The sequence below is a fragment of the Paraburkholderia caledonica genome, from assembly GCF_000383275.1.
In the GTDB taxonomy this organism is placed as follows: domain Bacteria; phylum Pseudomonadota; class Gammaproteobacteria; order Burkholderiales; family Burkholderiaceae; genus Paraburkholderia; species Paraburkholderia caledonica.
On the sequence record NZ_KB911045.1, the window covers coordinates 56,592 to 113,786 of the forward strand.

Consider the following 57,195-nt stretch of genomic DNA (forward strand, 5'->3'; position numbering starts at 1 on the left):
TTATGCTGCGCCGCGACGTGCGTCAAAAAACCGCGTTGTTTTGTGAGGCGGTGCGGTTCTTGTGCTGCAAGCCATTGACATATATCAGCTTTTTCTTATTGTCAGTTTTGCGATGATTAAGCGGGGTGACGCGATACTGCGGCAATCGACCGCGTCGCAGCAAAGCTATCCGCACGTGGTGCTCCTGCGGACCAGGCGCTTCGGATGCCTCGACCTCGTTCAGTATGTCGTTGTACCAGAAGCCAATGCGAGATCCATGAGAAGTTATACGACATCGCATGAACATTAAACGGTTTACAGCTGAATTCATCTGAGAGAAAGCTTTGAAAGGCGCGTTTTTATCAGGGTAAATGCCTAATTGAATTCCGCTTCCGCATCAGAGATAGTACGTCGTCGTACAACTAGATCGAGCAGTAACCGATCTCACCCAAGCCGAGGTGTGGAGTTATTCCCGCCGCTCGCGAGCCGGTGCAGTAAAGGAACCCCTATGAAGAAGATTGCCCTGAGTGGCGCCGGAGGCCAGCTTGGCTCGGTCGTGCGCGCCGCATTCATTGCGCGCGGCAAGCCGTTGCGTTCGGCGGCGGGCTCGAAGCCGCTGACGCCTCTCGTCGAAGGCGAGGACGTGATGCACGGCGACCTGCGCGATCCGGCTGTCGTCGATCGGCTGCTCGACGGCGTCGACGTGTTGATCCACTTTGCCGGGACGAGCGTGGAGCGTCCGCTGCCCGAGATCATCGAAAACAATCTGCGCGGTCTCGTTGAAGTCTACGAGGGCGCGCGCCGGCACGGCGTCAAGCGGATCGTGTTCGCGAGTTCGAATCACGCGATCGGCATGTACCCGGTGACGGAGCGCCTGAGCCTCGATTGCGAACTGCGCCCGGACGGCTTCTATGGGCTGAGCAAGGTGTGGGGCGAAGCGCTCGCACGCATGTACTGGGACAAGCACGGCATCGAAAGCGTGTGCGTGCGGATCGGCAGTTGTCTCGAGCGTCCGACGGAGCCGCGCCATCTGAGCACCTGGTTCGGTCACGCGGACCTGATGCATTTCCTCGACCGCTGCATCGAAGCAGAAGACCTGGGCTTCATCACGGTGTGGGGCGTGTCGGCCAATACGCGCAGCTGGTGGGACAACAGCGGCGCCGAGCGTCTCGGCTACATGCCGAAGCAGAACGCCGAAGACTACGCCGACGAGGTTCTCGCGCGACCCAATCCGCTCGACGCATTCGGTCAGCGCTTCCAGGGCGGCGGGTTTGTCGGCATCGACTATTCGCGCGACGACGCGGACAGCGGCGCAGGCGATGCAGCCGCTTCGGCCGCGCGGCCGTCCTGAACGATCAGGTATTAGGAGACGCAGCAATGAAGATAAAGGGCATCCGTTGGTGGATGGTCAGTCTGGTCGCGGCCGGGCTCATCATCAACTATCTCGCGCGCAATACGCTGTCGGTGGCCGCGCCGACGTTGATGAAAGATCTGCACATCACGACCGAGCAATACGCTCACGTGGTCGTCGCGTGGCAGCTTTGCTATGCATTCATGCAGCCGGTCGCGGGTTTCCTGCTCGATACGGTCGGCACCAAAATCGGTTTCGCCGCGTTCGCGCTGGCGTGGTCCCTCGCCTGCGCGGCGGCGGCGTGGTCGACCGGATGGCGCAGCCTTGCATTTTTCCGCGGCCTGCTCGGCATTGCCGAAGCGGCTGGCATTCCGGCCGGCGTGAAGGCCACCAGCGAGTGGTTCCCGGCAAAGGAGCGCTCGGTTGCGATCGGCTGGTTCAACATCGGTTCGTCGATCGGTGCGTTGCTGGCGCCGCCGCTCGTGGTGTGGGCGCTGCTGCACGGCCAGTGGCAACTGGCGTTCGTGATCGTCGGTGTAGCGGGCATTATCTGGAGCGTCGTGTGGATGGTGCTGTACAAGCATCCGCGCAATCAGAAACTGCTCGGCGACGGGGAGCGCGACTATATCCTCAGCGGCCAGGAGGCGAAGCACAGCGACGCGGGCGCTCCCAAGCGCAGCTGGTCGGCCATGCTGCGCAGCCGCGACTTCTGGGCGATCGGCATTCCGCGCATTCTGTCGGAACCGGCATGGCAGACATTCAACGCGTGGATTCCGCTGTACATGATGACCGAGCGTCACATGAATCTGAAGGAAATCGCGCTGTATGCATGGATGCCGTTTCTCGCAGCGGATATCGGCTGTGTGCTCGGCGGCTATCTGAGCCCGCTGTTTCATAAGTACGCGAAAGTCTCGCTGTTCACGTCGCGCAAGATGGTGTTCGTGGTCGGCGCGCTGTGCATGATCGGACCGGCGTGCGTGGGCCTTGTCGCGAGCCCGTACGTGGCGGTTGCGCTGCTGTGCGTCGGTGGCTTCGCGCACCAAACGTTGTCCGGCGCGCTGTATGCGATCACGTCCGACATGTTCGGCAAGAACGAAGTGGCTACCGCAACGGGCATGGGCGGCATGGCCGGTTATCTGGGCGCTGCGGCGTTCACCGCGTTGTTCGGCGTCCTGGTCACGCAGGTCGGCTACAGTCCGCTCTTCGTCGTGCTGGCCGTATTCGACATTATTGCGGCCGCCGTGGTGTGTCTGCTCGCGAAAAGCGCGGACAGAACGGCGGAGCCGCGTTGGTCCCAGCCTGGCAGTGCGGTCACCGCGAAGTAAGTGGCGACAAGTAAGCGGGGACAAGTCCGCGGCGTTAAATAAGCGGCGACAAGTCGGCCACGAGCGGGCGCGACGTTCCAGCCTCAGTAGCAACGCAAAGCGGGGCCTTCGTGCGCCGCTTTTCTTTATGAACCGCCTTTCCCGCATCACGGCGATTTTCAATGCGATGACCGCAAGACCGCGCGCGGGAGCCGCACGCAGCCGGGGCCTGTGGGATAATCGTGAGCTTTGCCCGGGGCGCGGCTCAAAAGGTTGTTCGCACGGGCGCTCGAGGGGCCTCCACTCCCTTGGCCCGCTTCTTTCAAGCGATATTCATTCAACCACCACGATGCCCGCATACCGTTCCAAAACCTCCACCGCCGGTCGCAACATGGCTGGAGCGCGCTCCTTGTGGCGCGCTACCGGCATGAAAGACGAAGACTTCTCGAAGCCGATTATTGCGGTGGTCAATTCGTTCACCCAGTTCGTGCCCGGACACGTGCACCTGAAAGACCTCGGCCAGCTCGTCGCACGCGAGATCGAAGCCGCGGGCGGCGTAGCCAAGGAATTCAACACCATCGCCGTCGATGACGGCATTGCGATGGGCCACGACGGCATGCTGTATTCGCTGCCGAGCCGCGACATCATCGCGGATTCGGTCGAATACATGGTCAATGCGCACTGCGCCGACGCGATGGTGTGCATCTCGAACTGCGACAAGATCACGCCCGGCATGCTGATGGCCGCCATGCGCCTGAACATTCCCGTGATCTTCGTGTCCGGCGGCCCGATGGAAGCCGGCAAGACGCGCCTCGCCAATCCGAAGACCGGCACGATCGAGTTCAAGAAGCTCGACCTCGTGGACGCGATGGTGATTGCCGCCGACAAAGCGTATTCCGACGCCGATGTGGCCGAAGTCGAACGCTCCGCCTGCCCGACCTGCGGCTCGTGCTCGGGTATGTTCACGGCTAACTCGATGAACTGCCTGACCGAGGCGCTCGGCTTGTCGTTGCCCGGCAACGGCACCGTGGTCGCGACACACGCGGACCGCGAGCAGCTCTTCAAGCGCGCCGGCCGCCGCATCGTGGAACTGGCCCGCCAGTACTACGAGCAGGAAGAGGCGAGCGTGCTGCCCCGTGCGGTCGGCTTCAAGGCGTTCGAAAACGCCATGACGCTCGATATCGCGATGGGCGGTTCCACCAACACGATCTTGCACCTGCTGGCAATCGCGCGCGAAGCCGAGATCGACTTCACGATGACGGACATCGACCGTCTTTCGCGCATCGTGCCGCAGTTGTGCAAGGTGGCGCCCAATACGAACAAGTACCACATCGAGGACGTGCACCGCGCAGGCGGCATCATGGCGATTCTCGGCGAGCTCGACCGCGCCGGCAAGCTGCAAACGGACGTGCCCACGGTGCACGCGCCCACGCTGAAAGACGCGCTGGATCAGTGGGATATCGTGCGCACCGGGGACGAGGCCGTCAGGACCTTCTACATGGCGGGCCCGGCCGGCGTTCCGACGCAGGTGGCATTCAGCCAGAACACGCGCTGGCCCAGTCTCGATCTCGACCGCGCCGAAGGTTGTATCCGCTCTTACGAGCACGCGTTCTCGAAGGAAGGCGGCCTTGCGGTGCTGACGGGCAACATCGCGCTCGACGGCTGCGTGGTGAAGACCGCCGGCGTCGACGAAAGCATTCTGGTGTTCGAGGGCACGGCTCACGTCACCGAATCGCAGGACGAAGCGGTGGAAAATATTCTCGCGGGCAAGGTCAAGGCGGGCGACGTCGTGATCGTGCGCTACGAAGGTCCGAAGGGCGGCCCGGGCATGCAGGAAATGCTTTATCCGACGAGCTATATCAAGTCTCAGGGTTTGGGCAAAGCGTGCGCGCTGCTGACAGACGGCCGCTTCTCGGGCGGCACTTCCGGCCTGTCGATCGGCCATTGCTCGCCGGAAGCGGCAGCAGGCGGCGCGATCGGCCTCGTGCGCGATGGCGACAAGATCCGCATCGATATTCCGAACCGTACGATCAACGTGCTGTTGTCGGACGCCGAACTGGCAAGCCGCCGCGACGAGCAGAACGCGAAGGGCTGGAAGCCTGCCAAGCCGCGTCCGCGCAAGGTGTCGGCGGCGCTGAAGGCCTACGCGAAGCTGGTCATGTCGGCCGACAAAGGCGCGGTGCGCGACCTGTCGTTGCTGGAAGACTGATTGCGATAGCGGCTGCGGCCGATTCTCGTTTCGAAAAAAAACCGCTCATCCGAGCGGTTTTTTTTCGGGCCCGCCGCGCTCGCCTTCTAACGCAGGTCAGTCACATTCGTGTTGTACGTCGTCGAGCCGATGACGACGTTCTTCAACGTGATGCCGTTGACGTTGTACGCATAGATCGGCCCGGGCGTGGTCGACGTGGCCGGTCCCGCGCAAACCGCCGTGCCCAGGTTGCAGTTCGAGATGGTGACGCCTGTGATCGGCGGGATCGTCGGCGCGGGCGTGGGTCCGTTGTAGTCGAACGCAACCGGACCTTGTGCGACGATCGCCTGGAAGCACGAACCGGTGACGCCGCCGGAGGTCACGTTGCTCGCCTGCACATTCGATATGTTCACGTTCTGCACGACGGCAGGCCGCGTTCGTATCGCGTCGTTGGCGGGCTGATAATCGCAGTCGAATGTAATCAGACCGCCTTGGGCCGCTGACGGATTCGCCGCGCTCGCGGTGACCACGCCGAGCGGCACCGTGCCGTTGATCGGGCTACCCGCGAGCAGCGCGCTGCCGTAGCCGCCGCCTTTCAATGCGACGCCGTTGGGCAGCGTCACCTTGTCGACATAGAAGTTTTTCACGAAGCCGCCGCGATTCATGTTCGTCTTGATGCGGATCGCGATGTTCAGCGGATTGGTCGCCCAGTTCTGGTTCAACATTTGCAGATTGCGTGCGTAAATGTTCTGCACGCCGCCGCCCATTTCGCTGCCGAGCGTAATGCCGCCGTGACCGCTATTCATCGTGCAGTTCTGGATGACGTGGTTCTGCGCGGGACCGTATTGCGTGTCGAGATCCTTGCCCGATTTGATCGCGATGCAGTCGTCGCCCGTATTGAACGTGACGTTGTCGCAGAGCACGTTATTGCACGCGTCCGGATCGAAGCCGTCGTTATTCGGGCCGATACTGTTGGTCGTGACGCCGCGAATCACCACGTTCTTGCAAGCGGTCGGATGATGCTGCCAGAACGGCGTGTTATTGGTGCAATAGTTCTCCATCAACACGTTCGTGCAGCCGATAAACTCGACCATGCACGGGCGCAGATAGTGGCCGATGCCGAAGATACGCTTCGCAATCGGAACGCCGGCTTCCGAGAGAGCGGGCAAGTAGTTCTGATCCTGTTGCCATGGCGTCGTCGGGCTCGTCAGCTGTGCGTATAGCGTGTCGGAAATGCCTGGTGCGGCAGTCCGGAGGTCCACATTGTTCGGATTCCGATATACCTGAGAAGGTGTCGACGAGCTCACGCAACCATAGGCGCCATTCGAACCCTTGAATGTCCACCAGCATGTGGCAGTGTTGCCTGAACCGGAGAAGGGCGTCATGGCCTGGCCGTTCAGAACCGAGGTTGCATCTTCGCCGGTCAACGCGATGTTGGTCTGATTGCGGGCGTACACCGGTGAGCCGTAGTTCAGGCAATCATTGGCCTGCCAGCGGCTGTAAAAGAGTTTGCCGTTCGCACCGCAGTCTACCGGGCCGTCCTTCGCATAGTCCGCCGGATTTGGGCTGAAATAGATCGTGCAATTCGCGCTCAGGTGAAAGTTGACGTTGCTGAGCAGCACGATCGGCCCGGCGCAATACCAGGTACCGGAGGGCACCACGACGCGTCCGCCGCCAGCCGCGTTGCAGGCCTGAATCGCAGCGAGAAACGCGGGCCGCGAGTCGAATGACGACGGCGCGTGAGTCTGGTTAAAGCCGGGGCTCGCGGGTGAAGAAGAACCCGTGTACGGATTGGTCGCGGCGACAACGGCGCAAGGCTGTGCGCCGTATTGCGTGACGACGAAGTCACGCGACGGGAACATGGACTGCGTGACGCCGGCGAGCGACGCGATGATTTGCGTCGCCGCGCCGGCACTGCCCCAGATCGGATCTTCCGGTGTCAGGCCCGAACTGCCCGAGCCGCCGCATGCGGACAGGCCGCCGACGAGCGTCGCGCCCGCCGAGGTCCCGGCGAACACCATGAAAGCCCGGCGCCCCGGCGAAGCAGGGTCGGCGCGACCCGAGTTTGCCGATGTCGCCCCTTTGCTGCCGCTTTTATATTGAGTTGCCACGAATGTCTCCATGCCCTTGAGGGCGTTGTAAATAGTCGTCGATGCTCGAAAGCGCGCGGCTCATCTCGACCGCTTGAATTCCATCAGTCATCCTTAACAAATGAAAGAAACGAAGGGATTTTGTCTGCTTGCGATGAGTTGAAACGCAATACGCGCCGCTTTGCCCGTTCGTCGGATTAAACGGAGAAAGCGGCGCGACCGGATGCGCGTGGCGGGTCAGGTTGTTTGCTGGCCGATCTCGTGATTGGCGAGCACTTCGAGCGCGCGCACCATCGCGGAGTGGTCCCACGCCTTGCCGCCGTGCGCGACGCATGCGTTGAAAAGTGCCTGACATGTAGCCGTATTCGGCAACGAGACACCGAGTGTCTGCGCGGTCTGAAGCGCGAGATTCAAATCTTTCTGATGCAGTTCGATGCGGAAGCCGGGGTCGAACGTGCGTTTGGTCATACGCTCGCCGTGTACTTCGAGAATGCGCGACGACGCGAAGCCGCCCATCAGGGCTTCTCGCACGCGAGCCGGGTCCACGCCGGCTTTCGACGCAAGCAGCAGCGCCTCGCCGACTGCCTCGATAGTGGCCGCCACGATCACCTGATTGGCGACTTTGCATACCTGTCCGGCGCCGACCGCGCCGATTAGCGTGACGTTTTTGCCCATCATGTCGAACAACGGCTTCACGCTGTCGAAGGTGGCCTGCTCGCCGCCCACCATGATGGTGAGCGAACCCGCCTTCGCGCCGACTTCGCCACCCGACACCGGAGCGTCGAGATAGTCCGCGCCGGTTTCACGTACGCGAGCGGCGAAGTCGCGGGTGGCCATCGGCGAAATCGAACTCATGTCGACCACTGTCTGTCCGGCGCGCAAGCCGCTCGCCAGCCCGTTTTCGCCGAACAGCACGCGCTCGACGTCCGGCGTGTCCGGCACCATGATGAAGATCACGTCCGCCTGTGCGGCGACGGCGGCGGGGCTGTCGCAAGCCTGCGCGCCGGCTTGGGTGAGATCGTCGGGCACGGCGCTGCGCGTGAAGGCAGCGAGCGTGACGCCGTTCTTGAGAAGATTGGCAGCCATGGGCTTGCCCATGATGCCGAGTCCGATAAAGCCTGCTTTTTGCATGGAATGCTCCGGAGATTTCAAGGCGGCCACGCCTGTGCGGGGTAGTGTGCGCTTAGCGCCCGGTTCAGCTTTGGCCTGCTGGTTTCTGCATGAAGTGTTGGTGGACCGTCTGCGCGGCGTTCCTCAAGAGCCCGAGGTCGGCGCAGACAGCGATGATGCGGCAGCCCATGTCACGATAACGCTCCGCGTCGGCTTGCACCGGTGCAAGAATGCCGCTCGGCTTGCCGGCGGCCTGCGCGCGCTCGAACACATGCGCGATCGCCTGCTGCACGTCGGGATGTCCGGCATTGCCCAGGTGCCCGTATCCCGCGGCGAGGTCCGACGGCCCGACGAAAACGCCGTCGACTCCGTCCACGGCAAGAATTTCGTCGATGGCGTCTACCGCTTGGCGGCTCTCGATTTGCACGATCACGCAGACGTTGTCGTTGGCAATGTCAAAATAGTCGGGTACCGTCGCATAGCGGTTGCCGCGGTGACCCACCGAAACGCCGCGAATGCCCTGTGGCGGATAGCGGGTGGCAGCGACCGCGCGCGCCGCGTCGTCGGCGCTATCGACGAACGGCACGAGGAAGTTGGAAAAACCGCTGTCGAGCAGCCGCTTGATAACGACGCTGTCGTTGCCTGGCGGGCGCACCACCGGCGCGCTGCGGCTGTCCTTGAGCGCCATCAGTTGCGGAATCAGCGTGAGGACGTCGTTGGGTGCATGCTCGGCGTCGAGCAGCATCCAGTCGAATCCGATCACGCCGAGCAACTCCGTGACGATCGGGCTGGCGAGCGAGGCCCAGCAGCCAATCAGGGTTTCGCCTCCGCGAACCGCCTGGCGGAAGCTATTGGGAAGGGACTGATAAGGCTGGCAGGGCGCGGCTGGCATGAACGTTTTCCTCGAACGGCAATGGATCGGGCTAGTTCCGACGATAGCTGACCGCATGTTATAGGTCGTCGTATATCTATTTCAGGTTAGCACCCGAGGAAGGCGTTGTAACGGGCACGTTAACCCGAATCCATGCCGAAGCAGGGCGGTTCCGGTTGCACAGGAACGCTGCTATGTTGTAGGATGACTTATATCTTTAGCATTCAATCCAAAGGAAGAGACATGTCCAGTTCCAGCGAAGTCATCGGTCGGATCACCGGCGAAATGCTGATCGGCCGTCAATCGGTGCGCGGCGCCGAAGAGGCGCTGCACGCATTCAATCCCGCCACCGGTGCGGACATCGCCGAGCCGGTTTTCGGCAGCGGCACGGCTCGCGACGTCGGCCTTGCGTGCGAACTGGCGCAGAAAGCGTTCGATCCGTACCGCCAACTGCCGCTCTCCGTACGCGCGGAATTCCTGGAGCGTATCGCCGACGGCATCACTGCGCTGGGCGATGCGCTCGTCGAGCGCGCGCAGCAGGAGTCGGGCTTGCCGAAAGCGCGCCTCGAAGGCGAGCGCGGCCGCACGACCGGTCAGTTGAAGCTGTTTGCGCAATTCGTTCGCTCGGGCCAGTGGCTCGACGCGACGCTCGACTCGCCGCTGCCTGAGCGCAAGCCGCTGCCGCGTTCCGACCTGCGCATGCAGAAAATTGCGATCGGCCCGGTCGCCGTGTTCGGCGCAAGCAACTTCCCGCTCGCGTTTTCCGTGGCGGGAGGCGATACGGCTGCGGCGCTCGCGGCCGGCTGCCCGGTGGTGGTGAAGGCACACCGTGCCCACCTCGGCACGTCGGAAATGGTCGGCCGCGTGATTCAACGCGTCGCACAGGAAATGGATTTGCCCGAAGGCGTGTTCTCGCTGATCGTCGGTGCAGGCAATTCGGTCGGTGAGGCCCTAGTCGCGCATCCGGCGATCAAGGCGGTCGGCTTTACTGGTTCGCGCGCGGGCGGCCTGGCGCTGATGCGCGTCGCGGCGGCGCGTCCCGAGCCGATTCCGGTCTTTGCGGAAATGAGCAGCATCAACCCGGTTTTCCTGCTGCCGAACGCGCTCACGCAGCGCACCGAGAACATCGCTCGCGGTTTCGTGGATTCGCTGGTGCTCGGCGCCGGCCAGTTCTGTACCAACCCGGGCCTTGCAATCGCTGTCGACAGCGACGCGCTGAAGAACTTCGTCGCCGTGGCGTCCGAGGCGCTGGGCGGCAAGCCCGCGCAGACCATGCTCACATCGGGCATCCATTCGGCGTACACGCAAGGCGAAAGCAAACTGGCCGGAATTCCGGGCGTGGAGACGGTGGCGCGCGGCGTCGACGTGACGGGGCCGAACCAGGCGCGCGCGGCATTGTTCGTGACGGACGCCAAAACGTTCCTCGCCACGCCGGCGCTGGAAGACGAGGTGTTTGGACCGGCATCGACGATCGTGCGTTGCAAGGACGAAAACGAACTGCTGCAGGTTGCCGAGCACTTTGCAGGCCAGTTGACCGCGACGATCCAGATGGACAGCGCCGACGTACCCGCAGCCAGAAGGCTCGTGCCGATTCTCGAGCGCAAGGCTGGCCGGCTTCTGGTCAACGGCTATCCGACCGGTGTCGAAGTGTGTCACGCGATGGTTCACGGCGGCCCGTTCCCGGCTACGTCCGATAGCCGCGCGACTTCGGTCGGCACGACCGCGATCGAGCGTTTCCTGCGTCCGGTCTGCTATCAGGATTTCCCGGCCGATCTGCTGCCGCAGGCGCTGGCTGACGACAATCCGCTCGACTTGTGGCGCCGCCGCGATGGCGAGATCACGCGCAGCTGATCGTTGCGATCGAACTGCGGCTGAAACGAAAAATGGCCGGGGAGGCGACTCCCCGGCCATTTTTTTGCGTACTCGCCGCATATTCGCCGTGTATTCGCCGAGAGAAACGGCGAGGTGCTCAGCGACCCGTCAACTATGGCTTTCTGAAATTTCGTTCGCGCGGCGCAGCCGTTCGCGGCTGTTGGACAGATGCATGCGCATGGCCGCGCGCGCGCCTTCGGCGTCGTGTCGGCTGATCGCCTCGAGAATGCTCTCGTGCTCCAAGTTGACGAGCGACAGGTACGCGTCCGGCTCCGCGCGCGCAATGCCCGCCGAGTCGAGCCGGTTGCGCGGAATCAGCGCGCTGCCCATTTGCGTGAGGATGTCCACGAAATAGCGGTTGCCCGTGGCGCGCGCCACCGAGATATGGAACTGCAAATCGGCGTCGACGCTGTCGCGTCCGTTGTGGCGCGTCGCCTCGATCGCGTCGAGCGCGGCGCGCATGCGTGCGACGTCTTCCGGCTTCGCGCGTTGAGCGGCGAGGCCCGCACATTCCGTTTCGAGGCTGATGCGCAGTTCGAGAATCGACAGCACGTCGCGCAGCGTGGTGGCCGGCACCATGTCGATGCCGAGCTTTTCGCGCTGCGGTTCGAGCACGAAGCTGCCGATGCCGTGACGCGTCTCAATGATCTTGCCCGCCTGCAGGCGCGAAATCGCTTCGCGGATAACCGTGCGGCTTACGCTCAGCGTGACCATGAGTTGCGATTCTGTCGGCAGCTTGTCGCCGGGCTTGAGGGCGTTTGACGCGATCTGCTCGGTGACGTAATTGACGACGAGCTCGGCGAGATTACGAGCGCGTCGTGGCGGTGCCGCGGATGCCAGTGGTGTAGCCATCGAAAACGCCCCTTGAATCAGGTAGTTGCAGAGACTTCGTGCGATCCATTATACCGTCGTCTGACGACTGATTATAGAAAGGCCGGATCATTTAGCGCCGTGCCGCGGCGGGTAAGCGGCGGCGCGCGGTACGGCGCTGCCGGACGGCGACCCGGCGCGGCGCTTAGCGCGGGCGCAATTCCACGCGCTTAATGTCCTTCACGATCACGAGGTAGCTGAACACCGTGAGCAGCGCATTTGCGCCGACGAAAACCAGCGCGCCATTGAACGAGCCGCTCTTCGCCACGAGATAGCCAATCACGATCGGCGTGACGATGCCGGCCACGTTACCGAACATGTTGAAGATCGCGCCGGACAAACCGAGCGCTTCCTTCGGCGATGTATCGGCGACCACCGCCCAGCCGAGCGCGCCGATGCCCTTGCCGAAGAACGCGAGCGACATCAGCGCGACGACGACCCAGTCGGTGGACACGTAGTTGCAGCCGATGATCGACACCGACAGCAGCATGCCGCCGACAATCGGCACCTTGCGCGCGACGGTCAGCGAATGGCCGCGCCGGATCAGCGAATCGGACAGGATGCCGCCGAGCACGCCGCCCGAGAATCCGCAGATCGCGGGCAGCGACGCCACGAGGCCCGCTTGCAGGATCGTCATGCCGCGCGCCTGCACGAGGTAGATCGGAAACCACGTCAGGAAGAAGTACGTCAGCACGTTGATGCAGTACTGCGCAAGATAGACGCCGACGAGCATCCGGTTGCTCAGCAATTGACGCACGAGGGACCAGCCGCCTGCTTTCTCGACGTTTTCACGACGCGCGTTATGTTGGCCGCTCACCACGCCGCCGCCCTGTTCGATGTACTCGAGTTCCGCAGCGGAGACGCCAGGGTGGTCGGCGGGATGCTTCATCACCTTGAGCCAGGTGAGGGCGAGCAGTAAGCCGGCGAAGCCCATCACCACGTAGACCATGTGCCAGCCGAACGCGTGCGTGAGCCAGGCCATCAACGGTGTGAATACGACTGCCGCGAAGTATTGAGCCGAGTTGAATATCGCCGATGCCGTGCCGCGTTCCTTGGTGGGAAACCAGCTTGCTACCACCTTGGCGTTAGCGGGAAAGGCGGGCGATTCCGCCGCGCCCATCGCGAAACGCAACAGGAAGAGACCGGTGACCGCGGCAGCCGCGCTGCCGAGCAGGCCGATCGAGCTTTGCAGCAGCGTGAAGAGCGACCAGAAGAAAATGCTCGCGGCATACACGCGCCGCGCGCCGAAGCGGTCGAGCAGCCAGCCGGCCGGCAATTGTGAAAGCACGTACGCCCAACTGAACGCGGAGAAGATGTAGCCCATCCGGATCGCGTCGAAACCGAACTCGGCGCGCATTGCCGAGCCAGTGACCGACAGCGTCGCGCGGTCCGCGTAGTTGAACGTGGTGATTACAAAGATAAGCAGCAGGATTGCGTAGCGGACTTTCGTGCGCTTCGCAACGTTCGCGGAACTTGCCGTGCGGCTCAGGTCCATGGTCATCTCCTTAGTTCTTATGCAAGGGAGCGGGCATCCGGCCTTGGTGGCGCGGCGTCTCCCGAACGCATGTGCAAAAAACGCCCGGCGACGGTGTTGTCCCCGGGCGCTGTTGCGCTGCCGCCTGTGCGGCACTTGTTTCCTGACCGGCGCGAAATCCACGCGCCGGTCAGGCGCGCAGCATTACTGCGGGCCGAGCGTCTTGATGAGCGCGTCGAGTTGCGCCATTTCTTCTTCGGTCAGATCGGTCAGCGGTGCGCGCACCGGGCCGGCGCTATGGCCAACCAGCTTTGCACCGGCCTTGACGATGCTGACCGCGTAGCCGGCGCGGCGGTTGCGGATCTTCAGGTACGGCAGGAAGAACTCGTCGATCAGCTTGCCGACGGTTGCGTGGTCGTCCGCGGCGATAGCGCGGTAGAAGTCCATCGCCGTCTTCGGAATGAAGTTGAATACTGCCGACGAGTACACCGGAACGCCCAGCGCCTTGTATGCCGCGGCGTAGACTTCCGCGGTCGGCAGGCCGCCGAGGTACGAGAAACGGTCGCCCAGACGGCGGCGGATCGTTACCATGTTTTCGATTTCACCCACGCCGTCCTTGAAACCGATCAGGTTCGGGCAGCGCTCCGCGAGGCCTTCGAGCATGTCGGCGTTGAGCTTGGAATTCGCGCGGTTGTAGATGATCACGCCCATGTTCGGCACGGACTTGCAGACCTCTTCGGCGTGCGCGGCGATACCTTCCTGACAGGCTTCAGTCAAATAATGCGGCATCAGAAGAATGCCGTTCGCGCCATGGCGCTCGGCTTCCTTCGCGTACGCAATCGCGACGCGCGTCGGGCCGCCAGCGCCGGCCAGAATGGGCACCTTGCCCTTGCACACTTCAGTCGCCGTACGCACCACGTTCGAGTAGTCGTCATGCGTAAGCGAGAAGAACTCGCCCGTGCCGCCCGCCACGAACAATGCCGACGCGCCATACGGAGCCAGCCATTCCAGGCGCTCGGCGTAAGTGTCGGCGCGGAAATCGCCCTTTTCGTCAAAGTCGGTGACAGGGAAGGAGAGGAGGCCTTGCGAGACGATCTGCTTGAGTTCCTGCGGTGTAGTCATGATGTATGTATCCGGGCGTCGCTAAAGGTTGAGATCGGTTGAACCGTCGATCGATAGAAATGAAGATTTCTTATACGTCATCGTACAACAACAATTCGGCTAACTCAACGGAGTTTTCGCGGCATAATGCTGGTCATAGGGTAAATACGGAACATGCGGGCAAACATGTATGTTGTAGGATGACGTATGAATTGCTGCCGCAGAAGGCGTAAATCGCCATAAGGATCGATGCAATGGAACTCTCACCCCTCTACATTCGCGTTCACCCCAATGACAATGTCGCGATCGTCGTCAACGACGGCGGCCTGGGCGAGGGCGCGGTTTTTCCCGACGGCCTCGTGCTGCGCGAGCGCGTCCCGCAAGGTCACAAGGTCGCGCTTGCGGATCTGGCCGAAGGCGACGAAGTCATCCGCTATAACGTGGTGATCGGCTATGCGCTCAAAGCGCTGCCCAAGGGAAGCTGGATCAACGAACACGTGATCCGCATGCCGAGCCCGCCGGGGCTCGAAGACCTGCCGATCGCCACCATCAAGGCGCCGGAAATGCCGCCGCTCGAGGGCTACACGTTCGAGGGCTACCGGAACGCAGATGGCTCGGTGGGCTCGCGCAACATCCTGGCGATCACCACGACCGTGCAGTGCGTCGCCGACGTCGTCGAGCACGCGGTTGTGCGCATCAAGTCCGAACTGCTGCCGAAATATCCGAATGTCGACGACGTGGTGGGTCTCGGCCACACCTATGGCTGCGGCGTGGCGATCGACGCGCCGGACGCAATGGTGCCGATCCGCACGGTCCGCAATATCGCGCTGAATCCGAACTTCGGCGGCGAGGTGATGATGGTGAGCCTCGGTTGCGAGAAGTTGCAGCCGGAGCGTTTGATGCCGCCGGGCACGATCCCCATCGCCGCGGCGCAGAACCCGAGCGAAATCGCGGATATCGGCGATCTCGGCGCCGACGAGAACGGAGACGTTGTCGTGCTGCAGGACGAAGCGCACGTCGGCTTTCAGTCGATGGTCGAGTCGATCATGAGAACGGCCGAAGGTCACCTGAAGCGCCTGAACAACCGGCGTCGCGAAACCTGCCCGGCGGCCGATCTGGTCGTGGGCGTGCAGTGCGGCGGCAGCGACGCGTTCTCCGGTCTCACTGCGAATCCGGCCGTCGGCTTTGCGACTGACCTGCTGGTGCGCGCCGGCGCCACGGTCATGTTCTCCGAAGTCACCGAAGTACGCGACGGCGTCGATCAGCTAACGGCGCGCGCGGAGAACGCGGACGTCGCTCAGGCGATCATCCGCGAAATGCAGTGGTACGACGATTATCTGAAGCGCGGCGGCGCCGACCGCAGCGCGAACACCACGCCGGGCAACAAGAAAGGCGGCCTCTCCAACATCGTCGAAAAGGCGATGGGCTCGATCATCAAATCGGGTAACTCGCCGATTTCCGGCGTGTTGTCGCCGGGCGAGAAAGTGCGGCAGAAAGGCCTGATCTACGCGGCCACGCCGGCGAGCGACTTTATCTGCGGCACGCTTCAGCTTGCGGCGGGCATCAACCTGCACGTCTTCACGACTGGCCGCGGCACGCCGTATAGTCTCGCGGAAGTCCCCGTCATCAAGGTCGCCACGCGCTCGGATCTGGCGCGCCGCTGGCATGACCTGATGGACATCAACGCGGGCACGATTGCGACAGGCTCGGCAACGATCGAAGAGGTGGGCTGGGAGCTGTTCCGCTTCATGCTCGACGTTGCGAGCGGCCGCAAGAAGACCTGTGCGGAGAAGCTCAAGCTGCACAATGCGCTGGCGCTCTTCAATCCGGCGCCGGTGACCTGATCGCCGGATTCAGCGGGCCGCGATTTCGCGGCTCGTTTTACATTGGGCTTGACGGCTCGTCGCATGACTGGCTCTATTCGCCTTTCTTGCTTCACTGACAGTGGCTACTCATAAATACAAAAGACATGACTGACTCGAATTCTGACCGCGCGGCTGCACAAAAACCTTTTCGGCGCCTTCTGCTCACCGGTGCCGCCGGCAATCTCGGCACGCAATTGCGCGACGCACTCGCGGCGTGGGCCGACGTCGTGCGCGTAACCGACATCGCGCCGCTCGGCGAAGTGGCTGACCACGAAGAAGCGGCGATCGTCGACCTCGCGGACGAAGCCGCGGTTCACGCGCTGCTCGAAGGCGTGGATGCGGTGATCCATCTCGGCGGCATTTCCGTCGAGGCGCCTTTCGAAGATCTGCTCGAAGCGAATATTCGCGGACTGTACAACCTGTATTCGGCTGCGCAGAAACAGGGTGTGAAGCGCGTCGTGTATGCGAGCTCGAATCACACTGTGGGCTTCCATCCAGTGACCGAAGTGGTGGATATCGACGCGCCGTTGCGTCCCGACAGTCTGTACGGCGTGACCAAATGCTTCGGCGAATCGCTGTCGCGCTATTACTTCGACCGCTTCGGCCTGGAGACGGTGTGCCTGCGGATCGGCTCGTCGTTCGAGCAACCGAAGAACCCGCGCATGCTCGTCACGTATCTGAGCTATCGCGACTTCATCGAGCTGGTGCGCTGTTCGCTGTTCACCAATCGCGTCGGCCATGCGATCGTGTACGGCGTCTCGGACAATCGCACGAAGTGGGTCGATAACACGAAGGCGGCGTTCCTCGGCTTTCGCCCGCAAGACAGTTCGGTTCAATTTGAACATCTCTTCCCCGTCGCGGCTTCGACCGCGGATCTCGACGATCCTACGCAACGCTTCCAGGGCGGCGCATTCGTACTGGCCGGACCGATGGAGCCAAAGCGATGAGCGGGGCGACCAATCCGCGCGTCGAGCGAGTCGAGGCGGCGGGGCAGGCGCCGGCTCTCGTCGGCGAAAGTCCGGTTTGGCGTGTTGCCGAACAGGCGCTTTACTGGGTGGACATTCCAGCGCAAAAAATCGTGCGCCTCGTGGTGGAGACGGGCAAGCGCTCTGAATGGCTGTTGCCGGAGAAGGTCGCGTGCATCGCGTTCGACCGTCGCGGCACGGTACTCGCAGGCTGCGAGACTGCCTTGTTTGCGGTGACCTTGAGCGGAAGTTCGACCGATGCCACGGCGCAAGCCGTGCGCGCTAGCGAGCCCGTCGAAGTAACAGGACGCAAGCTCGCGGCGCCCGTCTTCCCCTTTGACGACATGCGTTTCAACGACGGCCGCTGCGACCGGCAAGGCCGCTTCTGGGCCGGCACGATGGTGCAGGACATGTCTTTGGCCAATCCAGCCGGTGCGCTCTACCGGTTCGACGCGCAGGGCGTGCTCTCGGCGCCGGTTGTCGACGGACTCATTACGCAAAACGGTCTCGGCTGGTCGCCGGATGGCAAGACCATGTATCTGTCCGACTCGCATCCGCTGCGCAGGCAGATATGGGCTTTCGACTACGAAGTCGAAACGGGTGAGCCGAACAACCGCCGCGTCTTCGCGGATCTGAACCACTATGTTGGCCGGCCCGATGGCGCCGCTGTGGATGCCGACGGCTGCTACTGGATCTGCGCGAACGACGCCGGCGCGCTATTGCGCTTTACGCCGCAAGGCAAACTCGACCGGCAGATTGCCGTGCCTGCAATCAAGCCGGCCATGTGCGCGTTCGGCGGCCGCGATCTCGACACGCTTTTCGTCACGTCGATTCGTCCGGGCGCGGGCGCGAGCGAACATGATGGCCATCTCTTCGCGGTACGTCCCGGCGTGAGCGGCTTGCCTGAGCCCGAATTCGCCGGCGATCTCTAAGTCGCTGCGCACTGTTCTCGCGTAGGGCGCTGGCCTGGTAGCCCGGTCGGCGCCCACGCTTCGCAACGATTAAATTCATCACTCGTCATACAACATTGTCGTGCGGACGCGACGTTTTTCGGTTATTCCGAATAATGTCCGCCGTTCTGCTTGCGTTCTCCACTTATTCGCGCAATCGGGCGCGCCGCCTCGCCGGGGCTCGCCCGTGGCCGATTCAGGTCATCCCTGTCGAACTGTTGTTTCCTCGGGTAAATACCGTCTGTACAACTCAAACTGCGTTTTATAGACTTCGTATGTCGTCGTACAACGTATAAGCGCAAACAGACAGCTTTCTACGCTTTTCGAGATTGCAACGCGATGAATGGCGGCTTTGGCGCGCGCAATCGCTCGCGTGAAAGTGCGCCGACGCAGCAGAAGTACAAGAAGTCGAGTTGTCCGACAGGAGTGCTGATCATTGTGCCGGGGACGTTGCACGAACAGCACGGCAAAGCATTTGCCACCTTAGGAGACCGCGAGCGCCGCACCGGGAGACCCAGCCAAACCATGTCACATCCGGGACCGTCCGTTTGCAGCCGGCCGTTCGCGTTTGGCCAGCCGTCAGCAGCCCTTCGCATCGATTGGGTGTCTATTTTTCAAGGAATGTCATGATGAACAAGAAGTTCGCCTCTTCCCGTGTTTCGTTGATTGTCGCTGCATCGGTGCTGGCCTTTGGCGCCATGTCGGCGCAAGCGCGCGTGTTCCGCGTGTCGGACGTGCACGGCGACACTTACCCGACCAATATGGCCGTGAAGTACATGGGTGAGCAGATCAAGACGGCAACCGGCGGCAAGGATTCCGTGAAGGTGTTCGGCAATAGCGCACTTGGTTCGGAGAACGACACAATCGATCAGGTGCGCATCGGCGCACTCGACATGGCGCGTGCAAACGGTGCGGCATTCAACGAAATCGTGCCTGAATCGATGATTCCGTCGCTGCCGTTCCTGTTCCGCGACATCGACCATTTCCGCAAGGTGATGTACGGCCCGGAAGGCCAGAAGATTTTGGACGCCTTCAAGGCGAAGGGCATGATCGCGCTGACTTTCTATGAAAGCGGTGCCCGTTCCATCTACACGAAAAAGCCTATCCGCACGCCGGCCGACATGAAGGGTCTGAAAGTGCGCGTGCAGCCGTCCGATCTGATGGTCGACGAAATCAGGGCAATGGGTGGTACGCCGACGCCGATGCCGTTTGCCGAAGTCTATACGGGCCTGAAGACCGGCCTCGTCGACGCAGCGGAAAACAACCTGCCTTCTTACGAAGAGACCAAGCATTTCGAAGTCGCGCCGGTCTATTCGGAAACCCAGCATTCCATGACGCCGGAAGTTCTCGTCTTCTCGAAGAAGGTGTGGGACACGTTGTCGCCGCAGGAGCAGGAAATCATCAAGAAGGCCGCGGCCGACTCGGTGCCTTACTACCAGAAGCTGTGGACCGCGCGTGAAAACGACGCAAGCAAGACGGTGACGAAGGGCGGCGCGCAGATCGTTGCGTCGTCGCAGATCGACCGCGCGGCTTTCGTGAAGGTGATGCAGCCGGTTTGGGCGAAGTACGAGAAGACGCCGCAAATGAAGCAGCTCGTGGACGAGATCCAGGCAATCAAGTAACGCTCGCATCGCGCTTTCGCGACAGTGGAAAAGCCTTGCAGAAGTACTGCGAGGCTTTCCGCTGTCTGCGCGATTGCGCAACGGGCGACGGAAAGTAGCACGACTAACGAGTAAAAACGGTCCGTCGTAGGCAAGAATGGGGTCAAGAGATTCATGAAACGCCCAAACGATTTTATCTTTCGCGCACTCGCCGTTATCGCCTCGCTCAGCCTCGCAGGGCTGAGTCTGCTGGTGATCTACAGCGTCGTCATGCGCTACGTGTTTAGCGACGCTCCCGATTTCGTCGAGCCAATCGCACTGTTGCTGGTGATCGTGATCGCGATGTTCGGCGCAGCGCTGAAGGTCCGCGAAGGCGGCCATATCGGGCTCGATTCGTTGGTGAAGAGTCTGCCGGAGAAAGGTCAGCTCGCCGCGCACACGTTCCAGCATCTGTGTCTCATCGCGCTCGCCGTGGCGATTTTCTTCGGCTCGCTGCAAATGGCCGAGACCACGCTGCACGACAAGATTCCAATTCTCGGTTTGCCAGAAGCGCTCCGCTACGTGATCCCGGTCATTGCGAGCGTCTGCATCGCGTTGTTCTCATTCGAGAACCTTCTGACGCTTTTCGCAAAGAAACACAAATAGAACAATCATGGAACTTGCACTCCTCTCTATTAGCTTTATCGTCTTTCTGGTGCTCGGCGTTCCTGTTTCGTTCGCGCTGGGGCTGTCGTGTGTGCTCACGTATCTGTATGAAGGGCTGCCGGCCGCCACCGCGATGCAGTCGATGATCTCGGGGATGAACGCGTTTTCGTTCCTCGCAGTGCCGTTCTTCATCTTCTCGGGCGAACTGATGTTGCACGGGGGCATTGCCGATCGGATCCTGCGTTTCGCGCAGGCAACGGTCGGCCATTTCCGCGGCGGCCTCGGCATGGCGAACGTCGTCGCATGTACGCTGTTCGGCGGCGTCTCGGGTTCGCCCACGGCGGACACATCGGCAATGGGCGGCGTCGTGATTCCGCTGATGAAGCGCGAGGGTTACAGCGCCGCTTACGCGGTCAACGTCACGACGCATTCGTCGCTCGCGGGCGCGCTGATGCCGACGTCGACGAACATGATTATCTACGCGTTCGCGGCACAGGGCATTACCGGCACGCTGAACGGTGTGCCGATGAGCGGCGTGTCGATCGGCGATCTGCTGTTCTCGGGGCTGCTGCCCGTGTTGTGGGTGATGGGCTTCGTGCTGATCGCCGCGTACTGGCAAGCCGTACGCTACGGCTACCCGCGCCGTCCCGATGGCTCGACCGCACTGCAGCGTTTCCCGGGCTGGATGGCGGTCGCGCGGACCTTCCTCGGCGCATTGCCCGGCCTGATGGTGATCGCGATCATTCTGGTCTGCGTGGCGAAGGGCATTGCAACAGCGACGGAAGCCGCTGCTATTGCGGTGGCTTATTCGCTGGTGCTGACGGTCGTGGTGTATCGCTCGATGACGCTGAAAAAGCTCTCCTTCGCATTGTCGAAGGCCGCAAAGACCACAGGCGTCGTTCTGCTGCTGATCGGCGTATCGAACATGCTGCGCTACCAGATGGCGTATCTGGAGATCCCCGATGCGATCGAGCACATGCTGGACGGCGCGACGAGCATTCCCTGGTTGATGCTGCTCTATATCAACATCATTCAGGTATTCCTCGGCACATTCGTGGACATGGCGGCGCACATTCTGATCACTACGCCGCTGTTCCTGCCGATGGCGATGCATAGCGGTGTCGGTCCCGTGCAGTTCGGCATCATGATTCTGTTGAACTGCGCATTGGGCCTCGTTCACCCGCCGATCGGCTCGGTGCAGTTCATTGGTTGCGCGATCGGCAATGTGTCGATTGGGGAAACTACCAAGGTGGCTTGGCCGTATTACCTCGCTATCTTCAGCGCCATCAATATTGTGACCTACGTGCCGATGTTCTCCACGTGGTTGCCGAGCGTGATAAACGGACACCCGGTTTTCTGACCTGAAATCCCCGATTCACCGGTTGCGCGGTTCAGACAATGACCGGTAGTCAAGAACAATTTTTTAAAGAGGAGCATAAATGAAAAAGGCACTAGCAACCTCCGCCCTTGGCCTGTTCGCCCTTGGCGCACACGCTCAGAGCAGCGTGACGTTGTACGGTATCGTCGACACGGGGATCGGCTACCAAAGCAGCTCGACGACGCTCGGCTCGACTTCGGGCGGCCGCTCGGTTGTGAAGATGAACAACGGCATCTGGGCGGGTAGCCGCTTCGGCCTGAAGGGTAGCGAGGATCTTGGCGGCGGCACGAAGGCCATTTTCCAGTTGGAGCAGGGCTTTAACAGCGCAACCGGCGCGCAGAGCGTGAACGGCCTCGGCTTCAGCCGCCAGGCATGGATCGGTGTGACGAATCCCACGTACGGTACGCTGACGGCCGGCCGTCAGTACACGTCGTACTACACGCTGCTGTCGCCGTATAGCCCGACTACGTGGCTGACGGGCGCTTACGGCGCGCACCCGGGCGATCTCGATTCGCTGGATACGATCTACCGCGCGAATAACTCCCTCGTGTACACGTCGCCGAACATGTATGGTCTGACGGTAAGCGGTTCGTACTCGCTGGGCGGCGTGCCGGGCAGCTTCAACGCCGGCTCGACGTGGAGCGCCGCGGTGCAGTACCTGAACGGTCCGTTCGGTATCGCAGCAGGCTTCCAGCGCATCAACAACTCGACGCCTGGCGGCGGTCTGTGGGGCCCGGACTCGACTACGTCGAACAACGGCGCGACGACCGGCCCGGGTCTTTCCGGCATCACCAACGGTTACCGCACGGCGCAGGCTCAGCAGCGCGTTGCAGTCACCGGCGGCTACACGTTCAACTCGCAATGGGACGTGTCGTTCTCGTACTCGAACGTGCAATACATTCCGGGTGTGAACTCAGGTTTCCGTCATCAGGCGACGTTTAACACGGGTGGCGCAGTGGTGCACTTCAAGCCGATCGGTGCACTGGATCTGGCAGCCGGCTACAGCTACACGCGTGCGACGCAATCGAATGGCATCTCGAGCGCAGCTAGCTATAACCAGTTCAACCTGTCGCAGTACTACAGCCTCTCCAAGCGTACGGGTCTGTATGCGGTGGAAGCGTATCAGCGTGCGAACGGCCAGACGATCGGCAACAACGGCGTGAGCATCATCAACGCGACGGCCAATATCGGCGACGGTCAGAACAGCGCGCCGTCTTCGTCGCGCAGCCAGGTTGCAGGCGGCGTGGGCATCATTCACCGCTTCTAATGGCTTCAGGGTAGCGGCGGCGTGTTGTTACGCCGCCACAGCTACGCATTTAATTCATGCGTCGCTGAGCAATAAAACCGCTGCGCGCACCACGCGCGCAGCGTTTCAATTCAGCTTCCGCTGTCGGACCACAAGCGTCCTCCTGTTGCCCAATTTTCGCGCTTCACGTCGGTGAGAATGATGTCGACCGAATTCGGCTCGACGCCGAGCGATTCGCAAGTCGCTTTCGTGATTGCTTCGACGAATTGGCGTTTCTGTTCCACCGAGCGGCCTTCGAACAGTTCGATACGAAACGTGGGCATGGTTCGGCTCCGTTGAGAATCTAATTGATATCACGCGCCGCATAAGCAATTGCGGTAGTCATTGCGCGGTATGGTCAGGGTAATTCAGGTACTAATCGTCCGGCAGTCGCCCGTCAGTTGCCCGTCAGTCGCGATAAGTCGGGTCTAGGCGGTCCAGCTTGCGCAGCAACGCAGGCCATTCCAGTGTTCCTTCCACTGCGCCGCCGTCATAGAGTTGCTCGGCTGTGCGCGTGGCGACCGCGTCGTCAGGCACGACAAGCGGGGCGCCGCATGCTTGCGCCTGCAACTGGATCTCGCACGCTTTAAGCAACGTGGCCATCAGCACATACGCTTCGGCGACGGTGCGGCCCACGGTCAGCGGGCCGTGATTGCGCAGCAGCATGGCCGGCTTGTCCGCCAGATGTTCCACGAGGCGCCGGCTCTCCGCCGGCGCAAAGGCGAGGCCGTCATAGTCGTGATACGCGAGCTGACGATAAAAACGCAGCGCGTGTTGTGAAGCGGGCAGCAAACCCGCAGGCTGTGCCGACACGGCCACGCCTGCCGTACTGTGCAAATGCATGACGCAGAACGCGTCTGCGCGTGCCGCATGCACGGCGGCGTGAATGGCGAAGCCGGTCACGTTCACCACATGTTCGCTGGCACCGACAATATTGCCGTCGATGTCGATCTTCACCAGATTGGACGCGCGCACCTCGTCGAATGCGAGACCGAATGGATTGATCAGAAAGTGGCCCGGCTCGTCCGGAACGCTCGCGGAGATGTGCGTATAGATCAGGTCGTCCCAACCGTTGAGCGCGACGAGGCGATACGCGGCGGCCAGGTCGACGCGAGTTTGCTGCTCGGCTTGCGAAGTCGGCCCGGATTGCTCAATGCGGCCTGCGGGTGTGTGGATGAAAGACATACATCTCTCCTGAGGTTGTCTGGTATTCCCCAATCTTGCCTGACAGGCGGAGTCTCAGCGAACAGCCCGCTGCCTCAGCCATTGCACGCTCCACGTTGCGGCGACGAAAGGCGCGCTTAGCGCGGCGAAGCCGACGTGAGCCGCCGCCGCTTGCAAAGCCACTGAGATCGCCACGCCACCGAGCATCCACAAGACGCCGCAGTCGGTCAGCGCGATCGCGGTAAGGGCGCCGTTGAATCCTAGCAGGCTTGCGTCGAACGAGCTCGCCCCCGCGCCCAGCAGAACATGCAGGCTGCTTGCGAGCGCCGCGCCGGTCAACGCGCACAGCGCATGCCGTGCCGATGCCGCCGCGATCCCGATCAGCACGAATGCACCGGCCATTGCGCCCGAGGCGAAGCCGGTTTGCGCGAGACCGGCGAGCACGCCGCCGCCGAACTGCGCCGTGTCGAGCGTAGGCGTTGTTGCGAGACGCGCCGGCTCGGGTCCGCTTGCTGCGATCGGCATCCAGAGCCACGTGACGATCAGGCACGGGCTGGAGAAATAGCTCAACTGGCGCGCGCGCAGCCATCGTGACCACGGTTCGTGAAGCCATGCCGTTCCCGTGGCTGCGAGAATGGCGACGGCGGCCGCCGTCGCATTGTCGGCGATGAAGCTGAACGCGGCGAGTCCCGCCAATGCGCCGTTAAAGCCGTACAGGCCAGCGCGCAGGTCGTCGTCGGAGTGAGCGGCCAGGATCGCGCTCACGTTGGCCGCGACTGCGCCGATCAAGGCAGCACAGGCAAGGCGCGGGTCGCAAAGCATCCAGCTAGCAACGAGGCATGCCCCTGTGAATGCGTTCGCCTGGAGCACGATCTGCCCAAAGCTGCGCAGCAGGGTGCGCAAGGCGGCGGAATGCGCTTCGGTCGCGGCGGCATGCATGGTATCGGTCGATGAGCGTTCGGCGGCGCGCATCTGAAATCGAATGGCGCGCCGGCGGCGAACAGTTGCGAAACGCGAGGATAGGGTACTCGCGCGGCTGTGTGCATGCCCGCGCATTGATAGTGGCTATTTGCAAAGCATCCGCACGATGTGGCGGTAGGCACGCACATCGGCGAGCGCCCCGCGTTCGCGCTACGATATGAAGCGCGACGCGCTTGCTGCGCGTTTCATCATAGGAGGCGATCTGATGCGGGAAGTACGGTGGGCATCGCAAGAGGCCGAGGGAATCGAACACCTGTCGTTCGACGCACGCGACGACGGCTTCGAAGTGGAAAGCGTCGTGGTCGGGCAGCGCTACGGCAAGGCTTACGGGTTGCACTATAAAGTGCGCTGCGATGCGCAATGGCGCACGCGTTACGCATGGCTGAAGATCGTGGGCGGCGGAGAACTGGAACTGCACGGCGACGGCGAGGGCAACTGGCGCGATGGGCACGGCCTTCTGTTGAGCGCAATTGAAGGATGCATTGATATCGACATTGCCGCCACGCCGTTCACTAATACGTTGCCGATTCGCCGGCTGCAACTCACGCAAGGTGAGCGTCGACCTATACAGGTCGCGTACATTTCCACACCGGACTTGCAGGTCACTCGCGTCGAGCAGGCGTATTCGTGCATTGAATTGAATCGCGAGTACCGCTATGAAGGCATATTCCGCGACTTCACAGCGAATATGAAAGTCGACGACGACGGCCTTGTCATTGACTATCCGACGCTATTCACTCGCCTGCCGCGCGAGCGTTGAACGTGGGCGCGACTGGGCCACCCGGCTCTGCCAGATGTCGCGCCACAAAGCGCTCTATGTTTGCAGCAACTAGTTGCGGCTCGCGCAGCACGACCCAATGACCTGCGTCGAGTTCGACGCGGTCATAGGGTCCCAGCCAGGCTTCCTGGCCCACCGACAATTCCGGCCCGACATAGCGGTCATGCAACGGCACGATGAACTGAACGGGCACGTGCACGTGGCGTGCGCGCGGATGCAGGAGTTTGTCGATGAAATTCGCGCGATAGAGGTTCAGTCCGTTGATCGCGTTACGCATTTGCGTCGGGTCACGCGGCGCGTCAACGCGTTCCGTCATTCGTAGCCACAGCGGCCACATGCGCACTCCGCCCATGCGCCACACCAGTTCCGGCAGCCATGGCAAATGAAAAAAGAAGATGTACCAGGATCTGAGCAATTGACGAATGCTGAAGCGCGGCGATTGCTTCGCCATCCTACGTTTTTTGTGAGAGTCACGCGTGCTGCGCAACGCGACCGAAGCGTAATCGAGGCACGGGCCCGAGATAGAGGTAAATGACTTGATGCGTCCTTTGAACTGCGGGTCGATTACGGCTTCCCAGCTTTGAATCGAACCCCAGTCGTGGCCGACCAGATGAAAGGGCTGCGCACCGCAGGTGGCGTTCACGACTGCGCAGAGATCGGCAGCGAGTCGTTCAATACGGTATCCGTCGCGTGCGGCCGGCGCTTGCGATGCGCCGGCGCCACGCACGTCATAGCTTATGACGCGGTAGCGCGATTCGAGTTGCACGCGCACCGGTTCCCATACGGCGGCCGAGTCCGGATAGCCGTGCACTAGCACGATCGGCGGCGCGTCACGCGGGCCGCTCACGTAGGCCGCAAGCCGCACGTCGCCGGCATCCACCGGCAACGTGTCGCGTATCACGCGGCCGCCTGCGCGCCGCGCCGTGCTGCTCTACGCGAATTCGGGGCGGCCGCGTTGGAGGCGTCGACCGCCGCTACCAGGCCGTCGATCCGCGCGAGTTGCGCGCGATTGTCGTGATCCCACGGATGAAAGCCGGGCCGGAAAAAGCTCAGCCATTCAGCGGCTATACGCGGAAAGACGCCATGACGCGGGCCGTACAGGTATTTCACGACGCGCCACATGCCGCGCAGATGACCGCCGCGTTTGCGGTCTGCAATCAGCAGACGCACATGAAAGTCGAACACGATCAGCCAGAAGGTGATGGTGGTGCCGAGCATAACGCCTGTACGTAACAGATAACGCCCGAGTCCAGGCTCGAGTACCGTATTCCACACGTCGTAGGAAACGGCTTTGTGCTCGGTTTCTTCCAGTGCGTGCCACGTCCACATTTGCGCGTAACCGTCGATCGAACCTTCGATGCGTGACGCGTCCTCGAGCAGCAAGCCCGCGAGCATGGCCGTGTAATGTTCGAGGCACACGGTGACGGCCAATTGATACGAATGCGGCAGCACCTTGCGGCCGAAGTTGAGAATCGCCCACAGCCGTTTGTCGAGCTTATGCGCGGGCAAACCGGCTTGTTCCAGCAGATCGTTGTATTCGACGTGCTCGCGCGTATGCATCGCTTCCTGGCCGATAAAACCGAGTACCTGCTTTTTCAGCACCGGGTCGTCAATCTGATCGCGATAGTTGCGCACGCTGTCCATAAAGAAGCGCTCGCCGGCGGGGAAGAGCAGCGAAAGCGCGTTGAAGAAGTGGGTCACATGCGAGCCTTGCGCATGCCAGTCGCATGCACGGTCCTGCGGGAGGTTGAAGCGTAAGTCGCGGCGAACGGGCATCATGGCCTTTCTCCTCGTGATTCTATGAGCGTCTGGATGGTGCTGTCAGTTGCGTACCATCGGGCGCGCACCATCAAGCGCGCCTGCCGGCAAGTTGCGCCGCGCGCCGGGCGCGTTTCTCCGCACTGTGCTTCATGCGCCGCGTTTGCAGCACGACAAGTGCCTGGTAAGCGGCGGGCAACGTGCGCGCGAGCCAGTCGGCGGCGCGTGCATCGCGGCCGATCAGCACGCGCCGCTTGTTCCTGCGCACGCCGTCGAGAATCGTACGGGCGGCTTCGTCGGCGGTCGTGATAAAGAACTTTTCGAAATCGTCCTTGCCTTGCTGCTCGTTCTCCAGCATGAAGCCGACCATGTTCGGCGCAATGCGGCTCGACTGCGCGATGTTTGTGCGGATGCCGCCCGGATGCACGCAGGTAGCCGACACGCCGCATTTCATCAGATCGAGTTCCTGACGCAGTGCCTCGGTGAAGCCGCGGACCGCGAACTTCGTCGCGTTGTAGCCGCTCATGCCAGGCTGAGCGAAAAGGCCGAATACACTCGATGTGTTGACGATATGACCTTCGCCCGACGCCTTCAAGTGCGGCAGAAACGCCTTGGTCCCATGCACGACGCCCCAGAAGTTGATGCCGACGATCCACTCCAGATCCGCGTATTCCATGCCTTCAATCGTACTGGACAGAGCGACGCCCGCGTTGTTGAACACGAGGTTCACGCGCCGATGCTGCTCGACGGTTTCCGCCGCCCACGCGAACATTGCGGCTTGGTCGGAGACATCGAACACAGCGGTTGTGATCAGCAGCGGCGCGCCGACGATATGTGGCGCGGCGGCTTGCGCAAGTCGAGCGGTCTCCTCGAGGCTCGTCGCGTTGCGATCGGCAAGGGCCAGGTGGCAGCCTTCTCGCGCGAGCCGGATCGCGAGCGAGCGGCCCATGCCGGAACCCGCGCCTGTGATCGCAGCGACCTTATCGTTGAAATGCTTCATTGGTTTTATCTCCCGTCCTCTCTGAATGTGCGTTGTCGTTATGTGTGTTTCAGGTGACGTCAGCCGACGCGGCAGCCTGCGCGCTGCCGTGCACGCTGTGCGGCGAGGCAGTGTGCGCGATCGTTGTCCCGGGCGCTGACGTGAAAGCGAAGTAATCGTCCATACTGAAGATGCTGGTGGCCTGGCGGAATTTGTACGCGAACCCCGGCCACAGCGTGGTGTTCCTGCCGGTTCTCGGATCGAGATACCAGCTCTTGCAGCCGCCCGTCGACCAGATTGCGCGGCCGAGTTTGTACTGGATCTTTTCGTTGTACGCACGCTCCACCTGCGGGCGAACTTCAATCGCCTCGGCACGCTCACTGCGCATGGTTTTCAGTGCGCGCAAAATGTACTCGACTTGCGACTCGATCATGAACACCATCGAGTTATGGCCGAGTCCCGTGTTCGGACCCACGATCATGAAAAAGTTGGGATAACCAGGCAATGCCGTGCCGAGATAGGCATGCGCGCCGTCACGCCACGTATCGACGATGTCCACGCCGTCGCGTCCCCGCACCACACCTCGCGCGAACGGATCGGCGACCTGGAAGCCGGTGCCGAAGATCAGACAGTCGACCGGATGACGCACGCCGTCACTCGTGATGACCGCGTCTTCGTCGATGCGCTCGATAGCGCTCGTCGTCACCGTTACGTTCGCCCGCGATAAAGCGGGTAAGTAGTCGTTCGAGATCAGAATGCGCTTGCAGCCCATTGTGTAATTCGGCGTGAGCGTCGCGCGCAATTTCGGGTCGGGCACCTGGCGACGTAAATGCCGCTCGGCGACTTTCTGCGCGGTCTTCATTAGCGAGGGATGGATCGCGAATCCGAGCGCGCGCGATTCGAGCATGCAGTAGAGCGCCGAACGCATGATCTTTTGCGTGAAGGGCACGTGCCTGAAAAGCCACTGCTCGAACGGTCGCACCGCTCGGTCGGCCTTCGGCATGATCCACGGCGGCGTACGCTGGAACACATCGAGATGCGCGATGCGAGATGCGATTTGCGGCACGAACTGGATCGCACTGGCGCCGGTGCCGATCACGGCGACGCGCTTGCCTTCGAGCGGATAGGCGTGATCCCAGTGCTGCGAGTGAAATGCCTTGCCCTTGAATCGTTCAATGCCGGGAATGTCGGGTATCGCCGCGCGCGAGAGGCCGCCCATCGCGGGGATCAGTACGCGCGCGGACCACTGTTGCCCGTTGGCGAAACGCAGTTGCCAGCGGTGGCGCGTGTCGTCGTAGACCGCGCTCACGAGTTCATGGCCAAAGCGCAGATAACGCTCCACGCCGAAGCGTCGCGTGCATTCCTCGAGATATGCGCGGATTTCCGGCTGACGCGCGAACATGCGGGTCCAGCGCGGGTTCGGTGCGAACGAAAATGAATAGACATGCGATTGCACGTCGCATGCACAGCCCGGGTAATGGTTGTCGCGCCATGTGCCGCCGACCGACTCGGCCTTTTCTGCAACGATAAAGTCGGTGAAGCCGGATTGCCGCAAGCGAATCGCCATGCCCAGCCCCGCAAAGCCGGTCCCGATAATGGCGATGTCCGTCTCGATAGGCGCGAACGCGCCGTGGCCCGCGGCGTCGTGTGGCATGCGTGCGTTCATCCGGATCGCCTCCCTATTACGCTGATAACTGTTACATTGAGTGATGTAACGATAGGGCGGAAGGACGGACGACGCAAGAGCACGTCTAGACGCGAAACTCTAGGTTGGAAAGGCGGAGACTCAGGCCATTGCTGACGAAGCGCCGACCGGCGCATCGGATTATTTCTTTGGCCGCTTCGGTTGACCGGCGGAGCGAGCCAGTTTCTTTTCCATGATGGCCGCGACGCGATCGCCGAGGTAGTCGCCAGAGGCCTCTTCAAGCGCTCGATTCATCTCGCTCTCGACGAGCACCATAGCGAGCGGCCGCACGCGCCAGATCGCATCCACGAGGGCCGGCACGTCGGCGGGCGGCGGCAGCGCGTCCGGATCGTAGCGGTCCAGTTGGCGAACCACCAGATCGACCAGTGCGTGGGCGATCGCGCTGAAATGCGGCCGTGCGACGCCGACGGCGTCGAGCAGATCGGCCAGCGGAATGCCTTCTTTCGCGAGCGTGGCGCCAGCGGCGAGTGCAGTGGGACTGCCCGACACGAACGACAGGCCCTCTCGCTCCAGCAGGCCGAGATCGACCGCTTTCGCGAGCGCGCTCGGCGACGCTTTGTCGCCGAACATTTGCAGCAGTTCGACCAACGAATACTTCTTTGGATGTTCGCGCGACCAGCGGCCGCCGATCGCGGTTTCGAGGCCCAGAATGGAGCGAAGATCGTGGCCTTCGTCCACGGCCTTGATCAGATCCTGGATGTTCGCGAGCGTGTAGCCGCGAGAGAGCAGATGATTGATCAGCTTCAGACGCGACACGTGAGCGTCGTTATACACGCCCACTCTGCCGCGCTTTTCCGGTGGCGCGAGAAGACCGCGGTCCTGATACGCCCGCACGTTTCGCACCGTTGTGTCGCTGACGCGCGCGAGTTCGTCGACGGTGTACTCGTTGCGCGGCGCGGCGCCTGCGGACGTGTCCGAGGCGCCGGACGAGGACGGCGGCGAGGTGGAGGGCGGCGTGGCGGGCGGCGTGTTAGGCATGCCCGGAATTTTACCCCCGCTGTATGGAGGCGGACCAGCACGACGCTCGGGTTGCAGCTTCAGGTTTCGTAGTCAGGCGGCGTCGAAGCGCCCGCACCCAAAGTCCGCTGCATCAGTGTGGTGTCGAGCCATCTGCCATGTTTGAAACCGACTGCCCTCAACGTGCCGGTCAACTCGAAACCCAACTGCTTATGCAGCGACAGTGATCCGCCGCTGCCGCCGTCCGCGATCACGGCGACCATCTGGCGCCATGGCCCGGTTTCGCATCGGTCGATCAGCGCCTGTAGCAACACGCGGCCGAGGCCTCGTCCGCGATAGGCGTCGCTCACATAGATCGAATCTTCGATGGTGTTCCTGTACGCCGCGCGAGGGCGGTACGGCGTCGCGAAGCAGTAGCCCGCGACCTCTCCGCCAATCTCGGCGACCATGTACGGCAGTCCATGGCTGCGCACCGACGCGAGCCGCATGCGCAGATCGTCCACGGATGGCGGCACTTCCTCGAACGACGCGACGCCGGTCAACACATGGTGCGCGTAAATGGCCTGAATGGCGGGCAGGTCGGCTTCGATTGCGTCGCGGATAAGCGGGTCGCTGCCGGTCGACTCAGCGGTTGCGGCGCTTGCAGCGGTTGCGTCCGGGGCGCCGGATGCGGGGCGGGCTGTGGTCATACGTGGTCCTGGTGCGGCCGGCTCCGGCCTGTCGTTTCTCTTCTTCTGAGGATACGTTTGACTATGCCCGCCGCGCGCGCAAATTTGAAGCCGGACAAAAATCGTTGCGTGAGGACTCGGCGCCAGGTCAGGCCGTGCGGCGCGCCGGCGTCGCTTTGGAGAAGTGCCGGGCGCCGGCCACGCACGCTACCACTGCGACGGTGACCGCGATCATCGAAGGCGGCACCTGTTCGTGCAGCAACAACCCCGCGAGCACCAGGCCGAAAAACGGCTGCAGCAGTTGCAACTGTCCGACTCCTGCGATGCCGCCAAGCGCGAGGCCGCGATACCAGAATACAAAGCCGATCAGCATGCTGAACAGCGACACATACGCGAGCCCCCAAAGCGCTGCATGGCTGACGCCCTCGAAAGAAGCCGGGCGGGTCCACCATGCGAGCGGCAACATCAGCGGAAGCGACAGCACCAGCGCCCACGAAATAACCTGCCAGCCGCCGAGATGCCGCGATAGCCGCGCGCCTTCCGCATAGCCCAGCCCGCACACGACGATCGCGGCGAGCATCAGCGCGTCGCCCACCGGAGACGCGTCGAGACCGTGGCGCATCGCGAACGCGACCACCGCGCCGCTGCCGAGCGCCGAGAAGAACCAGAAGGCCGCTTGCGGACGTTCGCCGCCGCGCAGCACGCCGAAGATCGCGGTTGCAAGCGGCAGCAGTCCGACGAACACGATCGCGTGTGCGGAACTCACGTGGCGCAGCGCAAGTGCGGTCAGAAGCGGAAAACCGACCACCACGCCGAGCGCGACGATTACGAGCGGAACCATATCGCGCCGCGCGGGACGCGCCTCGCGGAACACGAGCAGCAGCAACAGACCGAGCGTGCCCGCGATGGTCGCGCGCGCCACCGTCAGGAACACCGGATCGAGCCCTTGCACGGCGATGCGCGTGGCCGGCAGCGAGCCGCTGAAAATCAGCACGCCTATGAGCCCGCTCAGCCAGCCATTCGTTGTCTTGTCCATCTAAGGTCCATGCGTATTGGAATGAAGCGTATAGCATCCGCTTTCATCGCGAAAAGGTTAAGCTACGGATCAGTACAATTCGTGCAAACTGTACCGACGAAGGAGCAGTACAGATGGAGCAAGGTGGGCAGATGCGAGAACTCGGGAAACCGCAAGGAACACGCGTAGGCATCGTCATGGACAATCTGCGCGAACGCATTGCGAGCCGCTCGCTGATGCCCGGCGCGCGCGTGCCGTCGATCCGCGTCATGACCGAAACGCTCGGTGTGTCGAAGTCGACGGTGGTGGAGGCGTATGACCGGCTCGTTGCTGAAGGCGCGATCGTGGCCCGGCGCGGCTCGGGATTTTTCGTGTCGGGCCATGCGCCGCCGCTCGCGCTCGCCGATCTCGGGCCGCGCCTCGATCGCGAGGTTGATCCGCTATGGCTCACTCGCCAGTCGTTACAACCCGGCTCCAAGGTGCTCAAGCCGGGTTGCGGCTGGATGCCGGCCTCCTGGCTGCCCGAGGACGGCGTGCGTCGCGCGTTGCGGGCCATAGCGCGCGATGCGCAATCGCCGCTCGCCGACTATGCGAACCCGTATGGCCTGCCCGCGCTGCGTCAGCAGCTTGCCTGGCGGCTCGCGCAGCACGGCGTGGAAGCGCCGCCCGAACAGATCGTCCTCACCGACGGCGGCACGCACGCGCTCGATCTGGTGTGCCGTTTTCTGCTCGAACCGGGGGACACGGTTCTGATCGACGACCCGTGCTATTTCAACTTCCAGGCGCTGTTGCGGGCGCATCGCGCGCGCATCGTCGGCGTGCCTTATACGCCGTCGGGTCCGGACCTCGCGGCCTTCGAGCGCGCGCTGATCGAGCATCGTCCGCGGCTCTATGTGACTAACTCAGCGATTCATAATCCCACCGGCGCGACGCTCGCGCCGGCGGTCGCGCATCGGCTGCTCAAGCTCGCCGGCGAACACGGACTGATCGTCGTCGAGGACGATATCTTCGCGGACTTCGAAGACGAACCCGCGCCGCGGCTTGCCGCCTTTGACGGGCTCACGCGCGTGGTGTCGATCGGCAGCTTTTCGAAGACGCTTTCCGCGGCGGCACGTTGCGGCTACATCGCCGCGCGCGCCGAATGGATCGAGCCGCTGATCGACCTGAAGCTCGCCACGTCGTTCGGCAATGGGCAACTCACGGCGAGCGTCGTGCATCGGTTGCTGGTGGACGGTACTTACCGGCGTCATCTCGAGTCGATGCGCACGAAACTCGCGGACGCGATGGGCGAAACCATGCGCCGCCTCAACTACGCGGGCCTCGACGTATGGACGCAGCCGCGTGCGGGCATGTTCGTGTGGGCTCGCTTGCCCGATTCGCTCGACGCCGCCGACATCGCGCGCCATGCGCTAGGCGCAGATGTCGTGTTCGCACCGGGCAATGTATTCAGCGTCTCGCAATCGGCGACCGGTTACCTGCGCTTTAACGTCTCGCAATGCAACCGGCCGAAAGTGTACGAGGCCTTGCAGCGCGCGATGGAGAGCGCTGCCGCATCCGGCGAGCGCAAGCGGGCGTAATCGCGGCAGGAGCGCTCACACATGCACTGGCGCTCCGCATTCGCATGTATTACTACTTGCACAGCAGAAGCAGGCGCTCCTGATTCGTACAGTTGCTACGCGGTTTTTCGGAGACCTGAGCCGCGGCCGCGTTGATGCCTGCGCTGCGGTTCGCAAGGCAGGCGCGTAAATGCTTCTCTACAGGCGGGTAATATTTCCAACCGCGCACGAGGCTGGGCAATTCCAGCTTGACCTGCTTCCATTTCGGATGCCCATGCTCCTGCAGATTGTCGAAGTTCGCGCATAGCGAGTCGGCAAAATGATTCAGATTGCCGACGGTATCGCGCAGACCGTAGTCATAGGTGACGAGGAAGGCCTTGACCGTCAGCGTGGGCACGTCTTCTTTCAGCCAGTTCGGGTAGCTGCTCGCGCGGATCGTGGCGGGGAAATAGGTCTGCTTCGCACGGACGGTTTCGGGTGCCGTGGGCTCGGCTTTCAGCAGACGGATCTGCTGCAGCAGTTCCGGGTTCATATCGTTGAACAGTTTTGCCGGCTGGCCGACCACGATGATCGCGACGTCCACTTTCTTGACGATCAATGCGGCCAGTGCATCTTCGTTGCTCAGGTGCTGGATGTTCTGTTCGGGAATAGGCTGACCGAACATAAGGCGATACAGGGTAGTCGCCGATTGCGCGGTCCCGCTGCCGAGCAGGCCGACGCTGATGGTCTTGTCCCTGATGTCGCCTAGACTTTTGAGCGGCGAATCCGCGCGCACCACGACGTTAATTTCTTCGTCGTAGAGCGGCATGATGAGGCGCAGCGGGCGGATCGCGGTACCGGCGTCGGGATTGCCCGAGTTGGCCATGTCGATGTACGCCTGATACACGTCGGACTGCACCAGCGCGAGTTTCACGCCCGGCTCGAAGCGCATGCGCTGTACGTTCTCGGCAGACCCTTTCGACGCGACCACGGCGAGGTCGATGCCCGCCGGCTGCGCGACCCATTTCGACAGGTCCTGACCGATCTGAATGTAGGTGCCGCGTTCGGGGCCCGTGACGATCTTGTAGTGCGCGGGTTCGGCACTCAGCAGCGAAGACGTGATCAGCAGCATCGCTCCCAGCCATCCCGTCAGAAATCTCTTTAGCATGGTCTGCACCTATCGGGTCGGGTTGGCAATTTTCCAGCCATTAAATTCGGTATCCGAACTATTGGACGGCCGGCTGCCGCGGCAGCCTGGCATTGCTCGTTGTCTGGGTACTGAGCGGTGCCCAGCCAGTTTCGCGAATCACACGCTCGAGGATCGTCTTTGCCGTGTCGTTGCCGGTGTCTAGCGCCAGCGCCTCGTTCGCATGCTCTCGTGCGCACGGCCATGTTTGATGATCGGCGCACATCTGCGCCGCCAGCAACGCGGCGTCGCGGCGCGCGGTCAACGGCTTCATTTCGGCGGCGAGACTTTGCGCGTCGCTGCTCTCGGGTTGCAGCGATTGCGCTGCTCCCAGGGCCGCTTGCGCCGCGCTCAGATCGTTGGCGCGCAATGCGGTGCGGGCCGCCCGCAGTGCTTGCGCGCCGTCGTGGAATTGCGGTGTGGCCGTTTTCGCTGAAACCACTGCGATCGGTACAGTGGCCGGTATTGCCTGTACGGTGTTTCGCACGCCTTCTGTGCCAGTGGATTTGCCCGGCATCGCAGCGATGCGCGAGTCGGCTGCCTGATCGGGCGAGTATCGCGCGATGGTCCCCGTCGTCGTTCTGGCGTCGCGGGCGGTTTCTGCGGATTGCTCGCCGTTGCCGGAATGCAGGTCGCGGCTGTCGTTGAATAGCGCGTAGCCGACATACGCCAGGCCCGCGGCGACAATGGTCGCGGTCGCGAGTACCGCGTGGCGCATATGCAGACCCGCGCGATGCGGCAGTTCGGCAGGATCGGCAACGGGCAACAGCGGCGTCTCGGGCGAAAGCAGCGACGATGACGACGCCTGAAGCGCGCCTGCCGGAGCGAGGTTGAGGCCGGCATGCAATGCGCCGCCGGGGAAGTCGGGCTCGTTGAGCGCCGGCGCGCCGAAACCGTCGTTCAACATCGACATGCTCAGCGTGCTGGCTCGACTCTCGTGCAGCGCGCTGCGCACAGGTGGGCGTGCGTCGGCATCGAGCGGATGAACCGAGCCGCAATACGGGCAATGATCCACTCGCCGGTAGAGGGCTCCGCCACATTGTTTGCATGGCGTCGGAAAGCGATCGCCGGCTAAGGTCTGAGTGGACATGCTATGGCTCCAACTGAGGAAAACAATGCCGTTACGGCATGCTTCCGATCGCGCTTGAAGCGGTATGAGTGTCCGCGGAAACCACGATCTACATGCGCCAGAGAGTCCGAGCGGGCAAGCGAGGCCTGCGCGCCGTCGTTTTCAATATGTGGCGTTTCGAAGCGGACGTCAATGGACGATCGACCCTATGTTGTGTGCGCTACCGCACATTACCAGGTAGGACGAATGATCGTGCACATCATGAGGACGAACGCGCGCGATTCTTTTTATGGTAGGGCGCGCATTTCGCAGACAAATTTCGGGCGCATGCAATCAATATTTCCATGACGCGCCCGACCGATGCGCGATGGTTCAATGCTCACGCAACGGATGGTCCTTCAGCAGCCACGCGAGCACGAATGCGAGCAATACGACACACGCCGCGGAGAGATACACGGTATGCAACGCACCGGCAAATGCCTGTAGATAGTCGGCGCGCAATGCGTCAGGCAAATGGCGGATCGCGGCGGGTCCGAGTGCGTGCGGCAATTCCGTGTCCGGCGGGATCAGCTTTTCGAGCCTTGCGGCAAGGCCGTTGGAGAACACGGCACCGAACGCGGCCACACCGATCGATCCGCCAATCGAGCGAAACAACGTGGCGCCCGATGTGGCCACACCCATATGCTTGAATTCGACGGTGTTCTGCACGGCGAGAATGAGCACTTGCATCACCATGCCGAGACCGCAGCCGAGCACGCCCATGTCGAGATACATCACATGAATCGGTGTGTCGATCTGCAGGCGCGCGAGCAGCATCATGGCGATCGCGACCAGCAAGGTGCCCGCAATAGGGAACATGCGATAACGGCCAATTTTGCTGATCAGACGACCTGTCACCATCGACATGACGAAGAGGCCGCCCATCATCGGCAGCATCTGCATGCCGGCTTCCGTCGGCGTGGAGCCTTTGACCACTTGCAGATAGAGAGGCAAAAACGTGACGGAGCCGAACATCGACACGCCCACGATGAAGCCGATCAGACTGCTCAGTAAAAACGTGCGCTGCCTGAAAAGTTCGAGCGGCATGATCGGTTCAGCTGCGCTGCGTTCTTCGTGGATGAAACCCCAGATCGCGACGAGTCCCATGCCGAGCGTGATCCACAATTGCGGCGACGACCACGGCAAGATCGTGCCGCCCTGGCTCGTGAACAGAATGATGCAGGTGAGTGCGCCTGCAAGAAACGCAGCGCCCATATAGTCGATGGTGTGCTTGACTTGATGCAGACGCGGCTTGAAGACCGCGCCGATCACAGCCAGCGAGACGATGCCGAGCGGCAGGTTGATATAGAAAATCCAGCGCCACGTAAGGTGCTCGACAAGAAAGCCGCCGAGCAGCGGACCGACTACCGTCGCGAGACCGAATACGCCGCCGAACACGCCTTGATAGCGGCCACGCTGCGCGGGTGGAATGACGTCGGCGATTGCGGCCATTGTCACGACGAGCAGACCGCCGCCGCCGAGCCCTTGCAATGCCCGCAGCACGATCAACTGGGTCATGTCTTGCGCTATGCCGCACAGCGCGGAACCGACGAGAAAGAGCACGATCGCCGTCTGGAGCACGATCTTGCGGCCGAACTGATCGCCGAACTTGCCGTACAGCGGCACGACGATCGTCGAGCTGAGCAGATAGGCTGTGACGACCCACGACAGGTTATTGAGTCCACCCAGTTCGCCGACAATCGTCGGGAGGGCAGTCGACACTATCGTCTGATCAAGCGCGGCGAGCAGCATGACCAGCAACAGCGCGGGGAACAGAAGGCGAATCGGCGGATGGTCGGCGGCTCGTTCAACCGAATGGTCCGAAGCCGGCTCGTGTCGCGTCACAGCGGCCTGCGGGCCGTCGTTCAGCAATCGCTGCGGCCGGGCGAGCACGGCTTGTTGTGTGGGCTGTTGCATGGCATTAGCGCCTTGAAATTAATTAACTCGAAGATTAATATATGCGACATTCTATCGCCCGTCAAACGAGTGCAATGGCAAGAACTCCAACAGTTGGTAAGAAGACGAGCGGCGCGAAGGCTTCCGGCGGTAGCGGCTCGGCGACGAAAGTGCACAAGCGCGCGGCGCAAACGGCGGCGGTTGCCGCAGATCCCGCGACAGGCGCCCCGGCAAAAACCGCGTCAGAAGGCGCATCTTCAAGACGGCCTGGCAGACCGCCGGGCGCTTCGCGCGGAGCGGAGCAGCGCAATCGTCTGCTCGACGCGGCGCTCGAGCTTTTCGCGCGGCAAGGCATCGTCGATACGACGCTCGGCGAGATTGCCCGCGAGGCGGGCTTTACGCCGGCCATGATGCATTACTACTTCAAGACGCGTGAGCAGCTGCTCGACGTGCTCATCGAAGAGCGCTTCGGCCCGTTGCGCGCGAGTCTCGGCGTGCCGTTCCAGGAGCATGCCGACGATCCCGTCGCGGCGATCACGCAGCTCGCACAGCGCATGGTGCAGGCAGCCGTCGAGCGGCCGTGGTTTCCATCGCTGTGGGTGCGCGAAGTCATCAGCGATAGCGGCCTGCTGCGTCAGCGCATGCAGGAGCGTTCCGGAGACGCAAATCAGAAGACGTCGCTTGCCACCATTGAGCGATGGCAGAAGGAAGGGCGTTTGAATCCGGCGCTCGAGCCATCGCTGATGTTCGTTACGCTGCTCGGGCTGACGCTATTGCCCCTCGCCACGTCGAAGCTGTGGCGCCGCGATCCCAAACGTCGCCTGATTGGCGGCGACGAGATCGCCCGCCACGCGGTGGCGCTTCTGGTGCAGGGCATTAGTCCGAAGAAAATTGGTTAACCATGCAACTACTTGCTGCATGTCATGCGATGCGCGGCACATAACGTGCTACCAGTGGGGTAAATGCGAACGCCGGGCAACGGGGCTGCGGGCATCGCAGAAGAAATCGGCAGGAATGACGAAAAGACGCCGCGGCGGCAAGAAAGCAATCAATCGCCAATGCCGCCGCGGCGAATCGGGTGTCGGCCCCGGACGCCGGGAGCCGTTTTTTCATTGGCGTGCAATTTTGGCGCGTTACTGTGCGCGCGTTGCAGGGGGCCATGTCTACAATCGTGGGCCTTTTTTGCAACTCGGCACATGAATTCGAGTCGGAACCATGAACAGCAATTTCGCGGCCGCGCAAATCGGCGGCAAGCAACCCTCCCAGCAGGGCGACACATTGGCCAAGCCTGACGGCCTGACCGGATTTTTAGAGCAACAACATAAAATGAACGGTGCATTGAGACTCGATCAGGCCACGATCGTGCTCGTAGAAGACGACCCGGACAGCCGGGAATCGCTGACCTTGTTGCTGGAAGCGGAAGGGGCAAACGTCGTTGCCGTGGCGGATGCGGAAGAGGGCGTCGAAGCGGCCGTCCGGCTGCTGCCGGATGCGGTGGTATGCGACCTCGAACTGCCCGCCATGGACGGCTTCTATCTGATCCAGCGGCTGCGTGATCACGAGATTCGCGGCGATCACGCGCCTTCGGTAGCGGTGGCGCTGACCGGACATACCGACGACGCCTACCGTTTGCGAAGTATCGGCGAAGGCTTCCAGCACTTCATGACCAAACCGGCGTTACCGGAAGAACTGGTGACTCTGCTGCACGACGCCATCGGTGCACGCGGAGCCCGTTGAGCAGGTCACAACGCGGCGCGAAGCGTGAAAGGCTTTGCGCCGCAAGCGCAACACATTGCCGCTATTTAGCCGCAACGGGCGCCGTCGATCCCGTCTTCGGCGCAGCCGCCGCGGCTGCCTCTGCCGCCTGACATGCGGAACACAATCCCTTCAATTCGATTTCGTCGCTTGCGATCCGGTAACCCGCATCTTCGATTTGCGCGACGAGCGCCTGGCGCAGCTTCGGCTGATGCAGTTCGGTGACGTTGCCGCACTGCTGACAAACAACCAGAATGCCGTGCTGGCATTGCGTCAGATCGTGGCACACCGTAAATGCATTAATCGATTCGATCCGATGCACGAGACCTGCCGACAGCAGAAAGTCGAGCGCACGATAAACCGTTGGAGGCGCAGAGCCCGGATGAATCTGGCGCATGTCGTCGAGCAGCGAGTACGCCTTGGTCGCACGTCCAGAGTTCAGCAGCAATTCGAGCACTTTGCGGCGAATCGGCGTGAGCTTCTCGCCGCGTTCGCGGCAATACTCTTCCGCGAGAGCCAGCGCGGCTTCGGGCGAGTCGCCGTGCGTGTGCCCCGGCGCTTGCGCAACGGCATCCGCGGAAGCTGCGGCTTTCGCCGTGCGCGCGGGACTGGCTGGGTTTGCGGCGGTAGCGGCGGACTTGGCGTTCTTCATGCGTCGATTATAAAGGTCAACCATGGCCAGCGCCTGTTGCCAACCTGTTGTCGCGTCGGCGTGAGTCGCCGCGCCGGACACGGTTATGCCGGGCATGCCCGGCGACGGCGACCGCCTCCACGGCTCCGCGGATTGCGCACCTCTGGCCGCCCTGGTTCACGTGAGCGGGAAGTCGACGTATTTCTTGAAGCCCGGGCGGGTCGCAATGCGCGAATACCAGCGCTCCAGGTTGGGCAACGGCGGACGCTCCACGCCGTCCAGGCCGAACCAGCGTTTTGCATACGCGCCGATCACGATATCGGCGAGCGTAAACTTGTCGCTTTCAAGGAAGAAGCGCCCCTGCAGATGCGTGTCGAGCATTTGCCACAGCGCGGTAACGGTGCGGATGTCTTCGGCGAGCCTGGCCGCGTCGCGCTGTTCGGGCGGCGTGCGCACGAGCGTCCAGAACACCGGCCGCTCGGCCGGTTGCAAAGTGGACAGCGACCAGTCAAGCCAGCGGTCGATGCTCGCACGTAGCCGCGGTTCGGCGGGATACAGCGGACTGCCCGCGCCGTACTGCAGCGCCAGGTAACGCAGTATCGAATTCGATTCCCACAGTTCGAAGTCGTCGTCGACCAGCGTGGGAATCTTGCCGGTCGGGTTCATTGAAAGGTACGCCGGCTCGTTGTTGCGGCCGAATTGCATGCCCGCGTCGATGCGCTCGTACGGCAGCACCAGTTCATCGCAGCACCACAAGACTTTTTGCACGTTGACTGAATTCGTGCGTCCCCAGATCGTAATCATCCGGTTAATCCTTTTTTGTCGACAGTTGGCAAGCCGTGCATCGCGCTCGGCGTTCAACCAGTAACGATACACGATGCGCATACGTTTGGATGCGTGCGCAGCGATGCGGCCATCTCGCAACGGAACGCCGGAGCGCCGGCTGCTCGATGCGTTGCGTACAATGAGCGCACCGAAATACGACGAGGCACCGCATGGCCCGCATTGTCCCCGACGACTGGAAGAGCCTCGCCGCCACCGGGGCGGCGTCGCGCGAGCGGGAAACGCTCGCATTGCTGGAACAAGCGCTGCCCGACGATTACACGGTCTACCACGGCGTGCACTGGACGCGGCTCAACCAGAACTTTTCTGTCTTCGGCGAGGCCGATTTTGTGATCGTCAGTCCGGCCGGGCGCGTAATGATCGTCGAACAGAAAACGGGCTTTCTGCGCGAAACCCCGAAGGGGCTCGTCAAGGTTTATCTGCAGACCGAGCGCAACGTGGCGATCGCGCTCGCGCATACCATCGAAGGGTTGCACCGGCGCTTTACCGCCGCGTTCGGCGCGGGCACCTATTTCATCGAAGAATTGCTGTATTGCCCCGACCATATCGTGAAGGACGCCGCGATTGCAGGCGTGAATCCCGCACGGATCGTCGACGCGACGCGCCGCGACCGGCTCGCCGCAGTGATTCGCGAAGCGCTGCCGGCCGATGAGCCGCGCCTGCCATGCGCGTCGAAAATCCACCACTTCCTCGCCGATGAACTCGCGCTTACCCCCGACGCAAGTGCTCTCGTCGGCCAGGCGGGCACGCTCGTCACGCGGCTCGCGGGCGGTCTTGCGACGTGGGCGCGGCGGCTCGAATTCTCGCCGTTTCGCCTGCGCGTGATCGGCACGGCCGGCTCGGGCAAGACGCAACTGGCGGTGCAGGTAATGAAAGACGCCGTCGCGCGCGGCCAGCGTCCGCTATATGTGTGTTTCAACCGGCCGTTGGCCGACCATATCTCGCGCGTGGCACCGCCCGAGGCGAAGGTCGCTAACTATCATCAACTGTGCGACTGGATTGCGCGAGATGCGGGCCGCGAGCCCGATTTCGAGTCAGGCCAGGTGTTCGATCAACTCGAAGCGATGTTTGCGGAAACGCCGATCGACGCGCGCTGGCAATTCGACGTGCTGATCGTCGACGAAGGCCAGGATTTTCAGGAGCCGTGGGTCGCCGCACTCGAACGCCTGCTGAGCCCGGGCGGCGCGTGGTGGTGGCTCGAAGATCCGCTGCAGAATCTCTATATGCGCGAACCGGTGGCGCTGCCCGGCTGGACCACGCTGAAAGAGACCACCAACTACCGAAGCCCGCGCGACATTCTCGACTACGTGCGCGACGTGGTCGGCGCAGCGGTGCCTGTTGCGGCGGCGCTTGCGTCGGGTAGTCCATTCGACGGCTCCGACATTTCGCTGTCGGTCTACGACGAAGCGAACGCCGCCGAGGGCAGCATCGAAGCAACCAAGCGCGCGATCACCCAGGCGCTGTCGCTTGGCTTTCGCAAGCAGGACATCGCGGTGCTGTCGTTTCGCGGACGCGAAGGCTCGGCGATGACCGCGCAGGATCATCTCGGCCCGCATCGGCTGCGCAGTTTTACCGGGAAATACGATTTGTTTGGCAATCCAGAATATCGCGACGGCGACGTTCTGTTCGAATCGATCTATCGTTTCAAGGGGCAGGCGGCGCCTTGCGTGATTCTCACTGAAGTCGACTTCAATGCATTCGACGAACGTATCGCACGCAAACTGTTTGTCGGCGCCACGCGGGCAACAATGAAGCTCATCATCGTCGCTTCGCAGCGCGCGGCCCAGTATCTGCATTTGCGCGACGGCAAGGAGAGAAAGGAGAACAAGGAAGCGCGCGAAGTCTGACGCGCGCTCACCCTCACTCCGACGCCCACGCGCGCGCGCCGACCAGCATACCGGTGTGGGTGTGGGCGTCCCACCAGATCACGCGCAATAGCGGCGCCTGCTGCGCAATCAGCAAAGCCTGCACCGGATCGCTTTCCACGAAGTGCGTGACGCCGCCCGCGAGCGCCGCAGCCGCTTTGTGAGCGGCCGCACCGGCCGGGCTCTCGTCGTGCGTGCCGGGCGTGCGCATCACCAGTTGCATATGGCCGAAGCCGTGCCGCTCCAGCCACGCCTGCGTGCGCGCGCGGTCCATTTCAGGCCGGCCCGTGATGATCGTGCGAACCCGTTTGAGGTCGATGCCCGGAAGCACTTCGAACGGCAGCAGTGCATCGCGTTCGAGCAGTGCCGCCGCGAGATCTTCGTCGTAGCGCGCAAGCGGCACGTCGGGCAGCAGAATGCCGTCGAGGTCGATCGCATAAGTCGCGTAGTGGTGATCGTCTGCCATTGCCGGCGCATCGCCTGCTTCGACGCGCGCCCAGTCGTCGCGATAGCGCTCGGTGTAGGCCTGGCGTTCCCACGGGAATAGCGCGAAATAGCCGCGGGCGTCGATTGCATAGTCCGGCTGCGTGCGGCTCAGGTCGTCGACGGCGCCCGTCAGCGTCTTCACATCGAGGCCATGCTGTTTGAGGAACGCAATGCAATCCACCAGCGTAAAGCCGCGGCCCGCAATGTCTTCGCACAACAGGACCTTCGAGCCGGCCGGCGGGATGGGCAGCGTCGAGTCCCACGCCACAGTGCGCGACGCGCGGTCATAGCGCAGAAACGCAACCGGCGCGCCGGCCGAATGCGAAACCATCAGTGCAAGTGGAGCGCCGCCTCGCAGAATGCCGATTGCCATCGCAAAACCTTCGGCGAGCAACGCGGGTTGCAGCGATTCGATCCAGTGATCGAGTTGCTCATAGGTGAGGGGCAAAACCGGCTTGTTCATAACGCTCGTGAGGTCGCGCAACGCGTGTGGGAAAACCGCCGCCTGAAGCGCGACGCGCGTTGGCAGATAGCGCGGCGGTGGGCCTTCGTTTTTTCCTGCAAAGAATTTTGACGATATTATGCATGCCGTTCAGCGATCGCGCGTCGGGGTGGCGCGTGTGACGGCAGATGCGGGGCGATGCGCCGCAAGAAAAACAACAGACCACGGAATAAAAGAGCAGATGACCAAAGTAACTGCAAGACTGCAACGCAGGTTTGGCGCGCACGCACGCGCGCGGTGGGCCATGGGGTTGATGTTCGCGCTGACCGCCTGGAGCGTGCAGGCACAGACCGACGCGGCGGCGCTCTCGCTCGACGTCTCCGGCAAAATCGGCAAGACGAACGACGCGGCGCACCGTTCATATCGCTTCGCCGAGGCGCAGCTGCTTGCGCTGCCGGCCCACTCGATCACCACCGCCACGACGTGGACGCCGCGCTCCACCTTCACAGGACCGCTGCTCGCGGATATTCTGAAGACGGTTGGTGCGTACGGCACGCAGGTTGAAATCCGCACGCTCGACGACTACACCTACACGGTCCCAGTATCGGATTGCGACCGCTACGGCGTGGTTGTGGCGTACAGCATGAACGGCCGGCGCCTGAAGATCAGCGACTTCGGGCCCCTGTTCCTCATCTATCCGCGCGACGCGTTCCCCGATGAACTCGCGGGCGCCTCGGGCGATTCGAAATTCGTATGGCAGATCAAGGCACTCATAGTCAAGTAACGCGCCGTCCGTGGCGCCGGGTTTTATATGTGCTGATCTGGCTCACCGCGCTCGCCGCGCCGGCCGGCGCGATCGGCTATCTGCTCTACGCGAACCTGCTCAATCCGGGCACGACCGAGTCCCTCACAGGTTCGTACGACGGCTTCTATTGGGACGCGGCGCAACTGCAAATCGCCTACGCACGCTTCGAAAACCAGTTGTTGCTCTACCAGGCGGGCGTCGATGACGACTATCAGCGGCTCACGTTGCGCTACCAGTTGCTGCAATCGAAACTGCACGTCATGGAAGGCTCCACGCTGAGGCTCACGACGCAAGTCGCACTGGTGCAACGGCAACTCGACGAAATCCATGCGCTCGATCGCATGCTGACCGAGCTGGCGCCTCAGGTCGCGTCACTGCCCAACGATCGCAGCGGAGTCAACCGGATCGTCGCCCAATTGCGCCAGCACTGGAACGAAGTGAACGATCTCGCGCTGAGCCGCCGTTTCGCCGATGTCGCCGACCGCGAAGCGATGAACCGCGATTACATCGACAAGCGCCGGCTGCTTTTTGCAGGCGGCATGATCCTGCTGCTGCTGTCCGCCGCGGCGACGCTGCTGCTCGTGGTGAACGGCCGGCGCCGCACGCGCCTCATGCATCAGCAGCACGCGGCGCTCGAAGCCGAGCACCAGGCGAGCCGTGCGGCGCGCGAGGCGAGCCTCGCGAAAGACGCGTTTCTCGGCATGATCAGTCACGAGCTGCGCACGCCGTTGCACGCGATTGTGTCGTCGATCGAGTTGCTTGGCTTCAACTATCACTCTGAAGCCGACCGCAAGGTGATTCAGCGGCTCGAAACCGCAGCGCGGCATCTCGAAGCGCAGATGAAGGACCTGACCGATTACGCGCGCCTCGGCGCGGGCAAGCTCGAACTGCGTCACGAGCATTTCGAGCCGCGCGAGCTGCTGGCGTCGATTGTCGACGAACATGCCATGTCCGCCGCCGCGCGCGGCCTCACGCTCGAGAGCGAGGCGAGCGGCGTGAGCGGGCTCGTCGATTCGGACCCGCACCGGATTCGCCAGATCGTCAATAACCTCGTTACCAACGCCATCCGTTATACGGAAACCGGCACGGTGCGGGTGAAGCTGATGCAGCGGCCGGCGCTGCTGAGCTTCATAGTGAGCGACACGGGGCCGGGCGTGCCGCAGGCACAGATTCCATTGATCTTCGAAGAGTTCACGCAGCTGGACAGTTCGCGCACGCGCCGCTTCGAAGGCGCGGGCATGGGACTCGCAATCGTTCAGGGTCTCGTGAGGCTGTTCGGCGGCAGCGTTGAAGTGTCGAGCATGGTGGGCGAGGGCACTACGTTCACCGTGACCATTCCTGTTACGCCGGTCGCGTCTGCTCAGGCGCCCGGCGTCACCGCGCGGGCCGAGCCTGGCGGCGCGCGGCCCAGCGTGCTGATCGTCGACGATAACCGGCTGATGCGGGAGTCGCTCGGTGAAATGGTCGCGCATATGGAGTTCGACGCGCACGCGGTCGCCAATGCGGACGATGCTCTCGCGTGGCTCGATGCGCATCGTTGCGATGTCGTGCTGCTCGATCTGCACATGCCCGAACGCGACGGCTACGCGTTTCTCGCGGATCTGGCCGCGCGCGGCGGGCCGTCGTCGGAAGTGCCGGTGATCGTGGTCAGCGCTTATGCGCCGGAGGCCGGCGCGAAGCACGGCGGTGAGACAGAGAACGGCGCGCTGCCGTTCTTCGAGGCGTTATTAAAGCCGATACATTACGGTGATCTGCGCAACGCGTTGCAGCGCGCGCTGGCTTCCCGGCATACCGTCTAGGACAGCGCTGCGCGTTTCACGACCCGCTCAAGGCCGGTTCAGCCGCTTGGACAGATCGGCCACCAGAATCGCCATGCGCGCCGGCTTTTCGTAGCAGGCGACGTCGTAGTTGCGGATCACCTGGCTGATCTCCGATTCGCTCGCCTTGCCGGTCAGCAGCTCGCCGGTCAGCACGAAGATCGGCGCGTCGGGATTTTCCGACGCGCGTACCGCGCGAATCGCGGCCGCCGATGTCTGCGAGCCGAACAGCCAGTCGATCACGATGCCGTCGAACACCTGGGTTTGCAACTGTTCGGCAAAAGCCGAAAGGCCGTAAATCGCCACTGCGGTGAAACCGCTGCGCTCGAGATAATCTCGCAGATTGTCGGCGCTCGCCTGATCGTCGTCGACAACGGCGATGGTCGGCTTGTCCGTTTCCGCACGGCGCGGATAAATCTCGATCTTGTGGACTTCATACGCGCTCTGGTAGAGCGTGCCGTCGTGACGCGCAACGCGCCACTGGCCGAGCTTCGAGTACGCGACGAATTCCGGCCGGCTGCCCGGCTCGAGCGCGGCGCCGACCCAGGCGGTGCAGGGCAACTCGATTGCGCCGATGCAGAACACGGCCTCCTGCGCAATCGCGCCGACCATGCCCGGGTCGAGCGATTGAGCGCCGAACAGTTGCGCCGCGGGCTCGCCGTACACCTCGGCGACCTTCTTGATTTGCGACAGGGTCCACGGGCTATTGCCGCGCAACTTGCGGTGCCCCTGCGAAAAACTAAGATCGAGGATGCGGCAAAGTTCTGTGGTTTGCTGTCGCTTGCCGATTCCATGCCGGCTCATCAACTCGCGCACGCGCTCGGCGACTGCGATGGAGTCTGGTGAGTGTGTTTCGTTGGTCATACTGCGTGAAAATCCGCCGTCTTAAAGGGCTGTGGGGGCGATACGGCAGGCGTAGCGCGGCCGTGCATCATGGACACAAGGCAAAGCAGTACGCGGGGGGACAGCAAATGTACCGTAAAAACACCGCGGTCAGGGTTTTTGTAAAGGTGCCGCTGTTTCTGTCAGGGAAAGCCGGAAATTCGACAGATTTAACGGTCATACTCGCGCACCCGCTATGCGTAGCGCATAAAATGCATTTTACCGGCGAAACCGGACCGTATCCACCGAGCGCCCGGGGGCGACGTCAAGCCGCCGGCATCTTCGCAAGTTTCGTAGCGGAGTTCCTCAGACCCTTGAAGATCCGCTCGGCGACCTTGCCCGGAAATCGTTCGGGCAATTCTGCAGAAACCTGTTCTATCACGTTCGGCGTCTGCCCGATCAGGCGCTCGATCAGCGGTTCCGCGCTCGCGCCATACGAGCACTTGAGTGCCATCGTATTGAAGTGGCGCCGCTGCACGTCGCGAAAAGCGTCGTGCTTGCTGCGCGACCACATGCCCATTGCGAGGCGAGCCTTGAACCACGACCATTGGTTAGGTCCGTTGCCCTCCACCGGCCAGATGGACATGACGTCGTAGAGCGGCGTCAGCCGGTATTGGCCGCCCGCCAGCAGGCGAATACTGAAGTTTTTCGCGTGGCCGTCCGGCGCGGCGAGCATCCAGAAGAGAATCTGGCTCGCGAGCAGCGTCTCGATGTCTTGCGCGGCCGTGACCGACTGCTGCAGCACGCGCGCCAGATCCAGCACGCCAGGACCGCCTTCGTTCTCGTACTTGAGGTGCGAAGGTACGCCGTAGACCTGGCAAAAGTCTTCCTGAGGCAGGCGCAGCAGCCATTGCCCGCTCGAATGCAGTTGCCGGTCGAAACGCTCGACGCTCAGCACGCGTTGCTTGCCAAACGTCACGATTTCCGTGTTCGCTACCGGCAAGCCGTAAGCGCGCAGTATGCGCAGGCACAACCATTCGTTTTCGACCGACGTGCTCAGATCCGCCAGCTTGTTGCCGACGAGTCCGAGCGGCAGCTTGAAGATATGGGTGGTGGGCGTCGCGCCGTGCGGCCGTTTCCATTGTTCGTCGTGCCACAGCAGCGCAGTTTTCTCCTGTGCGCCGGCAAGCGAAATGCGGAAATCGTCGATTTCGTCTGTCGCGCCGAGCGCGGGTGCGCTGACGGTGCGCGTCAGCATGGTCTCGATCTCGGCGTCGGTCAGCGGCGTGCCCTCGATGCGGTCTACGCCCACCGGCGCATCGTCTTCGGGCAGCAACTGGACGGCGCCCACGCAGTCGCGGCCAATAGCCTGCAGCAGATCGAACGCGTCCAGCGTCTCGGTCCGGTAGCGCTGAGCGATACGCTTTCTGATGATGTCGCTGTCGGGCAGCAGGTTGTCGAAGTAGTTGAGCACCCGCGGCCCTTTGTGCGCGATGTTGCCGGGCATGAAAGGCAGCGAGAGCGACAGCGGCCGGCCGGCCGGCGAGCCGATCCATGTGGCGTCGTAAGAAAATTCCATCGGACCGCGGGCCGGAAGGCGCCACACGCCCACGCGTTCGCCGTTCGCCCAGACGGAAAGCGCGCGTGAATGAGTAGGGCGGGCCATGCTTACCATTCGGTGGAAAGCGTCGGCGCGGAGGCCGGCTGGTTTTTGTCGCGCAGCTGTAGTTGCAGCCCATAAGCACCGCACAGCGATAGCAGCTGGGCGACGGTCAGCGCGGCCGCGTCGGTTTCCCACGCCGAAATGCGGCTTTGGCTCACGCCCACTCGTGCGGCGGCTTCGGCCTGCGTAAGACCCGCTTGCCGGCGGCTTGCAGCCAGCAGTTGGGCAATCTGGTCTGGTGTGGCGATGAGATGGAGCATGGCAAAATATCCGTCGAACGAATAAATGCATTTTATTCGCCGTGCGAATATCTGGCAAATATTCGTGTGGCGAATAAACGCAAAATATCTGTGAGATATTTGCACATTATTCGTCTCGCAGATAAACCGCGTCCTCACTGAACTGCGCGGATCACGCGATTGACGAGCGGGTCCCGCAGGGCTCCGGGCGCCGTCGCCATTGCGGACAACCGGTTCGCCTGCGAAGATTACGCTCGCACTTAAAACCACTCGCCCGATGACCACGACTTATCCGCTGCACGCCGGCTTCAGCGTCGCCGACCAACCGTTTCCCAAGCACGCCGACGTCGTCATTGCCGGTGCCGGCATCATGGGTTGCGCAGCGGCCTACTATCTTGCGCGGCGCGGGTTGTCCGTGGCCGTACTCGACAAGTCGCGCATCGCCGGCCAGCAGTCGTCCCGAGCCTGGGGTTTCGTGCGCCAGCAGGGTCGCGAATCCGCCGAAGTCCCGCTGATGATGGCGAGCATACCGTTGTGGGAAACGCTCGAGCGTGAGTTGAACTTCGACCTCGAATGGCGTCAGGGCGGCTGCCTTTATGTGGCGAACAGCGAGGAGGACTGGACCTCCTTCCAGCAATGGATGGACGTCGCGCGGGAACACGGGCTCGACACGCGTACGCTCGATCGGAAGCAGATCGATTCGGTGGTGACCGGCATGCAAGGCCCGGCGCTCGGCGGTCTCTATACGCCGAGCGACGGTCAGGCCGAGCCGCGCCGCGCCGCTGCCGCATTCGCGGCGCGGGCGCGGGAAGCGGGCGCGCTATTTTTTGAAGGCTGCGGCGTGCTCGGCGTGGAGCGCGCGGGCGGCGCGATTGCCGGCGTCGTCACAGAGCGCGGAACCATCCGCACGTCGCGTTTCATTTGCGCGGCCGGCGCGAGCAGCTGGCGTCTTCTGAAAACACTGGGCCTGGAATTGCCGCAGCAGGCGGTGCGCGGCACTTGCATGCGCACGAATCCGTTGCCGCCCGTTACCGCGTCCACGTTCTGGGGACATGGTCTGGGCGTGCGGCAACGCGCGAACGGCGCGATCAATCTCGCCGACGACATGCAGGTCGACGTCGACATGACGCTCGGCCATTTCCGCGCGCTGAAATGGTTTCTGCCCGAACTGTGGAGTCAGCGCGAGAAGTTCAGTTTTCATCTGAACGGCGCCTGCTTGCGGGACTTGCGCGACCGGCTGCCAGGCAGCGTGCCGCAGAGCGAGCGCGTGCTGCATCCGCGGGACCCGCATCCGCAGCCTAACGTGAGCCACGCGCCTCGCGCGCTTGCCAAACTGCGCGCGCTGTTTCCCGCTCTGAAGGACGCGCAGGTGGTCGAGTCGTGGGCGGGTCTGATCGACGTGCTGCCCGATGGAATTCCGGTGATCGACGCCCCGCCGCAGGTCAGCGGTCTTACGATTGCCACCGGCTTTTGCGGCCATGGATTCGCGATGGGACCTATCGTCGGCAAGCTGCTTGCGGAAATGAACGACGGCGGGCAGGCGTCGCTGGATCTGTCGGCGTTTCGGCTGCAGCGTTTTTTCGACGGCACCATGCAGCGGCCCCGAAGCATGTTGTAAGCGCGTCTGCCGCCTTCGCGTCCCCCACTTTTCATTGATCGCGTCAGCATGAACGAACCGACTCTGCGCCACGCCGGCGTGCCGTATCACACGCAATGGGGCAGCCCCGAATGGGTTCGCCATATCGTCGAGCAGAACGGCGATCCTTGCGACGACCCCAGCTGGCAGAAGAGCGGCTTCTCGGACCCGGAGCGCTACCGCTTCTGGGCCAAACGCCTGTGCGGTCTGACGTGCCTTGAGTCCGCACTCGACTACTGGCGTATCGAACATCCGCCGCGCGCCGCGCTGCTCGACGAAGCGCTCGCGCGCGGCGTGTATCGAATCAGGGACGACGGCGGCGTCGACGGTCTTATTTATCACCCGTTCGCGGCGTGGGTGCAGCAGGCGTTCGGGGTGCGCGTCGACGTACTGTCAGAGGCGACGCTCGAAGAAATCGCCTCGCGTCTGAATTCGCGGACGCTCGCCGTTGTCTCCGTCAGCCCTGAGATCCGCTATCCGGAACGGCCCAACGAGCGCCGGGGCGGGCATCTGATTCTGCTGCACGGACGCGATGCGAACGGCGTGTGGTTCCACAATCCTTCGGGGATCGGGCCGCAACAGGCCGACGTTTATCTGCCGTTCGCGACAATGACGCGCTTTTACGCCGGCCGCGGGATGGTGCTTAGTGTGAGCGAGGGCTAAGGCGAAGGCTTGAGGCGAAGGCTGTACAGCGAGCGCGGCAGGGCAGGACGGCACGCGCAGCGAGCACAACCGGCGCAACCGCACAGCCCACACTTGATCGGGCCCGTTTTCTGCTGTCACGCGTTGTATCGACATTGCGATACAGGACCCGATATGACCAGAATCCACGCCTTGCTCGCCGCGAGCCTTTTCGCCATCGGCGCCGTTACCTCCGCAAATGCCGCGACACAGGACGAACAGGCCAAGGCTTGTCGCGGCGACGCGATGCACTTTTGCGCCGCGGACATTCCTAACAAAGCGAAAATTACGGCCTGCATGAAGCAGCACATCGACGAACTGAGCCCGCCGTGCCGCGCGATGTTCAAAGGCGGCAAAAAGTCCGGCGACAGCAGCGGGAATTCGGGCGCTTCTCAGTAAGTCGGCAGTGAGTCCGCTGTGAGCGAGCGGGACACGCGCGAAGGGAAGGCCGCGGGCGGAGTTGCAGCGCGATGACGGCTACCATCGTGATCGCCGTCATCGCCATAGTCTTCGTGAGAGAACTCATTGCGCGCTCTGAAGGCGGCGCGGCGTCGTAGAATCGCCTGTCTCCACTGCGACCAGACATCCGCTCATGACCCGTCCGACCACGCAGATTTTCGACGCCGCCGCGACAGCGCGGCTCACACCGTATGCCGCACTCGTCGACGCATTGAAGAGCGCGAGCATCGAGTACGCGCAGCAGCGCATAGCGAGTCCCGAGCGGCTTGTCGTGCCGCTGAATCAAGGCGGCATTTTGCTGTCGATGCCGGCGACCTCGCCGGATCTTGCAATCCACAAGCTCGTCAACGTGTGTCCCGGGAACGGGTCGCGCGGCTTACCCACGATACACGGCCAGGTGATGGCATTCGACGCCGACACGGGCGAGACGCTGTTCATCCTCGACGGCCCCACGGTCACGGGCCGCCGCACCGCGGCGATGTCGATGCTTGGCGTCCGGACATTTGCCGCGGCCGCGCCCCGCGAATTCGTGCTGATCGGCACCGGCACGCAGGCGCTGAATCATCTGGAAGCGATAGGCGAGCTGTACCCTGACGCGCGCGTGTGGGTGAAGGGCAGCGCGCCGGCTCGCGCCGAAGCGTTTTGCGCCGCGAATCGCGGCAAGGCATTCGAAGTCCGGCCGCTTGCGGATCCGGATGCAGCGCTGCCCGAGTCGGTCGACACGGTCATTGCGCTGACCACGAGCCGGCAACCCGTCTATCAGGAAGCGCCGCGTGCAAGCCGCCTCGTGATCGGCGTCGGCGCCTTTACGCCCGAGATGGTCGAAATCGGCGCCCGGACGATCGCGGACAGCGCACTTTTTGTCGACGACGAAGCCGGAGCAAAACACGAAGCCGGCGATTTCATCCAGGCAGGCGTGGATTGGAGCGACGTTCGGGGCATCGCGGCCGTGCTGGATAACTCAATGCCGCTGCCGGCTCGAACGCCGATCGTTTTCAAAAGCGTCGGCTGTGCCGCGTGGGATCTGGCGGCGTGCCGGGTCGCGCGCGAGGCTTTGGGCGGCGGCTGAGCCAGGCACGGCGAGGAGGGCGCCGCGCATCCTGCGCAGAGGACGCGACCGGCAGTTGCCTGGTAGCCCAGGTGGACCAGCTGCCGAGGCAACCTACTTAGGCCCGGCAACGCTAGTCGCATCCCGCTCAATAAGAAATCCCATCAAAACAGTGGCTTGCCGGGCCCCGTTGGCATATTGCGCCAATGTGCGGCGCATGTTGCCGTGCAAACAATCCCAAAACGTTGCACCATAGGCGTCTGCCAGAAAATTGTGCCGGTCAGCGCGCCGCGAGGCCGCCTGTCCACTTTTTCTGCCTTTGCCCCAGGCCTCGGCTTAAACGGCTCGAACGGCTCGAACGGTTCGAACGACCCAAACGGCCCGTTGGCTCCTGGCAACGCTTTCTTTCTCACGACGCTGCGACCGCGCTATGACGACCCAACACGCTTCTGCGACTCCCGACCTTCCGCTCGACATGATCATCTTCGGCGGCACTGGCGATCTGTCGTTTCGCAAGCTGCTCCCCGCGCTTTACATGGCGCATCTGCACTGCAACCTGCCGCCGGAAACGCGCATCCTGACGATCGGGCGCAAGCCGTGGTCGCGCGATGAGTACATCAACGAGTTCATGGAGCAGAAGGCCAAGCCCTTCATCGAAAAGAAAGCATTCGATGCCGCCGCGTGGGACAAATTTCTCGCGCTATTCGAATACGTGCGCATGGACGTGGACTCGCCCGAAGACTATCAGCGGCTGAAGGAAGCGTCGCGCGAAGGCGTCCGCCGCGTGTTCTATCTCGCGACGTCGCCCGATCTGTTCATGAACATTTGCGAGAACCTCTCGGGCGCGGGCCTCGTAGACGGCAACTCACGCGTCGTGCTCGAAAAGCCGCTCGGCCACGATCTGGCGTCCGCGCAGGAGATCAACACGGCGGTCGGCAAGCATTTCAGCGAAGCGCAGATCTACCGGATCGACCACTACCTCGGCAAGGAAACCGTGCAGAACCTGATGGTGCTGCGCTTCGGCAATCCGATTTTCGGCCCGCTGTGGCAGGCGCCGTATATCAAACGTGTGCAGATCACGGTGGCCGAAACAGTCGGCGTGGGCAGCCGCGCAGGCTTCTACGACAAAACCGGCGCGCTGCGCGACATGGTGCAGAACCACTTGCTGCAACTGTTGTGCATCGTCGCAATGGAGCCGCCTGTGTCGCTCGACCCGGACGCGGTCCGCGACGAAAAGCTGAAGGTGCTGCGCTCGTTGCGGCCCATGACGCCCGAGGACATCGCCCGCGATACCGTGCGCGGCCAGTACACCGCGGGTGCGGTAGACGGCGAGGCGGTGAAGGGCTATCTGCAGGAAGACAACGTGCCGGCCGGAAGCCGCGCGGAGACGTTCGTCGCTTTGCGCGCGCATATCAACAACTGGCGCTGGGCCAACGTGCCGTTCTTCCTGCGTACCGGCAAACGCATGCAGAAAAAGGTATCGGAGATCGTCATTGAATTCTCCGAACTGCCGTTCTCGATTATTCCGAGCGGCGGACGCAACTACGGCAACCGTCTCGTGATCCAGTTGCAGCCCGAAGAGTCGATCCAGCTGCAAATGCTCGCGAAGGAACCGGGCAGCGGCATGCACATGCTGCCGGTGAATCTGAACCTCGACTTGCAGCAGGCGTTCACCGAGCGTCGCGCGGAAGCCTACGAGCGTCTGCTGATCGACGTGATTCGCGGACGCCTCACGCACTTCATGCGCCGCGACGAACTGGAAGCTGCGTGGGCGTGGGCCGAGCCGATTCTCGAAGGCTGGGCCAAGTCGGGCGAGCGCCCGCGCAACTACACTGCGGGTACGTTCGGACCGGCTGCATCGACGGCACTGATGGCGCGCGAAAATGCGGTGTGGGCGGAGGAGTCGCAGTAAGCGGTCTTTTCTGTCGCACCATGAAAAACGGCCCGCTGAACCAATGCGGGCCGTTTTACTTGTAGCGAACTGACTTCAGGGCAACGAGATCGTCAGCGTGGCCGATTGCGGCCCCAGCTTGACCACCTGCGAATAGGGCGCCAATGTGCGCAACGTCTGATCGCGCAAATACGTGTTCAGGCCGAGATAGGCGAGCAGTCCGACCAGCGCGAACACCGCGCCGATCGACCACAACGGCACTTCGCGCTTCAGACGGTGCGCGACCTGATCGGGCAACGGCCAGTGCGGTGCGAACGGTGCACGCTTACCCTTCATGTGCGCGATTTCGTCGCCGATACGCGCGGTCAAATACGCAAGCTTCTCCGGCCCTTCAAGCAGATACTTGCCTTGAAAGCCGAGCAGCAGGCACATGTGGAACACCTCGAGCGATTGCAGACGAGCCGCGCCTTGCGCGCGGCATTCCTCGAGATACTGGAAAAATTTTTCGCCCGCGAGCTGCTCGCCGAACAGCACGAGCTGCAGCGGCCGCCGCTCCCATTCCGTGCGAATTTTGAAGGTGGACGACAACACCGACTCGTCTATCGCCGCACAGAACGCAAACTTCGACGCGTAGACATCTTCGGCGGAGGCATTGAGCTTTTTCGCGCCGCGCTCGAAGTCGCCGAGAAACTGCTGAATGCGCTGGCTGAATTCGTGCGCTTCGCCAGGCTCACGGCCGTTCTTCAACAGGAACAGCATGAAGAAGCCGTCGTACAGCAGGTCGAGCAGCGAACGGACCTGATAGCTCGGCTCGGTCGCCGGGGCGGGCGTCGCGGCAGGCGTGCTGCCGCCGAAGAGTGAAGGCGCGTAGCTCATGATGTAACCGCGATCAGTTCAAGTTGAAGATCGTTGATGCCCGAGGGCGCATAGATCATTGCGGATTGCGCCTGCAACATGCGCTCATACAGCGCGCCGCGCGGCTCGAAGGAGAAATAACACGCGCCCGGCCGCACGGGAATGGCAGGGGGCACCTGCGGCGTGTAGACGAGCCGCACGCCCGGCATGGCCGAGAGCACGAGCTTGTCGACGTCGTCTGGCGCGCCGACCTTGAAGCGTGCCGGTACCGCTTCGACCAGTTCGGCGGTGGGCATGTCGGCGGATACCGCAATATAGAAGAGCGTCTTGTCGTCGATCTTGCCCGAGTCCAGCCGCCCGGCATGGAACGACGGACGCACTTCTTCGAGCGCGATCGCGAAGTAGCGTGTGGAGATCACGGTTTCCAGCAGATCGCGCAGGATCATATCGAGCCGGGCAAAGCCGGGGCCCGGATCGTCGTGGCGATAAGCCGGCAGATCGGACAGCGCATAGCCCTTCGAAAACGTCATCAACTGGCCGGCGAGGCGCAGCAACTCCTGAAACAGCCGCTCCGGATGCAGCGCCGAATGCTGATACAGATGAGCGAGCGACGCGAACGCCGCGCTCG

At 62.6% G+C, this 57,195-nt stretch carries 49 protein-coding genes and 1 pseudogene (1 of these 50 cut by a window edge); 23 read left to right on the top strand and 27 right to left on the bottom strand.

Features of this window, described 5'->3' with window-relative positions:
• Positions 1-487: 487 nt before the first annotated feature.
• The 3 genes from H281_RS0127325 (at position 488) to ilvD (ending at position 4,843) form a co-directional block, all read left to right on the top strand.
• Positions 488-1,330 (top strand): NAD-dependent epimerase/dehydratase family protein, encoded by an 843-nt coding sequence (locus H281_RS0127325; RefSeq protein ID WP_020070326.1) that lies wholly within the window; start codon positions 488-490, stop codon positions 1,328-1,330.
• 26 nt (positions 1,331-1,356) lie between these two features.
• Positions 1,357-2,655, top strand: coding sequence for an MFS transporter (locus H281_RS0127330; protein WP_020070327.1), 1,299 nt, complete (start codon positions 1,357-1,359; stop codon positions 2,653-2,655).
• 328 nt (positions 2,656-2,983) lie between these two features.
• Positions 2,984-4,843, top strand: coding sequence for a dihydroxy-acid dehydratase (gene ilvD / locus H281_RS0127335; RefSeq protein WP_027804989.1), 1,860 nt, complete (start codon positions 2,984-2,986; stop codon positions 4,841-4,843).
• 86 nt (positions 4,844-4,929) lie between these two features.
• On the opposite strand, the gene H281_RS0127340 is transcribed toward ilvD, so the two are convergent.
• From H281_RS0127340 to garL, 3 genes are all read right to left on the bottom strand, one after another.
• Positions 4,930-6,843: a glycoside hydrolase family 28 protein gene (locus H281_RS0127340; protein WP_241077917.1), complete on the bottom strand. Its 1,914-nt coding sequence runs from the start codon at positions 6,841-6,843 to the stop codon at positions 4,930-4,932.
• Between the two features lie 306 nt (positions 6,844-7,149).
• Positions 7,150-8,064, bottom strand: coding sequence for a 2-hydroxy-3-oxopropionate reductase (locus tag H281_RS0127345; RefSeq protein WP_277394745.1), 915 nt, complete (start codon positions 8,062-8,064; stop codon positions 7,150-7,152).
• A gap of 43 nt (positions 8,065-8,107) precedes the next feature.
• The gene (gene garL, locus H281_RS0127350) at positions 8,108-8,914 is read right to left on the bottom strand and encodes a 2-dehydro-3-deoxyglucarate aldolase (RefSeq protein WP_020070331.1); all 807 of its coding nucleotides are present in this window, start codon (positions 8,912-8,914) and stop codon (positions 8,108-8,110) included.
• Between the two features lie 222 nt (positions 8,915-9,136).
• On the opposite strand from garL, the gene H281_RS0127355 reads away from it, so the two are divergent.
• Positions 9,137-10,744 carry an aldehyde dehydrogenase (NADP(+)) gene (locus H281_RS0127355; protein WP_020070332.1) on the top strand — a complete coding sequence of 536 codons (1,608 nt, stop codon included), beginning with the start codon at positions 9,137-9,139 and terminating at the stop codon, positions 10,742-10,744.
• A 129-nt stretch (positions 10,745-10,873) separates the two neighbouring features.
• Here the strand turns inward: H281_RS0127355 and H281_RS0127360 are convergent, their stop codons facing one another.
• From H281_RS0127360 to kdgD, 3 genes are all read right to left on the bottom strand, one after another.
• A complete protein-coding gene (locus H281_RS0127360; RefSeq protein WP_020070333.1) occupies positions 10,874-11,617 on the bottom strand; it encodes a FadR/GntR family transcriptional regulator in 744 nt (247 codons plus the stop codon).
• Between the two features lie 163 nt (positions 11,618-11,780).
• Positions 11,781-13,130: an MFS transporter gene (locus H281_RS0127365; RefSeq protein ID WP_020070334.1), complete on the bottom strand. Its 1,350-nt coding sequence runs from the start codon at positions 13,128-13,130 to the stop codon at positions 11,781-11,783.
• Between the two features lie 183 nt (positions 13,131-13,313).
• Complete coding sequence (gene kdgD / locus H281_RS0127370) at positions 13,314-14,231, bottom strand: 5-dehydro-4-deoxyglucarate dehydratase (protein ID WP_020070335.1); 918 nt, start codon at positions 14,229-14,231, stop codon at positions 13,314-13,316.
• Positions 14,232-14,464: 233 nt separating this feature from the next.
• Here kdgD and garD point away from each other — a divergent pair, with 233 nt between their 5' ends.
• From garD to H281_RS0127410, 7 genes are all read left to right on the top strand, one after another.
• On the top strand, positions 14,465-16,054 hold the full coding sequence (garD, locus tag H281_RS0127375) for a galactarate dehydratase (protein WP_020070336.1): 1,590 nt from the start codon (positions 14,465-14,467) through the stop codon (positions 16,052-16,054).
• 125 nt (positions 16,055-16,179) lie between these two features.
• The gene (locus H281_RS0127380) at positions 16,180-17,022 is read left to right on the top strand and encodes an NAD-dependent epimerase/dehydratase family protein (protein ID WP_020070337.1); all 843 of its coding nucleotides are present in this window, start codon (positions 16,180-16,182) and stop codon (positions 17,020-17,022) included.
• A complete protein-coding gene (locus H281_RS0127385; protein ID WP_020070338.1) occupies positions 17,019-17,972 on the top strand; it encodes an SMP-30/gluconolactonase/LRE family protein in 954 nt (317 codons plus the stop codon). The genes H281_RS0127380 and H281_RS0127385 overlap by 4 nt, the downstream gene beginning before the upstream one ends.
• A gap of 647 nt (positions 17,973-18,619) precedes the next feature.
• Entirely contained in the window at positions 18,620-19,612 is a 993-nt protein-coding gene (locus H281_RS0127395; RefSeq protein ID WP_020070340.1) for a TRAP transporter substrate-binding protein, read from the top strand.
• 153 nt (positions 19,613-19,765) lie between these two features.
• Complete coding sequence (locus H281_RS0127400) at positions 19,766-20,236, top strand: TRAP transporter small permease (protein WP_020070341.1); 471 nt, start codon at positions 19,766-19,768, stop codon at positions 20,234-20,236.
• Positions 20,237-20,243: 7 nt separating this feature from the next.
• Positions 20,244-21,596: a TRAP transporter large permease gene (locus H281_RS0127405; RefSeq protein WP_020070342.1), complete on the top strand. Its 1,353-nt coding sequence runs from the start codon at positions 20,244-20,246 to the stop codon at positions 21,594-21,596.
• A gap of 79 nt (positions 21,597-21,675) precedes the next feature.
• Positions 21,676-22,881, top strand: a complete 1,206-nt coding sequence (locus tag H281_RS0127410; protein ID WP_020070343.1) for a porin — start codon at positions 21,676-21,678, stop codon at positions 22,879-22,881.
• A gap of 110 nt (positions 22,882-22,991) precedes the next feature.
• Here H281_RS0127410 and H281_RS0127415 read toward each other — a convergent pair.
• From H281_RS0127415 to H281_RS0127425, 3 genes and pseudogenes are all read right to left on the bottom strand, one after another.
• Positions 22,992-23,192, bottom strand: a pseudogene (locus H281_RS0127415) (4-oxalocrotonate tautomerase); the annotation flags it as partial.
• Positions 23,193-23,307: 115 nt separating this feature from the next.
• Complete coding sequence (locus H281_RS0127420; protein ID WP_020070345.1) at positions 23,308-24,084, bottom strand: class II aldolase/adducin family protein; 777 nt, start codon at positions 24,082-24,084, stop codon at positions 23,308-23,310.
• Between the two features lie 54 nt (positions 24,085-24,138).
• On the bottom strand, positions 24,139-25,002 hold the full coding sequence (locus H281_RS0127425; protein WP_027804991.1) for an urea transporter: 864 nt from the start codon (positions 25,000-25,002) through the stop codon (positions 24,139-24,141).
• Between the two features lie 247 nt (positions 25,003-25,249).
• Here H281_RS0127425 and H281_RS0127430 point away from each other — a divergent pair, with 247 nt between their 5' ends.
• Positions 25,250-25,804 (top strand): putative glycolipid-binding domain-containing protein, encoded by a 555-nt coding sequence (locus tag H281_RS0127430; protein ID WP_027804992.1) that lies wholly within the window; start codon positions 25,250-25,252, stop codon positions 25,802-25,804.
• On the opposite strand, the gene H281_RS0127435 is transcribed toward H281_RS0127430, so the two are convergent.
• The 7 genes from H281_RS0127435 to H281_RS0127465 all read right to left on the bottom strand — a co-directional run bounded on the left by H281_RS0127435 (position 25,779) and on the right by H281_RS0127465 (position 32,925).
• The gene (locus H281_RS0127435) at positions 25,779-26,723 is read right to left on the bottom strand and encodes an alpha/beta fold hydrolase (RefSeq protein ID WP_020070348.1); all 945 of its coding nucleotides are present in this window, start codon (positions 26,721-26,723) and stop codon (positions 25,779-25,781) included. The two genes, H281_RS0127430 and H281_RS0127435, sit on opposite strands and share 26 nt — an antisense overlap.
• Positions 26,720-27,601 carry a metal-dependent hydrolase gene (locus tag H281_RS0127440; RefSeq protein ID WP_020070349.1) on the bottom strand — a complete coding sequence of 294 codons (882 nt, stop codon included), beginning with the start codon at positions 27,599-27,601 and terminating at the stop codon, positions 26,720-26,722. Before H281_RS0127440 ends, H281_RS0127435 begins: the two co-directional genes overlap by 4 nt.
• 70 nt (positions 27,602-27,671) lie before the next feature.
• Positions 27,672-28,580 (bottom strand): SDR family NAD(P)-dependent oxidoreductase, encoded by a 909-nt coding sequence (locus H281_RS0127445; RefSeq protein WP_020070350.1) that lies wholly within the window; start codon positions 28,578-28,580, stop codon positions 27,672-27,674.
• Positions 28,581-28,629: 49 nt separating this feature from the next.
• Positions 28,630-30,225, bottom strand: a complete 1,596-nt coding sequence (locus H281_RS0127450) for a flavin-containing monooxygenase (RefSeq protein WP_020070351.1) — start codon at positions 30,223-30,225, stop codon at positions 28,630-28,632.
• A 159-nt stretch (positions 30,226-30,384) separates the two neighbouring features.
• Positions 30,385-31,242 carry a MerR family transcriptional regulator gene (locus tag H281_RS0127455; protein ID WP_020070352.1) on the bottom strand — a complete coding sequence of 286 codons (858 nt, stop codon included), beginning with the start codon at positions 31,240-31,242 and terminating at the stop codon, positions 30,385-30,387.
• A gap of 59 nt (positions 31,243-31,301) precedes the next feature.
• Entirely contained in the window at positions 31,302-31,910 is a 609-nt protein-coding gene (locus H281_RS0127460; RefSeq protein WP_020070353.1) for a GNAT family N-acetyltransferase, read from the bottom strand.
• 127 nt (positions 31,911-32,037) lie between these two features.
• Complete coding sequence (locus H281_RS0127465) at positions 32,038-32,925, bottom strand: DMT family transporter (protein WP_020070354.1); 888 nt, start codon at positions 32,923-32,925, stop codon at positions 32,038-32,040.
• Positions 32,926-33,038: 113 nt separating this feature from the next.
• Here H281_RS0127465 and H281_RS0127470 point away from each other — a divergent pair, with 113 nt between their 5' ends.
• Positions 33,039-34,481, top strand: coding sequence for an aminotransferase-like domain-containing protein (locus H281_RS0127470; RefSeq protein ID WP_020070355.1), 1,443 nt, complete (start codon positions 33,039-33,041; stop codon positions 34,479-34,481).
• A gap of 52 nt (positions 34,482-34,533) precedes the next feature.
• Here the strand turns inward: H281_RS0127470 and H281_RS0127475 are convergent, their stop codons facing one another.
• From H281_RS0127475 to H281_RS0127485, 3 genes are all read right to left on the bottom strand, one after another.
• Positions 34,534-35,607 (bottom strand): TAXI family TRAP transporter solute-binding subunit, encoded by a 1,074-nt coding sequence (locus H281_RS0127475; RefSeq protein WP_020070356.1) that lies wholly within the window; start codon positions 35,605-35,607, stop codon positions 34,534-34,536.
• A 58-nt stretch (positions 35,608-35,665) separates the two neighbouring features.
• Positions 35,666-36,715, bottom strand: a complete 1,050-nt coding sequence (locus tag H281_RS0127480; RefSeq protein WP_027804994.1) for a hypothetical protein — start codon at positions 36,713-36,715, stop codon at positions 35,666-35,668.
• A 351-nt stretch (positions 36,716-37,066) separates the two neighbouring features.
• Positions 37,067-38,650, bottom strand: a complete 1,584-nt coding sequence (locus H281_RS0127485; protein ID WP_020070358.1) for an MDR family MFS transporter — start codon at positions 38,648-38,650, stop codon at positions 37,067-37,069.
• A gap of 74 nt (positions 38,651-38,724) precedes the next feature.
• Here H281_RS0127485 and H281_RS0127490 point away from each other — a divergent pair, with 74 nt between their 5' ends.
• Positions 38,725-39,528, top strand: a complete 804-nt coding sequence (locus H281_RS0127490; RefSeq protein WP_020070359.1) for a TetR/AcrR family transcriptional regulator — start codon at positions 38,725-38,727, stop codon at positions 39,526-39,528.
• A gap of 316 nt (positions 39,529-39,844) precedes the next feature.
• A complete protein-coding gene (locus H281_RS0127495) occupies positions 39,845-40,366 on the top strand; it encodes a response regulator (RefSeq protein ID WP_020070360.1) in 522 nt (173 codons plus the stop codon).
• A gap of 61 nt (positions 40,367-40,427) precedes the next feature.
• Here the strand turns inward: H281_RS0127495 and H281_RS0127500 are convergent, their stop codons facing one another.
• Together H281_RS0127500 and H281_RS0127505 are read right to left on the bottom strand one after the other, a co-directional pair.
• The gene (locus H281_RS0127500) at positions 40,428-41,036 is read right to left on the bottom strand and encodes a Fur family transcriptional regulator (RefSeq protein WP_027804996.1); all 609 of its coding nucleotides are present in this window, start codon (positions 41,034-41,036) and stop codon (positions 40,428-40,430) included.
• 156 nt (positions 41,037-41,192) lie between these two features.
• Positions 41,193-41,819, bottom strand: a complete 627-nt coding sequence (locus tag H281_RS0127505) for a glutathione S-transferase family protein (RefSeq protein ID WP_027804997.1) — start codon at positions 41,817-41,819, stop codon at positions 41,193-41,195.
• Between the two features lie 191 nt (positions 41,820-42,010).
• On the opposite strand from H281_RS0127505, the gene H281_RS0127510 reads away from it, so the two are divergent.
• Positions 42,011-43,705, top strand: a complete 1,695-nt coding sequence (locus H281_RS0127510) for an ATP-binding domain-containing protein (protein WP_020070363.1) — start codon at positions 42,011-42,013, stop codon at positions 43,703-43,705.
• Positions 43,706-43,718: 13 nt separating this feature from the next.
• On the opposite strand, the gene H281_RS0127515 is transcribed toward H281_RS0127510, so the two are convergent.
• On the bottom strand, positions 43,719-44,672 hold the full coding sequence (locus tag H281_RS0127515) for a phosphoribosyltransferase (RefSeq protein WP_020070364.1): 954 nt from the start codon (positions 44,670-44,672) through the stop codon (positions 43,719-43,721).
• Positions 44,673-44,892: 220 nt separating this feature from the next.
• Here H281_RS0127515 and H281_RS0127520 point away from each other — a divergent pair, with 220 nt between their 5' ends.
• Positions 44,893-45,435: a molybdopterin-dependent oxidoreductase gene (locus H281_RS0127520; protein ID WP_027804998.1), complete on the top strand. Its 543-nt coding sequence runs from the start codon at positions 44,893-44,895 to the stop codon at positions 45,433-45,435.
• The gene (locus tag H281_RS0127525) at positions 45,405-47,255 is read left to right on the top strand and encodes an ATP-binding response regulator (RefSeq protein ID WP_027804999.1); all 1,851 of its coding nucleotides are present in this window, start codon (positions 45,405-45,407) and stop codon (positions 47,253-47,255) included. Before H281_RS0127520 ends, H281_RS0127525 begins: the two co-directional genes overlap by 31 nt.
• Positions 47,256-47,282: 27 nt before the next feature.
• Here the strand turns inward: H281_RS0127525 and H281_RS0127530 are convergent, their stop codons facing one another.
• The 3 genes from H281_RS0127530 to H281_RS0127540 form a co-directional block, all read right to left on the bottom strand.
• On the bottom strand, positions 47,283-48,137 hold the full coding sequence (locus tag H281_RS0127530; protein ID WP_020070367.1) for a helix-turn-helix domain-containing protein: 855 nt from the start codon (positions 48,135-48,137) through the stop codon (positions 47,283-47,285).
• Positions 48,138-48,420: 283 nt separating this feature from the next.
• The gene (locus tag H281_RS0127535; RefSeq protein ID WP_020070368.1) at positions 48,421-49,761 is read right to left on the bottom strand and encodes a type II toxin-antitoxin system HipA family toxin; all 1,341 of its coding nucleotides are present in this window, start codon (positions 49,759-49,761) and stop codon (positions 48,421-48,423) included.
• Between the two features lie 2 nt (positions 49,762-49,763).
• Entirely contained in the window at positions 49,764-50,018 is a 255-nt protein-coding gene (locus tag H281_RS0127540; RefSeq protein ID WP_020070369.1) for a helix-turn-helix domain-containing protein, read from the bottom strand.
• A 256-nt stretch (positions 50,019-50,274) separates the two neighbouring features.
• On the opposite strand from H281_RS0127540, the gene H281_RS0127545 reads away from it, so the two are divergent.
• From H281_RS0127545 to zwf, 5 genes are all read left to right on the top strand, one after another.
• The gene (locus tag H281_RS0127545) at positions 50,275-51,615 is read left to right on the top strand and encodes an NAD(P)/FAD-dependent oxidoreductase (RefSeq protein ID WP_020070370.1); all 1,341 of its coding nucleotides are present in this window, start codon (positions 50,275-50,277) and stop codon (positions 51,613-51,615) included.
• Between the two features lie 48 nt (positions 51,616-51,663).
• Entirely contained in the window at positions 51,664-52,296 is a 633-nt protein-coding gene (locus H281_RS0127550) for a C39 family peptidase (protein WP_020070371.1), read from the top strand.
• Between the two features lie 153 nt (positions 52,297-52,449).
• Positions 52,450-52,713, top strand: coding sequence for a hypothetical protein (locus H281_RS0127555; protein ID WP_020070372.1), 264 nt, complete (start codon positions 52,450-52,452; stop codon positions 52,711-52,713).
• Between the two features lie 193 nt (positions 52,714-52,906).
• A complete protein-coding gene (gene lhpI, locus H281_RS0127565; protein ID WP_020070373.1) occupies positions 52,907-53,842 on the top strand; it encodes a bifunctional Delta(1)-pyrroline-2-carboxylate/Delta(1)-piperideine-2-carboxylate reductase in 936 nt (311 codons plus the stop codon).
• Positions 53,843-54,251: 409 nt separating this feature from the next.
• Entirely contained in the window at positions 54,252-55,733 is a 1,482-nt protein-coding gene (zwf, locus tag H281_RS0127570) for a glucose-6-phosphate dehydrogenase (protein ID WP_020070374.1), read from the top strand.
• Between the two features lie 75 nt (positions 55,734-55,808).
• On the opposite strand, the gene icmH is transcribed toward zwf, so the two are convergent.
• Complete coding sequence (gene icmH, locus H281_RS0127575) at positions 55,809-56,588, bottom strand: type IVB secretion system protein IcmH/DotU (protein WP_020070375.1); 780 nt, start codon at positions 56,586-56,588, stop codon at positions 55,809-55,811.
• A protein-coding gene (gene tssK / locus H281_RS0127580; RefSeq protein ID WP_020070376.1) for a type VI secretion system baseplate subunit TssK crosses the window boundary here: on the bottom strand, positions 56,585-57,195 show its 3' portion. 736 nt of this gene lie beyond the right edge of the window; the window shows 611 of its 1,347 coding nt (coding positions 737-1,347); its start codon lies off the right edge, out of view; its stop codon occupies positions 56,585-56,587. The genes icmH and tssK overlap by 4 nt, the downstream gene beginning before the upstream one ends.

Excerpts from the sequence above, each read along its gene's own strand:
- H281_RS0127530 (WP_020070367.1), bottom strand. The coding sequence starts at position 48,137 with ATGACCAACGAAACACACTCACCAGACTCCATCGCAGTCGCCGAGCGC.
- H281_RS0127430 (WP_027804992.1), top strand. The coding sequence starts at position 25,250 with ATGCGGGAAGTACGGTGGGCATCGCAAGAGGCCGAGGGAATCGAACAC.
- H281_RS0127405 (WP_020070342.1), top strand. The coding sequence starts at position 20,244 with ATGGAACTTGCACTCCTCTCTATTAGCTTTATCGTCTTTCTGGTGCTC.
- H281_RS0127545 (WP_020070370.1), top strand. The coding sequence starts at position 50,275 with ATGACCACGACTTATCCGCTGCACGCCGGCTTCAGCGTCGCCGACCAA.
- H281_RS0127535 (WP_020070368.1), bottom strand. The coding sequence starts at position 49,761 with ATGGCCCGCCCTACTCATTCACGCGCGCTTTCCGTCTGGGCGAACGGC.
- H281_RS0127490 (WP_020070359.1), top strand. The coding sequence starts at position 38,725 with ATGGCAAGAACTCCAACAGTTGGTAAGAAGACGAGCGGCGCGAAGGCT.
- H281_RS0127385 (WP_020070338.1), top strand. The coding sequence starts at position 17,019 with ATGAGCGGGGCGACCAATCCGCGCGTCGAGCGAGTCGAGGCGGCGGGG.
- H281_RS0127475 (WP_020070356.1), bottom strand. The coding sequence starts at position 35,607 with ATGCTAAAGAGATTTCTGACGGGATGGCTGGGAGCGATGCTGCTGATC.
- H281_RS0127355 (WP_020070332.1), top strand. The coding sequence starts at position 9,137 with ATGTCCAGTTCCAGCGAAGTCATCGGTCGGATCACCGGCGAAATGCTG.
- H281_RS0127420 (WP_020070345.1), bottom strand. The coding sequence starts at position 24,084 with ATGTCTTTCATCCACACACCCGCAGGCCGCATTGAGCAATCCGGGCCG.
- H281_RS0127550 (WP_020070371.1), top strand. The coding sequence starts at position 51,664 with ATGAACGAACCGACTCTGCGCCACGCCGGCGTGCCGTATCACACGCAA.
- icmH (WP_020070375.1), bottom strand. The coding sequence starts at position 56,588 with ATGAGCTACGCGCCTTCACTCTTCGGCGGCAGCACGCCTGCCGCGACG.
- H281_RS0127380 (WP_020070337.1), top strand. The coding sequence starts at position 16,180 with ATGACTGACTCGAATTCTGACCGCGCGGCTGCACAAAAACCTTTTCGG.
- lhpI (WP_020070373.1), top strand. The coding sequence starts at position 52,907 with ATGACCCGTCCGACCACGCAGATTTTCGACGCCGCCGCGACAGCGCGG.
- H281_RS0127540 (WP_020070369.1), bottom strand. The coding sequence starts at position 50,018 with ATGCTCCATCTCATCGCCACACCAGACCAGATTGCCCAACTGCTGGCT.
- H281_RS0127520 (WP_027804998.1), top strand. The coding sequence starts at position 44,893 with ATGACCAAAGTAACTGCAAGACTGCAACGCAGGTTTGGCGCGCACGCA.
- H281_RS0127365 (WP_020070334.1), bottom strand. The coding sequence starts at position 13,130 with ATGGACCTGAGCCGCACGGCAAGTTCCGCGAACGTTGCGAAGCGCACG.
- zwf (WP_020070374.1), top strand. The coding sequence starts at position 54,252 with ATGACGACCCAACACGCTTCTGCGACTCCCGACCTTCCGCTCGACATG.
- H281_RS0127495 (WP_020070360.1), top strand. The coding sequence starts at position 39,845 with ATGAACAGCAATTTCGCGGCCGCGCAAATCGGCGGCAAGCAACCCTCC.
- H281_RS0127555 (WP_020070372.1), top strand. The coding sequence starts at position 52,450 with ATGACCAGAATCCACGCCTTGCTCGCCGCGAGCCTTTTCGCCATCGGC.
- H281_RS0127525 (WP_027804999.1), top strand. The coding sequence starts at position 45,405 with ATGGCAGATCAAGGCACTCATAGTCAAGTAACGCGCCGTCCGTGGCGC.
- H281_RS0127400 (WP_020070341.1), top strand. The coding sequence starts at position 19,766 with ATGAAACGCCCAAACGATTTTATCTTTCGCGCACTCGCCGTTATCGCC.
- kdgD (WP_020070335.1), bottom strand. The coding sequence starts at position 14,231 with ATGACTACACCGCAGGAACTCAAGCAGATCGTCTCGCAAGGCCTCCTC.
- H281_RS0127465 (WP_020070354.1), bottom strand. The coding sequence starts at position 32,925 with ATGGACAAGACAACGAATGGCTGGCTGAGCGGGCTCATAGGCGTGCTG.
- H281_RS0127485 (WP_020070358.1), bottom strand. The coding sequence starts at position 38,650 with ATGCAACAGCCCACACAACAAGCCGTGCTCGCCCGGCCGCAGCGATTG.
- H281_RS0127450 (WP_020070351.1), bottom strand. The coding sequence starts at position 30,225 with ATGAACGCACGCATGCCACACGACGCCGCGGGCCACGGCGCGTTCGCG.
- H281_RS0127395 (WP_020070340.1), top strand. The coding sequence starts at position 18,620 with ATGAACAAGAAGTTCGCCTCTTCCCGTGTTTCGTTGATTGTCGCTGCA.
- H281_RS0127470 (WP_020070355.1), top strand. The coding sequence starts at position 33,039 with ATGGAGCAAGGTGGGCAGATGCGAGAACTCGGGAAACCGCAAGGAACA.
- H281_RS0127445 (WP_020070350.1), bottom strand. The coding sequence starts at position 28,580 with ATGAAGCATTTCAACGATAAGGTCGCTGCGATCACAGGCGCGGGTTCC.
- H281_RS0127510 (WP_020070363.1), top strand. The coding sequence starts at position 42,011 with ATGGCCCGCATTGTCCCCGACGACTGGAAGAGCCTCGCCGCCACCGGG.
- H281_RS0127455 (WP_020070352.1), bottom strand. The coding sequence starts at position 31,242 with ATGCCTAACACGCCGCCCGCCACGCCGCCCTCCACCTCGCCGCCGTCC.
- garL (WP_020070331.1), bottom strand. The coding sequence starts at position 8,914 with ATGCCAGCCGCGCCCTGCCAGCCTTATCAGTCCCTTCCCAATAGCTTC.
- H281_RS0127500 (WP_027804996.1), bottom strand. The coding sequence starts at position 41,036 with ATGAAGAACGCCAAGTCCGCCGCTACCGCCGCAAACCCAGCCAGTCCC.
- ilvD (WP_027804989.1), top strand. The coding sequence starts at position 2,984 with ATGCCCGCATACCGTTCCAAAACCTCCACCGCCGGTCGCAACATGGCT.
- H281_RS0127505 (WP_027804997.1), bottom strand. The coding sequence starts at position 41,819 with ATGATTACGATCTGGGGACGCACGAATTCAGTCAACGTGCAAAAAGTC.
- H281_RS0127340 (WP_241077917.1), bottom strand. The coding sequence starts at position 6,843 with ATGGTGTTCGCCGGGACCTCGGCGGGCGCGACGCTCGTCGGCGGCCTG.
- H281_RS0127330 (WP_020070327.1), top strand. The coding sequence starts at position 1,357 with ATGAAGATAAAGGGCATCCGTTGGTGGATGGTCAGTCTGGTCGCGGCC.
- H281_RS0127360 (WP_020070333.1), bottom strand. The coding sequence starts at position 11,617 with ATGGCTACACCACTGGCATCCGCGGCACCGCCACGACGCGCTCGTAAT.
- H281_RS0127515 (WP_020070364.1), bottom strand. The coding sequence starts at position 44,672 with ATGAACAAGCCGGTTTTGCCCCTCACCTATGAGCAACTCGATCACTGG.
- garD (WP_020070336.1), top strand. The coding sequence starts at position 14,465 with ATGGAACTCTCACCCCTCTACATTCGCGTTCACCCCAATGACAATGTC.
- H281_RS0127460 (WP_020070353.1), bottom strand. The coding sequence starts at position 31,910 with ATGACCACAGCCCGCCCCGCATCCGGCGCCCCGGACGCAACCGCTGCA.
- H281_RS0127325 (WP_020070326.1), top strand. The coding sequence starts at position 488 with ATGAAGAAGATTGCCCTGAGTGGCGCCGGAGGCCAGCTTGGCTCGGTC.
- H281_RS0127480 (WP_027804994.1), bottom strand. The coding sequence starts at position 36,715 with ATGTCCACTCAGACCTTAGCCGGCGATCGCTTTCCGACGCCATGCAAA.
- H281_RS0127440 (WP_020070349.1), bottom strand. The coding sequence starts at position 27,601 with ATGATGCCCGTTCGCCGCGACTTACGCTTCAACCTCCCGCAGGACCGT.
- H281_RS0127410 (WP_020070343.1), top strand. The coding sequence starts at position 21,676 with ATGAAAAAGGCACTAGCAACCTCCGCCCTTGGCCTGTTCGCCCTTGGC.
- H281_RS0127425 (WP_027804991.1), bottom strand. The coding sequence starts at position 25,002 with ATGCATGCCGCCGCGACCGAAGCGCATTCCGCCGCCTTGCGCACCCTG.